General features: G+C 71.2%; 51 protein-coding genes, 1 other RNA gene and 1 pseudogene (1 of these 53 only partly in view). 25 read left to right on the forward strand and 28 right to left on the reverse strand.

What is annotated here, in order from left to right:
* Nucleotides 1–474 precede the first annotated feature (474 nt).
* Both ACWDZ6_RS02385 and ACWDZ6_RS02390 read right to left on the reverse strand, forming a co-directional pair.
* The gene (locus ACWDZ6_RS02385) at nt 475–1,050 is read right to left on the reverse strand and encodes a response regulator transcription factor (RefSeq protein WP_351450910.1); all 576 of its coding nucleotides are present in this window, start codon (nt 1,048–1,050) and stop codon (nt 475–477) included.
* A gap of 374 nt (nt 1,051–1,424) precedes the next feature.
* Nucleotides 1,425–2,057, reverse strand: a complete 633-nt coding sequence (locus ACWDZ6_RS02390) for a TetR family transcriptional regulator (protein WP_351450913.1) — start codon at nt 2,055–2,057, stop codon at nt 1,425–1,427.
* Nucleotides 2,058–2,256: 199 nt separating this feature from the next.
* Between ACWDZ6_RS02390 and ACWDZ6_RS02395 the strand changes: the two genes are divergently transcribed.
* The 3 genes from ACWDZ6_RS02395 (at nt 2,257) to ACWDZ6_RS02405 (ending at nt 5,595) form a co-directional block, all read left to right on the forward strand.
* Nucleotides 2,257–3,582, forward strand: coding sequence for a glycosyltransferase family 4 protein (locus ACWDZ6_RS02395; RefSeq protein ID WP_451501329.1), 1,326 nt, complete (start codon nt 2,257–2,259; stop codon nt 3,580–3,582).
* A gap of 199 nt (nt 3,583–3,781) precedes the next feature.
* A complete protein-coding gene (locus tag ACWDZ6_RS02400) occupies nt 3,782–4,516 on the forward strand; it encodes a class I SAM-dependent methyltransferase (RefSeq protein ID WP_326649639.1) in 735 nt (244 codons plus the stop codon).
* A gap of 2 nt (nt 4,517–4,518) precedes the next feature.
* Nucleotides 4,519–5,595 carry a prenyltransferase gene (locus tag ACWDZ6_RS02405; protein WP_366734467.1) on the forward strand — a complete coding sequence of 359 codons (1,077 nt, stop codon included), beginning with the start codon at nt 4,519–4,521 and terminating at the stop codon, nt 5,593–5,595.
* 88 nt (nt 5,596–5,683) lie between these two features.
* Here ACWDZ6_RS02405 and ACWDZ6_RS02410 read toward each other — a convergent pair whose 3' ends face one another.
* The 5 genes from ACWDZ6_RS02410 to ACWDZ6_RS02430 form a co-directional block, all read right to left on the reverse strand.
* Nucleotides 5,684–5,977: a hypothetical protein gene (locus tag ACWDZ6_RS02410; RefSeq protein WP_326649638.1), complete on the reverse strand. Its 294-nt coding sequence runs from the start codon at nt 5,975–5,977 to the stop codon at nt 5,684–5,686.
* A 104-nt stretch (nt 5,978–6,081) separates the two neighbouring features.
* On the reverse strand, nt 6,082–7,092 hold the full coding sequence (locus tag ACWDZ6_RS02415; protein WP_451501330.1) for an LLM class F420-dependent oxidoreductase: 1,011 nt from the start codon (nt 7,090–7,092) through the stop codon (nt 6,082–6,084).
* A 120-nt stretch (nt 7,093–7,212) separates the two neighbouring features.
* On the reverse strand, nt 7,213–8,031 hold the full coding sequence (locus ACWDZ6_RS02420; RefSeq protein ID WP_451501331.1) for a hypothetical protein: 819 nt from the start codon (nt 8,029–8,031) through the stop codon (nt 7,213–7,215).
* 147 nt (nt 8,032–8,178) lie between these two features.
* Complete coding sequence (locus tag ACWDZ6_RS02425) at nt 8,179–9,129, reverse strand: N-acetylmuramoyl-L-alanine amidase (RefSeq protein WP_451501332.1); 951 nt, start codon at nt 9,127–9,129, stop codon at nt 8,179–8,181.
* Between the two features lie 23 nt (nt 9,130–9,152).
* Nucleotides 9,153–9,803: a class I SAM-dependent methyltransferase gene (locus ACWDZ6_RS02430; protein ID WP_451501333.1), complete on the reverse strand. Its 651-nt coding sequence runs from the start codon at nt 9,801–9,803 to the stop codon at nt 9,153–9,155.
* Between the two features lie 121 nt (nt 9,804–9,924).
* Between ACWDZ6_RS02430 and ACWDZ6_RS02435 the strand changes: the two genes are divergently transcribed.
* The 3 genes from ACWDZ6_RS02435 (at nt 9,925) to ACWDZ6_RS02445 (ending at nt 14,793) form a co-directional block, all read left to right on the forward strand.
* Nucleotides 9,925–12,087: an acyl-CoA dehydrogenase gene (locus ACWDZ6_RS02435; protein WP_451501334.1), complete on the forward strand. Its 2,163-nt coding sequence runs from the start codon at nt 9,925–9,927 to the stop codon at nt 12,085–12,087.
* A gap of 11 nt (nt 12,088–12,098) precedes the next feature.
* The gene (locus ACWDZ6_RS02440) at nt 12,099–13,289 is read left to right on the forward strand and encodes a lipid-transfer protein (protein WP_451501335.1); all 1,191 of its coding nucleotides are present in this window, start codon (nt 12,099–12,101) and stop codon (nt 13,287–13,289) included.
* Nucleotides 13,290–13,353: 64 nt separating this feature from the next.
* Complete coding sequence (locus tag ACWDZ6_RS02445) at nt 13,354–14,793, forward strand: MFS transporter (RefSeq protein WP_451501469.1); 1,440 nt, start codon at nt 13,354–13,356, stop codon at nt 14,791–14,793.
* Between the two features lie 122 nt (nt 14,794–14,915).
* On the opposite strand, the gene ACWDZ6_RS02450 is transcribed toward ACWDZ6_RS02445, so the two are convergent.
* The 4 genes from ACWDZ6_RS02450 to ACWDZ6_RS02465 form a co-directional block, all read right to left on the reverse strand.
* A complete protein-coding gene (locus ACWDZ6_RS02450; protein ID WP_451501470.1) occupies nt 14,916–15,548 on the reverse strand; it encodes a response regulator in 633 nt (210 codons plus the stop codon).
* 84 nt (nt 15,549–15,632) lie between these two features.
* Nucleotides 15,633–16,871 carry a sensor histidine kinase gene (locus tag ACWDZ6_RS02455; RefSeq protein WP_451501336.1) on the reverse strand — a complete coding sequence of 413 codons (1,239 nt, stop codon included), beginning with the start codon at nt 16,869–16,871 and terminating at the stop codon, nt 15,633–15,635.
* A complete protein-coding gene (locus tag ACWDZ6_RS02460; RefSeq protein ID WP_451501337.1) occupies nt 16,868–17,587 on the reverse strand; it encodes an ABC transporter permease in 720 nt (239 codons plus the stop codon). Before ACWDZ6_RS02460 ends, ACWDZ6_RS02455 begins: the two co-directional genes overlap by 4 nt.
* Entirely contained in the window at nt 17,584–18,516 is a 933-nt protein-coding gene (locus ACWDZ6_RS02465; RefSeq protein WP_451501338.1) for an ABC transporter ATP-binding protein, read from the reverse strand. Before ACWDZ6_RS02465 ends, ACWDZ6_RS02460 begins: the two co-directional genes overlap by 4 nt.
* Before the next feature lie 264 nt (nt 18,517–18,780).
* Between ACWDZ6_RS02465 and ACWDZ6_RS02470 the strand changes: the two genes are divergently transcribed.
* From ACWDZ6_RS02470 to ACWDZ6_RS02480, 3 genes are read left to right on the forward strand one after another with little or no spacing between them, the layout of a single operon-like run.
* Nucleotides 18,781–19,659: a MaoC/PaaZ C-terminal domain-containing protein gene (locus tag ACWDZ6_RS02470; RefSeq protein WP_451501339.1), complete on the forward strand. Its 879-nt coding sequence runs from the start codon at nt 18,781–18,783 to the stop codon at nt 19,657–19,659.
* A gap of 28 nt (nt 19,660–19,687) precedes the next feature.
* The gene (locus ACWDZ6_RS02475; protein WP_451501340.1) at nt 19,688–20,773 is read left to right on the forward strand and encodes a Zn-dependent alcohol dehydrogenase; all 1,086 of its coding nucleotides are present in this window, start codon (nt 19,688–19,690) and stop codon (nt 20,771–20,773) included.
* A 10-nt stretch (nt 20,774–20,783) separates the two neighbouring features.
* Nucleotides 20,784–21,725: a 3-oxoacyl-ACP reductase gene (locus ACWDZ6_RS02480; protein ID WP_451501341.1), complete on the forward strand. Its 942-nt coding sequence runs from the start codon at nt 20,784–20,786 to the stop codon at nt 21,723–21,725.
* Nucleotides 21,726–22,122: 397 nt separating this feature from the next.
* Here ACWDZ6_RS02480 and ACWDZ6_RS02485 read toward each other — a convergent pair whose 3' ends face one another.
* On the reverse strand, nt 22,123–23,289 hold the full coding sequence (locus ACWDZ6_RS02485; protein ID WP_451501342.1) for a hypothetical protein: 1,167 nt from the start codon (nt 23,287–23,289) through the stop codon (nt 22,123–22,125).
* A 309-nt stretch (nt 23,290–23,598) separates the two neighbouring features.
* Here ACWDZ6_RS02485 and ACWDZ6_RS02490 point away from each other — a divergent pair, with 309 nt between their 5' ends.
* Genes ACWDZ6_RS02490 through ACWDZ6_RS02500 form a run of 3 tightly spaced genes read left to right on the forward strand, consistent with a single transcriptional unit; the run spans nt 23,599 to nt 26,542 of the window.
* Nucleotides 23,599–24,489, forward strand: coding sequence for a Nif3-like dinuclear metal center hexameric protein (locus ACWDZ6_RS02490; protein ID WP_451501343.1), 891 nt, complete (start codon nt 23,599–23,601; stop codon nt 24,487–24,489).
* Complete coding sequence (locus ACWDZ6_RS02495) at nt 24,486–25,229, forward strand: zinc ribbon domain-containing protein (protein ID WP_451501471.1); 744 nt, start codon at nt 24,486–24,488, stop codon at nt 25,227–25,229. The genes ACWDZ6_RS02490 and ACWDZ6_RS02495 overlap by 4 nt, the downstream gene beginning before the upstream one ends.
* Entirely contained in the window at nt 25,229–26,542 is a 1,314-nt protein-coding gene (locus ACWDZ6_RS02500) for a bifunctional RNase H/acid phosphatase (RefSeq protein ID WP_451501344.1), read from the forward strand. The genes ACWDZ6_RS02495 and ACWDZ6_RS02500 overlap by 1 nt, the downstream gene beginning before the upstream one ends.
* 53 nt (nt 26,543–26,595) lie before the next feature.
* Here ACWDZ6_RS02500 and eda read toward each other — a convergent pair whose 3' ends face one another.
* Nucleotides 26,596–27,258 (reverse strand): bifunctional 4-hydroxy-2-oxoglutarate aldolase/2-dehydro-3-deoxy-phosphogluconate aldolase, encoded by a 663-nt coding sequence (gene eda / locus ACWDZ6_RS02505; protein ID WP_451501345.1) that lies wholly within the window; start codon nt 27,256–27,258, stop codon nt 26,596–26,598.
* 75 nt (nt 27,259–27,333) lie between these two features.
* Entirely contained in the window at nt 27,334–28,134 is an 801-nt protein-coding gene (yaaA, locus tag ACWDZ6_RS02510) for a peroxide stress protein YaaA (protein WP_451501346.1), read from the reverse strand.
* A gap of 101 nt (nt 28,135–28,235) precedes the next feature.
* Here yaaA and ACWDZ6_RS02515 point away from each other — a divergent pair, with 101 nt between their 5' ends.
* The 3 genes from ACWDZ6_RS02515 (at nt 28,236) to rnpB (ending at nt 30,861) form a co-directional block, all read left to right on the forward strand.
* The gene (locus ACWDZ6_RS02515; RefSeq protein WP_451501347.1) at nt 28,236–29,675 is read left to right on the forward strand and encodes an RNB domain-containing ribonuclease; all 1,440 of its coding nucleotides are present in this window, start codon (nt 28,236–28,238) and stop codon (nt 29,673–29,675) included.
* A 235-nt stretch (nt 29,676–29,910) separates the two neighbouring features.
* Nucleotides 29,911–30,438, forward strand: coding sequence for a TetR/AcrR family transcriptional regulator (locus ACWDZ6_RS02520; protein WP_451501348.1), 528 nt, complete (start codon nt 29,911–29,913; stop codon nt 30,436–30,438).
* A gap of 18 nt (nt 30,439–30,456) precedes the next feature.
* Nucleotides 30,457–30,861: RNase P RNA component class A (gene rnpB, locus ACWDZ6_RS02525), an RNA gene on the forward strand.
* 44 nt (nt 30,862–30,905) lie between these two features.
* Here the strand turns inward: rnpB and ACWDZ6_RS02530 are convergent.
* Nucleotides 30,906–31,148, reverse strand: a pseudogene (locus ACWDZ6_RS02530) (RNA polymerase subunit sigma-24); the annotation flags it as partial.
* A gap of 372 nt (nt 31,149–31,520) precedes the next feature.
* Here ACWDZ6_RS02530 and ACWDZ6_RS02535 point away from each other — a divergent pair.
* Nucleotides 31,521–32,318: a hypothetical protein gene (locus ACWDZ6_RS02535; protein WP_451501349.1), complete on the forward strand. Its 798-nt coding sequence runs from the start codon at nt 31,521–31,523 to the stop codon at nt 32,316–32,318.
* Nucleotides 32,319–32,522: 204 nt separating this feature from the next.
* Here ACWDZ6_RS02535 and ACWDZ6_RS02540 read toward each other — a convergent pair whose 3' ends face one another.
* Nucleotides 32,523–33,419 carry a SigB/SigF/SigG family RNA polymerase sigma factor gene (locus ACWDZ6_RS02540; protein WP_451501350.1) on the reverse strand — a complete coding sequence of 299 codons (897 nt, stop codon included), beginning with the start codon at nt 33,417–33,419 and terminating at the stop codon, nt 32,523–32,525.
* Between the two features lie 269 nt (nt 33,420–33,688).
* Here ACWDZ6_RS02540 and ACWDZ6_RS02545 point away from each other — a divergent pair, with 269 nt between their 5' ends.
* Both ACWDZ6_RS02545 and ACWDZ6_RS02550 read left to right on the forward strand, forming a co-directional pair.
* On the forward strand, nt 33,689–33,994 hold the full coding sequence (locus tag ACWDZ6_RS02545) for an STAS domain-containing protein (protein WP_326649587.1): 306 nt from the start codon (nt 33,689–33,691) through the stop codon (nt 33,992–33,994).
* The gene (locus tag ACWDZ6_RS02550) at nt 33,991–34,914 is read left to right on the forward strand and encodes an anti-sigma factor RsbA family regulatory protein (RefSeq protein WP_451501351.1); all 924 of its coding nucleotides are present in this window, start codon (nt 33,991–33,993) and stop codon (nt 34,912–34,914) included. Before ACWDZ6_RS02545 ends, ACWDZ6_RS02550 begins: the two co-directional genes overlap by 4 nt.
* A gap of 94 nt (nt 34,915–35,008) precedes the next feature.
* Here the strand turns inward: ACWDZ6_RS02550 and ACWDZ6_RS02555 are convergent, their stop codons facing one another.
* From ACWDZ6_RS02555 to ACWDZ6_RS02570, 4 genes are all read right to left on the reverse strand, one after another.
* Nucleotides 35,009–36,814, reverse strand: coding sequence for an ABC transporter ATP-binding protein (locus ACWDZ6_RS02555; protein ID WP_451501472.1), 1,806 nt, complete (start codon nt 36,812–36,814; stop codon nt 35,009–35,011).
* A 319-nt stretch (nt 36,815–37,133) separates the two neighbouring features.
* Nucleotides 37,134–37,469 (reverse strand): MazG-like family protein, encoded by a 336-nt coding sequence (locus tag ACWDZ6_RS02560; RefSeq protein ID WP_451501352.1) that lies wholly within the window; start codon nt 37,467–37,469, stop codon nt 37,134–37,136.
* A gap of 140 nt (nt 37,470–37,609) precedes the next feature.
* Nucleotides 37,610–38,503, reverse strand: coding sequence for a PhzF family phenazine biosynthesis protein (locus ACWDZ6_RS02565; protein ID WP_451501353.1), 894 nt, complete (start codon nt 38,501–38,503; stop codon nt 37,610–37,612).
* 22 nt (nt 38,504–38,525) lie between these two features.
* Nucleotides 38,526–39,275, reverse strand: coding sequence for an SDR family oxidoreductase (locus ACWDZ6_RS02570; RefSeq protein ID WP_451501354.1), 750 nt, complete (start codon nt 39,273–39,275; stop codon nt 38,526–38,528).
* A gap of 133 nt (nt 39,276–39,408) precedes the next feature.
* Between ACWDZ6_RS02570 and ACWDZ6_RS02575 the strand changes: the two genes are divergently transcribed.
* The gene (locus ACWDZ6_RS02575) at nt 39,409–41,031 is read left to right on the forward strand and encodes an alkaline phosphatase D family protein (RefSeq protein WP_451501355.1); all 1,623 of its coding nucleotides are present in this window, start codon (nt 39,409–39,411) and stop codon (nt 41,029–41,031) included.
* Between the two features lie 87 nt (nt 41,032–41,118).
* The gene (locus tag ACWDZ6_RS02580) at nt 41,119–42,426 is read left to right on the forward strand and encodes a multidrug effflux MFS transporter (protein WP_451501356.1); all 1,308 of its coding nucleotides are present in this window, start codon (nt 41,119–41,121) and stop codon (nt 42,424–42,426) included.
* Nucleotides 42,427–42,569: 143 nt separating this feature from the next.
* Here ACWDZ6_RS02580 and ACWDZ6_RS02585 read toward each other — a convergent pair whose 3' ends face one another.
* A complete protein-coding gene (locus tag ACWDZ6_RS02585) occupies nt 42,570–43,898 on the reverse strand; it encodes a hypothetical protein (protein ID WP_451501357.1) in 1,329 nt (442 codons plus the stop codon).
* Between the two features lie 172 nt (nt 43,899–44,070).
* Between ACWDZ6_RS02585 and ACWDZ6_RS02590 the strand changes: the two genes are divergently transcribed.
* Nucleotides 44,071–45,105, forward strand: a complete 1,035-nt coding sequence (locus ACWDZ6_RS02590) for a small ribosomal subunit Rsm22 family protein (RefSeq protein ID WP_451501358.1) — start codon at nt 44,071–44,073, stop codon at nt 45,103–45,105.
* 294 nt (nt 45,106–45,399) lie between these two features.
* Nucleotides 45,400–46,152: a bifunctional DNA primase/polymerase gene (locus ACWDZ6_RS02595; protein ID WP_451501359.1), complete on the forward strand. Its 753-nt coding sequence runs from the start codon at nt 45,400–45,402 to the stop codon at nt 46,150–46,152.
* Between the two features lie 176 nt (nt 46,153–46,328).
* Here ACWDZ6_RS02595 and ACWDZ6_RS02600 read toward each other — a convergent pair whose 3' ends face one another.
* The 4 genes from ACWDZ6_RS02600 to efeO are packed head-to-tail and all read right to left on the reverse strand — an operon-like array spanning nt 46,329 to nt 50,578.
* Complete coding sequence (locus tag ACWDZ6_RS02600; RefSeq protein ID WP_451501473.1) at nt 46,329–47,282, reverse strand: hypothetical protein; 954 nt, start codon at nt 47,280–47,282, stop codon at nt 46,329–46,331.
* Nucleotides 47,200–48,159 carry an iron uptake transporter permease EfeU gene (gene efeU / locus ACWDZ6_RS02605; RefSeq protein ID WP_451501360.1) on the reverse strand — a complete coding sequence of 320 codons (960 nt, stop codon included), beginning with the start codon at nt 48,157–48,159 and terminating at the stop codon, nt 47,200–47,202. Before efeU ends, ACWDZ6_RS02600 begins: the two co-directional genes overlap by 83 nt.
* Before the next feature lie 15 nt (nt 48,160–48,174).
* A complete protein-coding gene (gene efeB / locus ACWDZ6_RS02610) occupies nt 48,175–49,422 on the reverse strand; it encodes an iron uptake transporter deferrochelatase/peroxidase subunit (protein ID WP_366732199.1) in 1,248 nt (415 codons plus the stop codon).
* Nucleotides 49,423–49,438: 16 nt separating this feature from the next.
* Nucleotides 49,439–50,578 carry an iron uptake system protein EfeO gene (gene efeO, locus ACWDZ6_RS02615; RefSeq protein ID WP_451501361.1) on the reverse strand — a complete coding sequence of 380 codons (1,140 nt, stop codon included), beginning with the start codon at nt 50,576–50,578 and terminating at the stop codon, nt 49,439–49,441.
* Between the two features lie 289 nt (nt 50,579–50,867).
* On the opposite strand from efeO, the gene ACWDZ6_RS02620 reads away from it, so the two are divergent.
* Nucleotides 50,868–51,539 carry a PhzF family phenazine biosynthesis protein gene (locus ACWDZ6_RS02620; protein WP_451501362.1) on the forward strand — a complete coding sequence of 224 codons (672 nt, stop codon included), beginning with the start codon at nt 50,868–50,870 and terminating at the stop codon, nt 51,537–51,539.
* Here ACWDZ6_RS02620 and ACWDZ6_RS02625 read toward each other — a convergent pair.
* Nucleotides 51,529–52,272 (reverse strand): biliverdin-producing heme oxygenase, encoded by a 744-nt coding sequence (locus tag ACWDZ6_RS02625; RefSeq protein WP_451501363.1) that lies wholly within the window; start codon nt 52,270–52,272, stop codon nt 51,529–51,531. The two genes, ACWDZ6_RS02620 and ACWDZ6_RS02625, sit on opposite strands and share 11 nt — an antisense overlap.
* Before the next feature lie 77 nt (nt 52,273–52,349).
* Nucleotides 52,350–53,207, reverse strand: coding sequence for a type I methionyl aminopeptidase (map, locus tag ACWDZ6_RS02630; protein ID WP_366732196.1), 858 nt, complete (start codon nt 53,205–53,207; stop codon nt 52,350–52,352).
* Nucleotides 53,208–53,265: 58 nt separating this feature from the next.
* Between map and ACWDZ6_RS02635 the strand changes: the two genes are divergently transcribed.
* Nucleotides 53,266–53,499, forward strand: a complete 234-nt coding sequence (locus tag ACWDZ6_RS02635; protein WP_451501364.1) for a hypothetical protein — start codon at nt 53,266–53,268, stop codon at nt 53,497–53,499.
* A 257-nt stretch (nt 53,500–53,756) separates the two neighbouring features.
* Here ACWDZ6_RS02635 and ACWDZ6_RS02640 read toward each other — a convergent pair whose 3' ends face one another.
* Nucleotides 53,757–54,362 (reverse strand): hypothetical protein, encoded by a 606-nt coding sequence (locus tag ACWDZ6_RS02640; protein WP_451501365.1) that lies wholly within the window; start codon nt 54,360–54,362, stop codon nt 53,757–53,759.
* 95 nt (nt 54,363–54,457) lie between these two features.
* Between ACWDZ6_RS02640 and npdG the strand changes: the two genes are divergently transcribed.
* Nucleotides 54,458–55,073, forward strand: the 5' portion of a protein-coding gene (gene npdG / locus ACWDZ6_RS02645) for an NADPH-dependent F420 reductase (RefSeq protein WP_366732193.1). It continues 98 nt past the right edge of the window; 616 of the gene's 714 nt are visible here — the first part of the coding sequence; it begins with the start codon at nt 54,458–54,460; its stop codon lies off the right edge, out of view.

The following is a 55,073-nucleotide window of genomic DNA, read 5'->3' on the forward strand; positions in this document are numbered from 1 at the left end:
CTTCTAGCCGGGGGGCGCCTTTCACGGGGCGGGTCGGGGTCACCCAAACCCCCGTGTGGTGGGGGGGGGGGGGGCCCGCCCCCGGGGGGGGGGGGGGGGGGGGGGGGGGGGCCCCCCCCCCCCCCCCGGCCCGGGGTTCGTCGCGCCGGGTGACCGTGAAGGCTTCGAGGCGGACCGTACGCACTCGCCTGCCTGCGGCTCGCCCATGCCCATGCCGCGCCGCGTCCCTCATGCCGCCCGTGCCGCTCGACGAGGCGATCTGGAGCCTCGACCCGGCGGCCGAGGCGCGTGCCGGGCGGATGTTCGCCGCCCGGCCCGGCGGCACGCCGATATGCCGTCGCGCACCGGACCGGCTCGGCCCGCCGGGCGGCCGCGTGCCGGTGATGGACGGGACGCACCCGGAGTACGGCACCACGAGGAGCCGCCGGCCCGCTCGTCCTGCTGCCGCGCGAACCGACAGGGCCTTCGGGGCTCTCACACCCAGCCCTCGCCCTGGGAGATCCTTATGGCGTCGACCCGGTTGCGCGCGCCGGTCTTACGGGTGATGGCCGCCATGTAGTTGCGCACCGTGCCGTTGGACAGATGGAGACTGTTCGCTATGTCGGTGATCGAGGCTCCCTCGGCGGCCAGTGACAGCACATTCAACTCCCGCTTGGTCAGCGGAATCTGAGATGCGCGCAGAAAGCCGAAGCCCAGTGAGTCATCGATGAAGCGTTCCCCCCCGGCCACCTTGCGGATGGCGGCGATCAGATTCTCGGGCGTGCCCTCATTGTCGACAAAACCGCAGGCGTGCGCCTCGACAGCCCGCCGGAGCGGACCTGGCCGGTTTGCGTTGGCAAGGACCAGCAACGGTCTTCTTCCCGTACCGGTCCGGCCTTCCGGCAGCTCGCCGAGCGGCGCGATGCCGTACGACTCGGAACAGTCCAGGTCCACCGCGCACACGTCGGGGCGGAGTAATCGCGCCCGGCCCGGCGCACTGCGCCAGGGCGCGTCGTAGACCTCCAGGTCGGGCTCTCCGGCGAGTCTCTCCGCCAGCGCCGACCGCAACATACCGACATCGTGCACGAGAAGTACCCGGATCACGTTCTGTCCCCCATCAGTTGACCGTTCACCGCTCACCGGATGCCCCGTCCGGCGCGAACGAACATTCTTGGCTGGCTTCCGTCCTCATGCAGTCGCAGAACAAGCCAAGGGGGGGCAAGGGGGGCGCACGTGCCGCGCGTGAACCCCGGAGTGTGCAACCGGCGCACGCGCGTTGCCATCGAGACCCCTGGGGCGGTCGAACGGGAGTCCGGCCCGCCTGCCGCCGGTTGGGGAGAGACGTGCGCGGGGCGCGATGGGCGGCCGCGACCACTGGTGTGGCGGGAAGTGTCCGGCGAACTCCGGCCTGACGGCCCGGCCCCGGCGCGGTGCCCGAAAGCCGTCTAGCCCCGGCCCTTGACCGGCCCGGGCGGGGTCGTCAGATCGATCAGCCGGCACACCGTCTCGATGTCGATCTTCACCTGTGCGATCGAGGCGCGCCCCGAGAGCCAGGTGATCAGCGCCGAGTGCCAGGTGTGCTCGATCACGCGGACCGCGGAGAGCTGCTCGGGTGTCGGATTCTCCAGCCCCATGGCGTCCAGGATGATCGCCGTGGTCTGGCGGGAGACCGTGTCCACCTCGGGGCTGACGCTGCGGTCCGCGAAGGTCAGCGCCCGCACCATCGCGTCCGCGAGATGCGGTTCGCGCTGGAGCGCGCGGAAGGCCCGCATCAGGGTCTCGGCAACCCGCTCCGCCGCGCTGTCCCCGCCCGGCGGCTTCTTCCGCAGAGTCGTGTGCATGTGCTGGAGCTGGTCCTGCATGGTGGCGACCAGCAGATGGATCTTGGAGGGGAAGTAGCGGTAGAGCGTGCCGAGCGCGACGCTCGAGGACTCGGCGACCTCGCGCATCTGTACCGCGTCGAAGCCGCCTCGGCTGGCCAGCTGAGCGCTGGCGTGCAGGATGCGACGCCGGCGCGCCTCCTGGCGTTCCGTCAGGGGCGGCGACGCGGGCACCACCGGCTTGGCTTCGGCTGTCATATGTCCCGTTCCATGTACGAGTCCGGATCGCACAGCATGGCAGGGCCTCCGTCGTGGCGCGAATCACCTGATCCGGCCCTTACAGCAGCGCTACCTGCCGGTAGATTCGAAGCTCCTTGAGCGATCAAGTCTGAAACTTGTTCTAGATTAGCGCGAGCGGTTACGCTCCGGCGAAGAGGCAGTGAGAAGGGGGCCGTGAGTGACCGCTGAGGCCATAGAGGCCGGCCCTCGTCCGGGCAGGTCAGGCGGCGGTGACGAGCCGCTGCGCATCGCGCTCCTCACCTACAAGGGCAACCCCTTCTGCGGCGGCCAGGGCGTCTATGTACGGCATCTCTCGCGCGAGCTCGCCCGCCTCGGCCACAGCGTCGAGGTGATCGGCGCGCAGCCCTTTCCCGTACTCGACGACGGCGTGCCGCTCACCGAACTGGGCAGCCTCGACCTGTACCGGAGCCCGGACCCGTTCCGTACGCCGAAGCGCGACGAGTACCGCGACTGGATCGACGCGCTCGAGGTCGCGACCATGTGGACCGGCGGCTTTCCCGAGCCGCTGACCTTCTCGCTGCGCGCCCGGCGCCATCTGGCCGCGCGGCGTGGCGAGTTCGACGTCATCCACGACAACCAGACGCTCGGGTACGGGCTGCTCGGCGACCTCGGCGCACCGCTGGTCACCACCATTCACCACCCGATCACGGTCGACCGGCAGCTGGACCTGGACGCGGCGGACGGCTGGCGCAGGCGCGCATCCGTACGCCGCTGGTACGGCTTCACGCGGATGCAGAAGCGGGTCGCGCGCCGGCTGCCTTCGGTGCTCACCGTCTCCGGTTCCTCGCAGCAGGAGATCGTCGATCACCTCGGCGTACGAGCCGACCGCGTCCATGTCGTCCATATCGGGGCCGACACCGACCTCTTCTCGCCAAACCCGGCGGTCGCGGAGATCCCCGGCCGGATCGTCACCACCTCCAGCGCGGACGTCCCGCTCAAGGGCCTGGTCCATCTTGTCGAGGCCCTGGCGAAGATCCGTACGGAGCATCCCGCCGCGCATCTCGTCGTCGTCGGCAAACGCGCGGAGGACGGACCCGTCGCGCAGCTGATCGAGCGGTACGGCCTCGAGGACGCCGTCGAGTTCGTCAAGGGCATCTCCGACGCCGAACTGGTCGACCTGGTGCGCAGTGCGCAAATCGCGTGTGTGCCCTCGCTGTACGAGGGCTTCTCGCTGCCCGCCGCGGAGGCGATGGCGACGGGCACGCCGCTTCTCGCCACGACCGGCGGCGCGATCCCCGAGGTCGCGGGCCCGGACGGGGAGACCTGCCTGGCCGTGCCGCCGGGCGACGCGGGTGCGCTCGCCGCGGCTCTGGGCAGGCTGCTGGGTGACGAGGCGCTGCGCGTACGGCTGGGGGCGGCGGGCCGGAAGCGGGTGCTGGCGCGGTTCACCTGGAGGCAGGCGGCGATCGGTACGGCCGAGCACTACCGCGAGGCGATCGCCAGCCGCGAGCCCCGGTCCGCGGCGCGGGGGGTCGCCCGGTGACCCGCCTCCACCAGGCGCGGCGTACCCGGGCCGGTACCGGTTCCCGGCATCCTGGGCGCTCCGCGCCACAGGCACCGGCCCCCTCCGCGGCCCGGTGTCCCGGCCGCCCCGCGGCCATAAGTGTGGGCCGCAGGCTCATGAATCCGGACCGCACTGCGGACCCGCGTACTCGAACCCCCGACCGCGAAAGCAGGTCTTCGTGCTGACCGTCGACTTCTCCCGCTTCCCGCTCGCCGCAGGCGACCGCGTGCTCGATCTGGGCTGCGGCGCAGGCCGGCACGCGTTCGAGTGCTACCGGCGCGGTGCGCAGGTCGTGGCCCTCGACCAGAACGGCGAGGAGATCCGCGAGGTCGCGAAGTGGTTCGCCGCGATGAAGGAGGCCGGGGAGGCCCCGGAGGGTGCCACCGCCACCGCCATGGAGGGCGACGCGCTCAATCTGCCGTTCCCCGACGAGTCCTTCGACGTCGTGATCATCTCCGAGGTCATGGAGCACATCCCGGACGACAAGGGTGTGCTGGCCGAGATGGTGCGGGTGCTGAGGCCCGGCGGGCGGATCGCCGTCACGGTGCCGCGCTACGGCCCCGAGAAGATCTGCTGGGCGCTGAGCGACGCGTACCACGAGGTCGAGGGCGGCCATATCCGTATCTACAAGGCCGACGAGCTGCTCGGCAAGATGAAGGAAGCCGGCCTCAAGCCGTACGGCACGCACCACGCACACGCGCTGCACTCGCCGTACTGGTGGCTCAAGTGCGCCTTCGGCGTCGACAACGACAAGGCCCTGCCGGTCAAGGCGTACCACCAGCTGCTGGTCTGGGACATCATGAAGAAGCCGCTGGCCACGCGGCTCGCCGAGCAGGCGCTCAACCCGCTGATCGGCAAGAGCTTCGTGGCGTACGCGACCAAGCCGCACCTGCCCGCAGTGGCCGCCAAGTGACTGTGTCCAGGAGCGGCCCCGGCCGTACAGAACACCTTGTCCTGCCCGGGGTCCTCACATCGGAGGAAGCCCTCGAGACCGTTGCCGGGATACTCGCCCTGCAGCGCGAGGACGGCGCGATCCCGTGGTTCAGAGGGCATCACCTCGACCCGTGGGACCACACCGAGGCGGCCATGGCGCTGGACGCGGCGGGCGAGCACGAGGCCGCGGCCCGCGCGTACGAATGGCTGAGGCGGCATCAGAACGCGGACGGATCCTGGTACGCCGCGTACCACGACGGCGAGGCGGACCGACCCACCGACCGGGGCCGCGAGAGCAACTTCTGCGCGTACATCGCCGTCGGCGTCTGGCACCACTACCTGGCCACCGGCGACGACATGTTCCTCGACCGGATGTGGCCGGCCGTCTTCGCCGCGATCGAGTTCGTACTGGCGCTGCAGCAGCCCGGCGGCCAGATCGGCTGGAAGCGGGAGGCGGACGGGACGCCGGTCAATGACGCGCTGTTGACGGGTAGTTCGTCGGTCCACCAGGCGCTGCGCTGCGCGCTGGCGATCGCCGAGGAGCGCGAGGAGCCGCAGCCCGACTGGGAGCTGGCGGCGGGCGCCCTCGCGCATGCGATCCGCCGGCACCCCGAGCGTTTTCTCGACAAGAGCCGCTACTCGATGGACTGGTACTACCCCGTCCTCGGCGGTGCGCTGACCGGCCCGGAGGCCAAGTCCCGTATCGAGGAGGGCTGGGACGACTTCGTCGTACCGGGCCTCGGCGTACGGTGCGTGCTGCCCAACCCGTGGGTGACCGGCGGTGAGAGCTGTGAACTCGCCCTGGCGCTGTGGGTGATGGGCGAGTCCGACCGGGCGCTGGAGATCCTTCAGTCCATCCAGCATCTGCGCGCCGAGGGCGGCATGTACTGGACGGGGTACGTCTTCGAGGGAGACCGGGCCATGTGGCCGGAGGAACTCACCACCTGGACAGCGGGTTCGCTGCTGCTGGCGGTGGCCGCCCTCGGGGGCGACGAGGCGACCACCGCGGTCTTCAGCGGGGAACGACTGCCGAAGGGGCTCGTTCCCGACTGCTGCTAGGGCCCGGAGACGGGGCTCCGCCCCGGGCCGCGCCTCCTTGAGCGCCGAGGGGCAATGTCAGCCCCTCGGCGCTGCTCGAGGACATGCTCTAGTGGCGTCGCAGCCGGCCCGCCACCGCGTGGCCGATGAAGAGGTACACCACCGCCGCCAGGCCGTAGCCGGCGACGACGCGCGCCCAGGCTTCGTCGAAGGTGAACAGGTCGTAGGACCAGCCGGCGAGCCAGCGCGCGGTGTCCTGGACGAAGTTCACCAGGTCGTTGGCGCGGTTGGCGTCCAGCAGGTACATCAGGATCCAGAGGCCGAGGATGACGGCCATGACATCGGCAACGATCATGATGACCGTCGCGGCCTGATTCGTTCCGTTGTGATGACGAGGACTCATGGGCATCGGGTTACCGCTTGTGAGCGCGTGAAACCAGTCAGGCCCTTCCGGATGCTTCCGCACGGTGGCAGGCGGCAATCGCTCGGCGCGGACGCGGAGCGGGGCTAGGAGTTCAGCTCCGCCAGGACGCGCAGGGTGTGCGGGTCCGGAGCCGTCACCAGCAGGTCCGTGACCGGGCCCTTGCGCCACAACTCCAGGCGTTCCGCGATCCGCTCACGCGGACCGACCAGCGAGATCTCGTCGGCGAAGGCGTCGGGGACGGCATGGACGGCTTCGTCGCGGCGGCCGTCGGCGAACAGCTGCTGGATACGGCGGGCCTCGGACTCGAAGCCCATCCTGGCCATCAGATCGGCGTGGAAGTTCCGCGCCGCGTGGCCCATGCCGCCGATATAGAAGCCGAGCATCGCCTTCACGGGCAGCAGGCCCTCCGCCACATCCGCACAGACCTGGGAGCGGACCATCGGCGCGATCATGAACCCGTCGGAGATGCCGCTGAGCGAGGCCTCGTAGACGTCCGTGCGCATCGGCGACCAGTACAGCGGCAGCCAGCCGTCGGCGATACGCGCCGTCTGGGCGATGTTCTTCGGACCCTCCGCGCCCAGCAGCAGCGGCAGCCCGGCGCGCAGCGGATGCGTGATCGGCTTGAGCGCTTTGCCGAAGCCACTGGCGTCCTCTCCTCGGTACGGATGGGAGTGGAAGCGGCCCGCCAGTTCGACAGGGGCCTCGCGCCTGAGGACTTGGCGGATCACATCGACGTACTCGCGGGTCGCCGTCAGCGGGCTCTTCGGGAAGGGCCGCCCGTACCAGCCCTCCACCACCTGCGGCCCCGACAGGCCGAGTCCGAGCATCATCCGGCCGCCGGACAGGTGGTCCAGGGTGAGTGCGTGCATCGCGGTGGCGGTGGGCGTACGGGCGGCCATCTGCGCCACCGCCGTGCCGAGTCGGATCCGGGTGGTGTGCGCCGCGATCCAGGTCAGCGGGGTGAAGGCGTCGGAACCCCAGGCCTCCGCCGTCCATGCGGAGTCGTAGCCCAGGAGCTCGGCCTCGCGCGCGAGATCGAGATGGGCGGGGTCGGGGCCGCGGCCCCAGTACCCGAGAGCGAGTCCGAGTCGCATGCCGTGTCCCCTCCAGCGATACCTTTCTGACGGCTCGTCAGGGTACGCCAACGGCCCCCCGCCCGGAAGGGCGAGGGGCCGCTCTGCGGACCGTTCGCGCAGCCGCTTGCGCGGTGTGCGTCAGCCGCGCTGGATACCCGAGGTGTCCTGAAGCACGCCACGACGGCCGTCCTGCGTCTGGGCCACCAGGCCGGGACCGCGCTGCTCGACCGCGAGGTACCAGGTGCCGGGAGCGAGCTCGGCGATCGGCGTCGGCGAACCGTCCTCGCCGTACAGCGGACGGGCCACCGGCACCGCGAACCAGAACGGCGTGAAGTCCGCGGCGCCACCGGCGTTCTGCGGCGCGGCCGGGGCCGACTGCTGCTGGCCCGGCTGGGCGCCGTAGGGCTGGGGCTGGCCGGGCTGCGCGCCGTAGGGCTGCTGCTGGGCACCCGGGTAGCCGTAGCCGCCGGCCATACCGGGCTGCGCGCCGTACGGCTGCGCGGCCGGCTTCGGGGCGCCGAGGAGCGGGGCCTTGAACGCCGGGACGATGAGCGAGCAGACCGCGCCGGCGGCCAGGACGAGCGCGGCGATGAAGCCGAGAATGAGGCCGGTGCCGGCGTCGACACTGCTGCCGACATCCAGGGAGCCCGCCGGGTCGAAGATCGCGCCGAGCGAGCTCCACGCCGTGAAGACGGTCAGGGCGACGCCGAGCTGGCCGAGGTCGAGCCCGATGACCTTCGGCGGCTGCGGCAGCCCGCGCGAGATGACGATCAGTGCGGCGCCGATGATGCCGGCCAAGTAGACACTCAGGAGCAGGGAACCGTTGTCCCAGGCGTTCGGCACGCCGTCGCAGTTGCTGCCGGAGCAGTCGAACGTGTCGAGGAACGAGGCGATGAACAGCAACACCGCTGCTCCGATCACCACGCCATCGCCTCGAGTGAGGGAGCGGATGTTCACGTAAAAGTCCTTCGTCGGTCGTGTCATCGGGGCGGTCGTCGCTGCCGCCGTTGCGGCGGTGTGCACGGCACGGAGCTCGGGGGTGACTCCCCATCGTAGAGGTGAATCTATCGTCTGCCCGATCCGGCCGTCTGCCGGGTACAGGAGTTACCGGTCGAGGTAGCTGCTGATGCCGTCCGCCATTCCCTGTGCCGCTTTCTGCCGCCAGTTGGAGCTTGTCAGCAGAGCGGCATCCTTCGGGTCACGCATATTGCCGCATTCGATGAACACCTTGGGCACGGTGGACAGGTTGAGGCCGCCGAGATCCTCGCGCACGTCCAACCCGGTGCCGCCGCCCACATAGTTGGAGGGCGCGCTGCCGGTCGCGCGTACGAACTTTCCGGCGATCCGCTCGCCGAGGTCGCGCGAGGGGCCGACGATTTTCGCGGTGTCCGCCGCACCCGCCTTGACCAGGGCGGGAAGGATCACATGGAAGCCGCGGTTGCCGGTGGCCGAGCCGTCGGCGTGAATGGAGATCACCGCATCGGCCCCGGCCTTGTTGCCGATCCGTGCCCGTTCGTCCACACAGGGGCCGAACGGCCGGTCGTCGGTGTGAGTGAATTTCACCGTCGCGCCCTGCTTCTCGAGCAGCGTGCGAAGACGTTGTGAAACATCGAGGCTGAATTCGGCTTCGGTGTAACCGGCGTTGGTGGACGTGCCCGTCGTGTCGCATTCCTTGCGATTGGTTCCGATATCCACGAGTTTGTTGATTTCGCTCGTGTGCTGGAAATTGCCGGGATTGTGTCCTGGGTCGACGACCACCACCCTGCCGGCGAGCGGTCCCGACGCTCCGGCCTTCCCCTTCGACGGCGAGGGTGCGGGTGAGGCGGTGGTGGAGGTGGCCGACGGCGACGGCGTGATCGGAGGGGCGGGCTTGCCGACGGCGGCCGACCGGCTCGGCAGCGCCTTCGGCGGCTCGTTCTCGTCCGGGCCGCTCATCGACTCCCAGACGAGCCAGCCCGCCAGCGCGGTCGGCACCAGCGCGGCAATCGCGATCGTGAGATTGCCGCGGCCGGAGCGGCGCGGCGGTGTGGGAGGCCAGTTCTCGTCGTACGACACCCTCGCGATGCTAGCCCGGCCGCTCAGATCCCCGTTCCGGTACGCCGCAGGACGCGCAGTGAGTCGGTCACCGAGACCTCGGTGAACGCGCCGGACGCGAGTGCCCTGAGGTAGACGCGGTACGGGGCCTGACCGGTCCACTCGTCGACCGGGTCGGGGAAGACGTCGTGGATCACCAGCATGCCGCCGTCGGCGACATGTGGCGCCCAGCCCTCGTAGTCGCCGCCCGCGTGCTCGTCGGTGTGGCCGCCGTCGATGAAGACCAGGCCGAGCGGTGTGCCCCAGATCTTCGCGACCTGCGGGGAGCGGCCGACGACGGCGATGACGTGGTCCTCGAGGCCGGCCTTGTGCAGGGTGCGGCGGAAGGTCGGCAGCGTGTCCATCTCGCCGACCTCCGGGTCGACGACGGTCGGGTCGTGGTAGTCCCAGCCCGGCTGCTGTTCCTCGCTGCCCCGGTGGTGGTCGACCGTGACGGCCGTCGTGCCCGCCTCGCGGGCGGCGTCGGCGAGCAGGATGGTCGAGCGCCCGCAGTAGGTGCCCACCTCGAGCAGCGGCAGCCCGAGCGCGCCCGCCTCCGCCGCGGCCGCGTAGAGGGCGAGGCCCTCGGTCACGGGCATGAAGCCCTTGGCCGCCTCGAAGGCGGCGAGGGTCTCCGGCTTGGGCGCGGCGGCCATGGTTCCTCCTGGTCGTACAGGTGTCCTGGCCGCCCATGGTGCCGTATCCCGCGCACGGCGCGGACAGGAAGCCCGTCGTCTGACCTACCGTCAGATTGGAACGTGTTCTAGTCTGCCGCCCATGGGCATCGGAATCACGCAGGAGCAGCGGGAGTTGGCCCGGTCCGTACGCGGCTGGATGGCACGCGCGGTGCCGCCCGAAGAGGTGCGCAAACACCTCGATGTGCCCTCCAGCGCGGTCGGCCGCCCCGGCCACTGGGACGGCGCCGCCGAGCAGGGGCTCCTCGGCGTTCATCTCCGCGAGGAGTACGGCGGCGCAGGCGGCACGCTCCTCGATCTGGCCGTCGTCCTGGAGGAGACGGGACGGGGCGTGCTGCCGGGGCCGTATCTCGTGAGCGTCCTCGCCTCCGAGATACTGCGGCGCTCGGGCCGGGACGAGCTGGTCGCCGCGCTCGCGGACGGCCGGCGGATCGGGGCCGTGGCGCTCGGGACCGGCACTCTCACCGCCGTCGCCGTCGACGGCGGCTACCTGCTCGACGGGACCGCACCGCCCGTCCTCGCCGGAGCGCAGGCCGATCTGCTGCTGCTCGCCGCAGAGACGGCGCACGGCACGGTCTGGGCCGCCGTGGACGCGGAAGCGCTCGCGATACGCGCCCATGAGAGTGCCGATCCGACCCGGCCGACCGCCGAGGTGGCGGCGCACGGGGTCGTCGTCCCGCAGCCGCGGGTCCTCACGGTCGACACCGCGCTCGTACGGGATCTGGCCGGCGTGCTCTTCGCGGCGGAGGCCTGCGGGGTGGCGGCACGGTCGCTGGAGACCGCCGCCGAGTACGCGAAGGTGCGCGAGCAGTTCGGACAGCCCATCGGGCGGTTCCAGGCGATCAAGCATCTCTGCGCCGACATGCTGGTGCGCGTCGAGCAGGCGAGGGCGCTGACGTGGGACGCGGCGCGCGCGGTGGACGAGTGCCCGGGCGTACGGGGCCTGGTGGCCTCGCTCGCCGCCGGGAGCGCGCTGGACGCCGCGTACAGCTGCGCCAAGGACTGCATCCAGGTGCTCGGCGGAATCGGCTTCACCTGGGAGCACGACGCGCATCTGTATCTGCGGCGGGCGCTTGTCGCGCGTCAGCTGCTGGGCCCCGGTGACAGCCACCGGCTGCGGGCCGTGCGGCTCGCGGCACGGGGAGCGCGGCGCGAGCTGCGCCTTCAGCTGCCCGCGGAGGCGCAGAGGTACCGGGGTGCGGCGCGGGCGGCGGCCGAGGGCGTGCGGGGTCTCGATCCCGCTGCCGCACGCCGGGCCCTTGCCCCCACCGGGTATGCCGCCCCGCATCTGCCGAAGCCGTACGGCCGCGGCGCCGGACCCCTCGAGCAGCTCGTCGTACAGGAGGAGCTGAGGGCCGCCGGGGTGCGGACCGGCGGCCTCGGGATCGCGACGTGGGTGGTGCCCTCGCTCATCGCGTACGGGAGTCCGGCACAGCGGGAGCGGTTCCTGGGGCCGACCCTGGGCGGCGAGCTGCGGTGGTGCCAGCTGTTCTCGGAGCCGGGCGCCGGGTCCGATCTGGCGTCGCTGCGCACGCGGGCCGAACGGACCGGCGACGGCTGGCGGATCACCGGCCAGAAGGTGTGGACGAGCGCCGCGCAGTGGGCCGACTACGGGATCCTGCTCGCCCGCACGAATGCGGCGGCTCCCAAGCATCAGGGACTGACGTACTTCCTCGTGGACATGAAGAACACCGAGGGGATCGACATCCGGCCGCTCAAGGAGATCACCGGGGAGTCGCTCTTCAACGAGGTGTACTTCGACGGGGCGCTGCTCCCGCACGACGCCGTGGTCGGGCAGGTCGACGACGGCTGGAAGGTCGCCCGCAACACTCTCGGCAACGAACGCGTGCACATGGCCCACCAGTTGACTTTCGACACGGGACTCGAGGCGCTGATCGCGCGGGCGGCCGAGGCGGACGGGGCCTGTCGGTGCCGTATCGGAGCCATCGCCGCCGAGGCGCACGCGCTCGCCTGCATCGGCCTGCGGACCACTCTGCAGCAGGTGTCGGGCCTGGAGCCGGGGGCGGGCGCGAGCGTACGCAAACTCCTCCAGACCTCCCATCAGCAGAAGGTCGCCGAGCTGGGTCTCGAACTGCTCGGCCCCGAGGGCGCGTTGTGCGAAGGAGCCGGTGAGCGGGCTGTGCACGGCTTCCTCATGTCGCGCTGTCTGACCATCGCGGGCGGCACCACGCAGGTCCAGCTCAATGTCGTCGCCGAGCGCATCCTCGGCCTCCCGCGGGACTGAAGGAGTACGCAATGAAGAGCTACATCGTCGGCGCCGGGATGACGAAATTCGAGAAGCCCGAGACCCGCGAGTGGCAGTACTGGGACATGGCGAAGGAGGCGGGGACGCAGGCGCTGGCCGACGCCGGGATCTCGTACGACCTCGTCGAGCAGGTGCCTGTCGGCTACTGCTTCCAGGCATCGACGGCGGGCCAGCGGGCCGCGTACGAACTCGGTCTGACCGGCGTGCCCGTCTACAACGTCAACAACAACTGCGCGACCGGCTCGACGGCGCTGATGATGGCGCGGCAGTTCGTCGAGGGCGGTATCAGCGACTGCGTACTGGCGCTGGGCTTCGAGAAGATGACCCGCGGGGCGCTCGGCGCGGGCTCCGGCGGCAGCGCCTTCGAGACCTCACCCGTCGCCCGGCACTACGGCGTCATGGCCGCCGGGCACGGCTTCGGGGCGAGTCCCCCCACCGCCCAGATCTTCGGCAACGCCGCCCGCGAGCACATGGAGCGGTACGACACCACCGAGGCGCAGCTCGCCGCCGTCGGCGCCAAGAACCACAAGCACTCGGCGGGCAACCCCGACGCCCAGTTCCGGGAGGTCTATTCGGTCGACGAGATTCTCGCGGCGAAGACGATCCACCGGCCGCTGACCAGGCTCCAGTGCTCGCCCACCTCCGACGGGTCGGCCGCCGCGGTCGTCGTCTCCGAGCGCTTCGTCGTCCGGCACGGGCTCCACGACAAGGCCGTGGAGATCGCGGCGCAGTCGATGACCACCGACACCGGCGAATCCTTCGCGTCCGGCTCCTGCATCGACGTCGTCGGCAAGCCGATGTCCCGGGCGGCCGGTCGGCAGGTCTTCGAGAGCTCCGGACTCGGCATCGAGGACGTCGACGTCGTGGAGCTGCACGACTGCTTCTCCATCAATGAGCTGCTCACCTACGAGGCGCTGGGCATGTGCCCGGACGGCGAGTCCGGAAAGCTGGTGGAGAGCGGTGCGACGACCTACGGCGGACGATGGGTGGTCAATCCGTCGGGCGGCCTGATCTCCAAAGGGCATCCGCTGGGCGCCACCGGACTGGCCCAAGTGGCCGAGCTGGTGCGGCAGCTGAGGGGCGAGGCGGGTCCGCGGCAGGTGGACGGGGCGCGGATCGGGCTCGCGCACAACATCGGGCTCGGCGGGGCCGCGGTCGTCACACTGCTGCGGAGGTCCTAGGTCCGGCGGGCCCCTGGTCCGTACATCGATTTACCGATGTACGGACCGCCGGGTGGCTGCGACCATGACCGTCATGGCCCAAGCCTCCTCGGACGTCCAGCAGCCCCTCATACCGGCATCCGCCGCCCGGTCCTCAGGTACCTGGGCGGTGATTCTCGCCGCGTGCGCCGGCCAGTTCCTCGTCGTCCTCGACGTGTCCGTGGTCAATGTCGCGCTCCCCTCGATGCGCGCCGACCTCCGGCTCTCCACGACCGGCCTGCAGTGGGTGCTCAACGCGTACTCCATCGCCTTCGCCGGCTTCATGCTGCTCGGCGGCCGGGCCGCTGACATCTTCGGCCGCAAGCGGATGTTCCTCGTCGGGCTCGGCCTGTTCACTGCAGCGTCCGTCGCCGGCGGGCTCGCACAGGAGGGCTGGCAGCTGCTCGCAGCCCGCGCCGTACAGGGCCTGGGCGCGGCCGTGCTCGCCCCGGCGACCCTGACCATCGTGACGGCGGCTGTGCCGCCGGGCCCCGCGCGGGCCCGGGCGATCGCCACCTGGACGGCGGTGGGCGCGGCGGGCGGCGCGGCCGGCGGGCTCGTCGGGGGCGCCCTCACCGATCTGCTGTCCTGGCGCTGGGTGTTGCTGATCAATGTGCCGTTCGGTGCTCTGGTATTGGTGGTCGCGGCGATCCGGCTCACCGAGAGCCGGGCGGGCGACGGCCGCCGGCTCGACCTGCCGGGCGCGGTGCTGGTCACCGGCGGCCTCGCGGCGGTCGCCTACGGCATCGTGCAGACCGAGGAGTCGGGCTGGACCGCGCCCGCCACACTGCTGCCGCTGCTCGGCGGGCTTGCGGTGCTAGGGGTCTTCGTGGCGGTGGAGAAGCGGACCGCGGCGCCGCTGATGCCGCTGAAGGTGTTCCGGTCGCGGGCGGTCTCCGCGGCGAACGTGGCGATGCTGGTCTGCGGTTCGGCGTCCTTCGCGATGTGGTTCTTCATGACGGTGTACGCGCAGAATGTGCTGAGCTACACGCCGTTCCAGGCGGGTCTGGCGCTCATCCCCAGCTCGCTGAGCGTGATCGTCGGCTCGAAGCTGGCACCCCGGCTGATGGCCAGGGCCGGTGCCAGGAACGTCGCCGTCATCGGCGCGCTGGTCGCCGCGACCGGTTTCGGCCTGCAGACCACCATGACCGCCGACGGCACGTACCTCACCTCGATCCTCGGCCCCGGCATCCTGATGATGGCCGGCGTCGGACTCGCCGCGACGCCGCTCGCCTCGCTCGCCACATCGGGCGCGGGGCCGGGCGACGCGGGCCTGGTCGCGGGGCTGATCAACACCTCGCGCACGATGGGCGGCGCGCTGGGCCTCGCCGTTCTGTCCACGGTCGCGGCGGCGCGAACGGCGGGCGGCACGGATCCGGAGGCGCTGACGGCCGGGTATGCGCTGGCGTTCCGTACGGGGACGGGGCTGCTGCTGGCGGCGGCCGTGCTGATGGTGCTTTGGCTGCCGCGGCGGGCGGAGTCGTAGCCGGGCTCCACCCCGGACCCCGTACGCCCTTCGGGCGTGTCCTCAATCGTCGGACAGGCTTGAATGTTCGGGCGGAGCCCCCGGTAGTCGCCGGGCTTGAATGTTCCGGCGGAGCCCCGGGGTTACAGCCAGCCCTGCTGCCGCGCCGCCCGCACCGCCTCCATGCGGTTGCGCGTGCCCGTCTTGCCGATCGCCGACGACAGGTAGTTCCGTACCGTCGACTCGGACAGATGCAGCGTCCCCGCGATGTCGGACACGGTCGCCCCGTCCACCGATGCGTTCAGGACCTCCCGCTCGCGCGCGGTGAGCGGGCTCGGGCCCGCGCTCAGGGCCGCCGCGGCCAGGGCCGGGTCGATGACCGTCTCGCCGGTCAGGACCCTGCGGATCGCCCCGGCCAGTTCCTCCACGGGCCCGTCCTTGACCAGGAAGCCCGCGGCTCCGGCTTCCATCGCGCGGCGCAGATAGCCGGGGCGCCCGAAGGTGGTGAGGATCAGTACCCGGCAGTCGGGGACCTCGTCCCGCAGGTCTGCGGCCGCGTCGAGGCCGCTGCGGCCGGGCAGTTCGATGTCGAGGAGGGCCACGTCGGGGCGCGTGGTGAGCGCGGTGTCGACGATGGCGTCGCCCCGGGCGACCTGTGCGACGACTTCGATGTCCGGCTCCAGCCCGAGGAGCAGGGCGAGCGCGCCGCGCATCATGCCCTGGTCCTCGGCGAGGAGTACGCGTACGGACTTGGCGGGCCGGTGATCCCGGGGCATCTCTTCCACGGCGTAAGGGTAGGGCGGATCGGGGGGTTCGGCTGCGATGCGTAGCAGGTCAAAGCGGTCCCGGCCCCAGGGCGATCAGCAGCTCGGCGCCGACTGGACCGCGTCCACGGGGAGTTGGGCCCGAACCCGGAAACCGCCCCGGGGAGAAGGACCCGCCTCCAGGGAGCCGCCCGAGACCGACAGGCGTTCGCTCAGCCCCTTCAGACCCGTGCCGCCGGACGAGGCGGGCACGGCCTCCGCGCCCCGCCCGTCGTCGGCGACGGTGAGGCGCACACGCTCCGGCGTGCCCTCCAGGGCGATCTCGCAGCGGGCCGCGCCGCTGTGGCGTACCGCATTGGTCACCGCCTCGCGGACCACCCAGCCCAGCAGTGCCGCCGTCTGCGGTTCGAGCGGCGGGCCCGACTGGCGGACCACCGGTTCGATGCCTGCCGCCGTGAGCGCCGAGCGGGCCCGGTCCAGTTCGGTGGCGAGGCTCCCCTCGCGGTAGCCGGTCACCGCCTCGCGTATCTCGGTGAGGGCCTGGCGGCCCACCGACTCGATGTCCGTGATCTGGATGATCGCGGACTCCATGTCGCGCGGGGCGAGGCGGCGCGCGGCCTCCGACTTGACCACGATCACCGAGAGGGTGTGGCCGAGCAGATCGTGCAGATCGCGGGAGAACCGCAGCCGTTCCTTCTCGACGGCGGTGCGGGCCAGCTCCTGCCGGGTGTCCCGGAGTTCACGCACGGTCTCGGACAGGGCGAGGATGGCGGCGGTCACCATGCCGGAGATGAACGTCCCGTACGCGACATTGACCGCACCCCAGCCGTCCCGCACCCCGGCGATCACCCCGGCCAGGGCGCTCAGGCCCAGCACGGTCGGGCCGAGCCCGCGGCCCCGCACGACCGAGCCGACGGCCAGGCCGAGGAGCGGGAAGAAGAGCAGCCAGCTGCCGCCGTACCCGATGGCGAGGCCACAGGTGACCGCGGTCATCGCCACCAGCAGCCGGCGGGTGGCGGGCGCCTCCCGCGCCTCCTTGTTGAAGGCGCGGAACACCACCGAGACGTAGAGGGAGTTGAAGACGAGCAGGCCCAGGCCGCCGATCCAGGGGTTCGGGGTCTTTCCCTGGAGGAGGTTGGAGAAGGCGCCCATCCCCATCAGCAGCCACGGCAGCATGGCGAAGCCGTTGGGCGGGCCCATCTCCTCGGCGCCCCGCTGTCCGGCCTTCCCGCAGGTCCGCCATCCGGCCTTCCGGTGCCCGGTCCGGTTGGCCCTCCAGGCGTCCATCCGCGCGGCGTACCAGTCGTTCTTCCCGCGCATCGTCGCTCCCGTCATGCCGTCCTCGCGGCCCGACGGTATGAGACCACCGCGTACGAGCCGAACACCAGCAGCCAGCCCAGCAGCACCGTCACCGTGGTGAGGCCGGGCGCGTGGCCCTGTGTCGTCGACCAGCCCAGGTCGGCGAAGCGGTTGGCCGGGGTGTACCGCGACAGCGAGCGCAGCCAGTCGGGGAACAGGGCCACCGGGAACCAGAGTCCGCCGACGACCGCGAGCCCCAGATTGCAGGCCATGTTCACCACGCCCGTCGTCTGCGCGGAGAGCCGGTAGCCGTTGCCGAGGCCGAGGAGCGTGAACGGGAGCGCGCCGAGCCAGAGCAGCACGGCCAGCGCCGCCCACTGCCATGCCTCCAGCCGTACGCCGTTGAGCAGACCGCCGGCCGCGAGGACGGCGACGATCGCGGGCAGCACGGTCACCGTGCCGGTGAGCGCGCGGCCGGTGACGACCTGGCGCGGGCTCATCGGCGTGATCCGCAACTGCCGCAGCCAGCCGAGTGCCTTGTCCTCGGCCACCCCTCCGCCGGTGGACAGGGCGGCGCCGAGCGCTCCGTACGCGGCCATGCCGACCATGGAGGCGGTCTTCCACTCGGAGGCGTTCTCGCCGAGGTTGGTGAAGAGCAGGTACATCATCACCGGCATGCCTATGCCGAAGATCACGAATCCGGTGTCGCGCAGCGTGCGGCGCACTTCCAGCTTGAGGTAGGCGGTGATCATCGCACTGTCTCCAGTTCGGGCGAGGTCGAGGTGAGGGCGAGGAAGGCGTCATCGAGGGAGACCGGGGCGACTTCGAGGCCACGGATCGCGCCCAGTGCGGCGAGTGCGACGACGGTCGCGTCCGAGTCGTCCGTACGCAGCCGGGCACGGTCGCCCCGTACCTCCACGGAGACGACGCCGGGCAGCAGGGTGAGCCCCTCGGTGCTGTGGCCCGCCAGGTCGAAGGAGACGAGATTGCCGCCGGCCGAGCGCTTGAGCTCCTCGCTCGTGCCGTCGGCGACGATCCTGCCGCGGTCGACGACGACGATCCGGTCGGCGTTGTCGTCGGCCTCCTCCAGGTAGTGGGTGGAGAAGAGCACGGTGTTACCGCGCTCGGCGTAGCCGCGCATCGACCTCCAGAAGGCGTGCCGCGCCTCGACGTCGAGTGCCGCGGTCGGCTCGTCGAGGATGATCAGCTCCGGGTTGCCGGCCAGCGCGACGGCGAAGCGGACGCGCTGGACCTGGCCGCCGGAGAGCCGGTCGGCGCGGCGGTCCGCGAGTTCGGTGAGCCCGGCCAGCTCCAGCGCCTCGGCGACCGGCAGCGGCCGCGGGTAGGTGGCGGCCACGAAGGTGACCACTTCGCGCACGGTCACCCGGGGGATCGGGCGGCCGTCCTGGAGCATCGCGCCGACACGTCCGGCGCTCACCGCGTGCCCGGGGGTGCGGCCGAAGAGCCGGACCTGGCCGGCGTCGGGGTCGTTCAGGCCGAGCATCAGGCTGATGGCGGTGGACTTGCCGGCGCCGTTCCGGCCGAGCAGGGCGACCGTCTCGCCGCGCCGGATGCCGAGGTCGATGCCGTCAAGGGCGCGCACCTCACCGAAGACCTTGGCCGCCCCCGCGAAGCTCACCGCCGCCTCGCTGTCTGTCGTCTGCAACTGCGTCTGCGTCATGTGGATCACGCTACGGAGCGGGCACAGGGTCCCGGCAGATGCGCATGTACGGACTCGGCAGTGACAAATGTCCTGGGTGAGCGACCGCTCCTGACATGGCGTCAGCAGTCTTCACAAGTGCTGGGGCCTGCGTTATACATAGGGGCCATCGGCCTAGAACGCGTTCTAGAATGGGCGCCGGGGCCGGTCCCGTGCGACCTCGGTGCGGCCGACGGTGCGGACGGCCGCGCCGAGGTCTTCCACTCCTCAAGGAGCAGCATCCTCATGCCCATTGATGCCGCCAAGGCCGTCGCCGCGGAGCCCCGCAGCGCCGAGATCGGCTGGGACCACAAAGACGTCCTGCTCTACCACCTGGGTCTCGGCTCCGGCTCCTTCCAGGGCACCCCGGGACCCGCCACCGACCCCGACGAACTGCGCTACACCCTCGAGTCGAAGCTGCATGTGCTGCCCAGCTTCGCCACCGTCGCCGGCGCGGGCATGGGCGTCATCGGCGGGCTCACCGGACCCGGCCTCGACATCGGCCTGGCATCCGTACTGCACGGCGGACAGAGCGTCGAGATCCACCGGCCGATCCCGGTCGAAGGCCGGGCCGTATCGACCTCCCGCATCGCGGCGGTCTACGACAAGGGCAAGGCCGCGATCCTCGTCCTGCGCTCCGAAGCGGCCGACGACAAGGGCCCGCTGTGGACCAGCGACGCCCAGATCTTCGTACGCGGAGAAGGCGGCTTCGGCGGCGACCGCGGCCCCTCCCGGCGCATCGAACTCCCCGGCCGCGCCCCGGAGCGGACCGTGGAGCGCGCCATCCGCGAGGACCAGGCGCTGCTCTACCGGCTCTCCGGCGACTTCAACCCGCTGCACGCCGACCCCGAGTTCGCCAGGCTCGCCGGCTTCGACCGGCCGATCCTGCACGGGCTCTGCTCGTACGGCATGACGCTCAAGGCGGTCGTCGACACGATGCTCGGCGGGGACGTCACCCGCGTCCGCTCGTACACCACACGCTTCGCCGGGGTGGTCTTCCCCGGCGAGACCCTGCGCATCAGGATGTGGCGCTGCCTCGAACCGGCCCGCGTCCAGGTCTCGGTGACGGCCGTCGAGAGGGACGACGCGCCGGTCCTCGCCGACACCATTGTCGATCACTTCTGAGCCGATCACTCCTGAGGGGAGCCGCACCGTGCGCGCAGCCGTACTGCACGAGACAGGGCAGGACAAGCTCGAAGTCCTCGACGACATCGAGGCGGTGGGCTTCGGCCCCGGAAAGGTCAAGATCCGGGTCCGGGCCACCGGACTGTGCCACTCCGACGTCTCCGCGATGAACGGCGTGCTGCCGCAGCCCGCGCCCTTCGTCCCGGGGCACGAGGGTGCCGGCGAGATCATCGACGTCGGCGACGGTGTGAGCGGCCTCAAGCAGGGCGACCGGGTGCTGCTGTGCTGGCTGCCCGCGTGCGGTGTCTGTCCCGCCTGCAAACGCGGCCAGACCCAGCTCTGTCTCGCCGGCTTCATGAACGCGGGCACCCCCAACTTCAGGCGTTCCGGCGCAAGCCCTTCCGATGTCTTCGGCTTCGCGGGCACCGGCACCTTTGCCGAGGAGGTCGTCGTCGACGCGGGCTGCGCCGTACCGATCCCCGACGATGTGCCCTTCGACATCGCCGCGCTGATCGGCTGCGGAGTGACCACGGGCCTCGGATCGGCCATCAACACCGCTGATGTCGCGGCGGGTTCCTCGGTCGCCGTCATCGGCTGCGGCGGAGTCGGCATCTCCGCGATCCAGGGCGCCAGGCTCAAGGGCGCGGCCCGGATCGTCGCCGTCGACCCGGTCGCGAGCCGACGTGAGGCAGCCCTCAAGTTCGGTGCCACGGAGGCCGTTTCGCCCGACGAGCTGGCCGACGCCAAGCAGGAGCTCACCGCGGGCGAGGGCTTCGACTACGTCTTCGAGGTCGTCGGCAAGTCGGCGACGGCCCGCACCGCGTACGAGACGACCCGGCGCGGCGGCACCCTGTGCATCGTCGGCGCGGGCGCCATGGACGACTTCCTTCAGCTCAACATGTTCGAGCTGTTCTTCGACGAGAAGCGGATCCTGCCGTCCATGTACGGCGGCGGGGACGTACTCACCTCGTACGAGCGTGCCATCGCCCTGTGGCGCGCGGGCCGGATCGATCTCGAAGGGCTGATCACCCACCGGGTGCGGCTCGCGGAGATCAATGACGCGCTGGCCCAGATGCGTACGGGCGAGGCGCTGCGTACCTGCATCGAAATCTGAGGGGAACCGGATGTCTCTGCCACTGGAGGGCCTGTCCGCGATCGTCACCGGGGCGGGCCGCGGCCTCGGCCGCGCGGAAGCGCTGGAACTGGCCCGGCTCGGCGCAAGCGTCGTCGTCAACGACTTCGGCCGGCCCGGCCGCGACGGCTCCGGAGAGGCCTCGGCCGCGCCGGCCGAGGAGGTCGCCGCCGAGATCCGGGCGGCGGGCGGCTCCGCCGTGGCCGACCGGGGGGACGTCTCCGACTTCGAGCAGGCCCGTGAGCTTGTCGAGCTGGCCGTCTCCCGCCACGGAAAGCTCGACATCCTGGTCAACAACGCGGGCATCCTGCGCGACCGGATGGTCTTCTCCATGAGTGAGGAGGAGTGGGACTCGGTCGTGCGGGTCCACCTCAAGGGCCACTTCAACACGACCCGCTTCGCGGCGGTCCACTGGCGCGAGCGCTCCAAGGCGGCGGGCGGCCCGGTCTACGGCAGGATCGTCAACACGTCGTCGGAGGCATTCCTCGCCGGCTCCGCGGGACAGCCGAACTACGCGGCGGCGAAGGGCGGCATCGTCGGCCTCACCACGTCCACGGCGCTGGCGCTGGGCAAGTACGGAGTGAGGGCCAATGTGATCTGCCCGCGGGCCAGGACCCGTATGACCGAGGACGTCTTCGCGGGCTTCGCGGAACCGGTGGACGGCGGGCTCGACCCGCTGGCGCCGGAGCACGTCGCGCCGCTGGTGGGTTATCTGGCTTCTCCGGCGGCGGCCAAGGTCAACGGCCAGCTGCTCGTCGTGCACGGCGGCATGGTGGCGATCGTCGAACGGCCGAGGGTGGCCGCGAAGTTCGACACATCGAAGGAGGCGTTCAGCTACGACGAGCTGGACGCGCTGCTCACCCCGCACTATGCGGACCGGCCACCGGGGGAGACGTTCGCGGCGGCGGAGGTTCTGGGGCTCAAGCGGGGGTGACCGGGTCGGTCCGGCGGCCGGCTCGGCCTCAATCGCCGGACGGGCTCGGTTTCAGCCCTCCGGCGATTGAGGAGCGGGGGTCCGGGGCGGAGCCGCGGGGCTCCGCCCCCGACCGCGCTGCCTACCTCCCCGGGACGGCGGTGCCGCCCGTGCGCCGGAGTCGCAGACTCCTCCGTCGTGGCCGCACCGCCCCGGTGCTTTCCGGCGCCGCCGGCTTCGGCCTGGACGGCGGCCGCACCGTGCGGACGCTCCTGGGTCGTGTCGGTTCGGGCTTCAGACATGTGGGAAGTCACCCCGTCGTGATCGCTGAATTACGTGTCGCAGGGCCCCCGCCCACACCTACGAACCCGTCACCGCCGGCGTACGGTCGGTGCGGTGAGCAGCCCGGCCCCAGAATTTAATCAGGGGCCGTACGCCCGGTGAGAGGCGCCTGCTGCAAAGGAACCGGCCTGCACACAACAGGAGTCCCGACGTCCCCGGACGGTTCCTCACCTGCGCGTTCCGCTTGTGCCGGTTCTGTGACCACCGCCCTGCCGTCCGTCACTTCAGGTACGAAGAGGTCCGCCGGCCCGTCGATCCGCGCCACCCCGCACGGCACCGCCCGGGTCGTGTACGGCAGTTGCAGCACCCCCTCCCGGCTCCACAGCCCGGCACCCGCCAACCACCCGTCCGGCGCGGCCAGTTGATGCAGCCGCCGGCCCGAAGGACGCCACAGGCCGAGCCAGCTCCCCGCCGCCCCGTCGATCCGCAGCGCCACCGCGCAGCTCTCCGGCATCAGCGCCTGCCCCGGCTGTACGGCGAACGGCGTCACCGCGCAGTCCGCGAGCCGCAGACACTCCGGGAAGCGCACCGGCCGCAGACTCCCCAGCACCCCCCAGCCCAGCCGGCCGTGGCCCGGCGCGTTCGAGCGGATCAGCAGCAGTCCGCTGTCCGGCTCCGCCAGCAGCAGCCGGTCGTCGCTCTCCTCGGTGATCTGCAGCAGCGGCGTCACCTCCCCGCCCCGCTCCAGATCGACCGCCACCGCCTTGACCGGACCCTCGTCCCACTGCCGGTCCAGGGCGAGCATCCGCCCCGTACGGTCCAGCCACACCCCGCCCGAGCAGCGGCCCGGCACCTCGGCGACATGCTCGGGTCCGTACGCGCCGCCCGCCACCAGCCAGATAGAGCTGGACTTCGCGCCCGGCGCCAGGGCGTAGGCGCACACACCGTCCGGCGACGGCGGCAGCAGCGTCAGCTGCGCCGACTCGATCCAGCCGAGCGGCAGTTCACCGGTCCCGGGCCCCGTCGGATACAGCAGCGAGAAGGCATGCCTGCCCGCCACCCGCCGCCGGATGAGCACCCGCCCGTCGGCCAGCGGCAGCACCTCGGCGTCGCGCTCCTCCGGCTGGCCGAGCGGCAGGGGCACCGCATACGGCTCGGGTCCGTCGAGCGTCCACCGCTCGGGGAACAGGGCCTCTCCGTCCCCCGCCAGCCGGGCCGCGTAGGTCCCGTCCGTGGTCATCGTGAATCCCGGACTCCCCACGGTTCCGTCCTCCGTGGCGGTCTCGATGGCACAGGCTGTCATCGGCACGTCACCTCCGGTGACTGAAGCTAGGTATCGCACTTCCTGCCGAACAACAGGTGAGACCCCACTTCACACATAAGGGTGGCCGAGCGGGGATTCGCCTGAGGGGCAGGGGGCGATTGTGCTCAGCGGGGCAGCGGTGCCTGAAGCAGGGCGCTCCCGAGCCACGGATCGGGAGCACGTGATTGTCCCGCGCCGACGGCGGCAGGCACGTGTCCGACACTCCGCGTACGTATTCGATCAAGCAGCGGCAGCGGTCGAACAAGGCTCCCAGGCCGACGGAGCACGGAGCGCGGGTAACCTGTTCCCGTGCCCCGTCTGTCGGAAGTCCTCGCCGCGCTCGACGCCCTCTGGCCTCCCGAGCGGGCCGAACAGTGGGACGCCGTCGGCACGGTCTGCGGGGACCCGGAAGCCCAGGTCAGCCGGGTTCTGTTCGCCGTCGATCCGGTGCAGGAGATCGCCGACGAGGCGATCGGCCTCGGCGCCCAGCTGATCGTCTCGCACCACCCGCTCTATTTGCGGGGTACGACCACGGTCGCGGCCTCCACCTTCAAGGGCCGTGTCGTGCACACGCTGATCAAGCACGACATCGCCCTGCATGTCGCGCACACCAACGCGGACACCGCCGACCCCGGAGTCTCCGACGCCCTCGCGGGCGCGCTCGACCTCCGGGTCGTACGCCCCCTGGTGCCGGATGCCACGGATCCGAGCGGTCACCGCGGCCTCGGCCGGATCTGCGAGCTGGACCATCCCGAGACGCTGCGGGAGTTCGCAGCGCGCGCGGCGAAGCGACTGCCGGGCACCGCGCAGGGCGTCCGGATCGCCGGCGATCCGGACGCGGTCGTCCGTACCGTCGCGGTCAGCGGCGGTTCCGGCGACAGCCTCTTCGACCAGGTGCGGGCCGCGGGTGTGGATGCGTTCCTCACCGCCGACCTGCGCCACCACCCGGCCTCCGAAGCCACGCAGCATTCGCCCCTCGGGCTGGTCGACGCCGCTCACTGGGCCACCGAGTGGCCCTGGTGCGAGCAGGCCGCCGCCCAGCTCGACGAGATTTCCGACCGGCACGGCTGGGGCCTTCGGGTCCACGTCTCGCACACGGTCACCGACCCCTGGTCCGCCCAGATCGCCCCCGCCGCCGAACTGCCCGGGAGCGCTTCGCGCGCCCCTTCCGATTCCTCTTCTCCTGGAGCCCCCAACTGAACGCCGCGCCCGCCGACCAGATCCGACTCCTCGACGTCCAGGCCCTCGACGTACGACTGTCGCAGCTCGCCCACAAGAGCAATTCGCTGCCCGAGCTCGCCGAGATCGAGTCGCTCACCAAGGACCTCACGCAGCTGCGCGACCTGCTGGTCGCCGCGCAGACCGAGGAGAGCGACACCGCCCGCGAGCAGATCAAGGCGGAGCAGGACGTCGACCAGGTGCGCCAGCGCGCCGTACGCGACCAGCAGCGCCTCGACTCGGGCGCCGTCACCTCGCCCAAGGACCTGGAGAACCTGCAGCGAGAGATCGTCTCGCTCGCCAAGCGCCAGGGTGATCTCGAGGACGTCGTCCTCGAGATCATGGAGCGCCGGGAGTCCGCGCAGGAACGTGTCTCCGAGCTGACCGGGCGGGTCTCCGCCGTCCAGGCCAAGCTCGACGATGCGACCGCGCGCCGGGACGCCGCGCAGGAGCGGATCGACGGCGAGGTCGCCTCGGTCACCAAGGAGCGCGAGGTCGCGGGCGGCTCCGTACCTGCCGATCTGATGAAGCTGTACGAGAAGCTGCGTGTCCAGCAGGGCGGGGTGGGCGCGGCCCGCCTCTACCAGCGACGGTGCGAGGGCTGCCAGCTGGAGCTCAACATCACCGAGGTGAACGAGGTCAAGGCGGCGTCGCCGGACACGGTGCTGCGCTGTGAGAACTGCCGCCGCATTCTGGTCCGCACCGCAGAGTCGGGCCTGTAATGCGGGAGTTCGTCGTCGAGGCGGACGGCGGCTCCCGGGGGAATCCGGGCCCGGCGGGGTACGGCGCGGTCGTGCTCGACCCGAAGACGGGCGAGCCCCTGTCCGAGGTGGCCGAGTACATCGGTGTGGCGACGAACAACGTCGCCGAGTACAAGGGCCTGATCGCGGGGCTGAAGGCCGCGAAGGCCCTCGACCCCGAGGCCGGGGTCCGTGTCCGGATGGATTCCAAGCTGGTCGTCGAGCAGATGTCGGGCCGCTGGAAGATCAAGCACCCGGACATGAAGCCGCTCGCGGCGGAGGCCGCGCGGATCCTGCCGCCCGCCCGGGTGACGTACGAGTGGATCCCGCGCGAGAAGAACAAGCACGCGGACCGGCTGGCCAACGAGGCGATGGACGCGGGCAGGAAGGGCAAGCAGTGGGAGCCGTCGCGCTCCACGGCGGCCCTGGACGCGCATGACGCGCGGGACGCGGCTGCGGCGCGCGTGGTGGGCGACGCGACCGCCGGCGCGGCGAGGGCGAGGGCGGCGCTGGCGGGCGGCCCTTCGACCGGTTCCGGCCGTACGGAGTCTTCCGGCGCGGCCGGGTCCGCGGGCGCGGGCCGTACGGAGTCCTCCGGCGTCGCCACAGCCACCGGGAGCCTCGAGACCGAGGCGGCGACCCCGACGGTCGGCTGGGGCCCCGCCGACCTCGGCACCCCGGCCACCTTCGTCCTCCTCCGCCACGGCGAGACGCCCCTCACTCCCGAGAAGCGCTTCTCGGGCAGCGGCGGCAGCGACCCCTCACTGTCTGCGGTGGGCCGGCGCCAGGCCGACGCGGTCGCGACCGCTCTCGCGGCCCGCGGCACGATCGAGGAGATCGTCAGCTCCCCGCTGAAGCGCTGCCGCGAGACCGCGGAAGCGGTCGCGGCCCGCCTGAACCTCGATGTCCGTATCGAGGAGGGTCTGCGCGAGGCGGACTTCGGCGCGTGGGAGGGCCTGACGTTCGCGGAAGCGCAGGAGCGGTACCCCGACGATCTGAAGACCTGGCTGGCCTCGCCGAGGGCGACGCCCTCGGGCGGCGGCGAGAGCTTCGCGACGGTGGCCCGCCGCGTCGCGGCAACCCGCGACAAGCTGCTCGCGCGCCATGCCGGCCGCACGGTGCTGCTGGTCACACACGTCACGCCGGTCAAAACCCTGGTGCGGCTGGCCCTGGGCGCTCCGCCGGAGTCCTTGTTCCGGATGGAACTCTCGGCGGCGTCGCTCTCGGTGGTGGCGTACTACTCGGACGGCAACGCGTCGCTGCGACTGCTCAACGACACGTCTCACCTGCGCTGACGCGACACGGACCAGGCCAACCCCACCAGCAACGCCCTCTACCAGCGCCTCGGTTACCGGCCGGTGGCCGACTTCGTCGATGTGGACTTCGGCTGAACCCGGCCGCGCAGCGCGGCCGCGCCGGCCGCCAGCCTCTCGACCCGTGCCCAGTCCTTGGCGCCGATCGCGTCGGTGGGCAGCATCCACGTACCGCCCACACATCCCACGTTCCGCAGCGCAAGATACGAGGGTGCCGAAGCGAGCGAAATCCCGCCCGTCGGGCAGAAGCGCGCCTGCGGAAGCGGCCCGGCAAGGGACTTGAGATACGGCGCGCCGCCGGCCGCCTCCGCCGGGAAGAACTTCATCTCGCTCACCCCACGCTCCAGCAGCGCCACGACCTCCGAGGTGGTCGAGACGCCGGGCAGGAACGGCACGCCCGACGCCTTCATCGCGTCCAGCAGCCGCTCCGTCCACCCGGGGCTGACCAGGAACCGCGCTCCGGCCGCGACCGCCGCGTCCACGCCGTCCGCCGAGATCACCGTGCCCGCGCCGACCACCGCGTCCGGCACCTCGTCCGCGATCGCGCGGATCGCGTCCAGCGCGGCAGGCGTCCGCAGGGTCACCTCGATCGCCGGCAGACCGCCCGCGACCAGGGCCCGCGCGAGTGGTACGGCATCGGCGATGTCGTCGAGGACGACGACGGGAACGACAGGCGCGAGGTCCAGCACGGAGGGCATGGCCCCATCCTGCCGGTCGTACTGCGGGCCACGCAACGAGCGTTGCATACAGTGCAACGCATTAATGAATCTGCATCAATGAATCTGGGAGACCACCACGTCCAGGGCCCACGCCCGCCCCGCCCCGGCCGGCTCCTGCGCCTCCACCACGTACCCGAGATCCCGCAGCGCCTCCAGCAGCTCGCCGGGCCCCTTCGGTTTCGCGCCCGCCGTGAGCAGGTCCCGTACCAGCCGGCCCTTCGTGGCCTTGTTGAAGTGGCTGACCACCGACCGCTTCTCGACCCCGTCCACCAACTGCGAGTGCAGCACCCGCACCGTCGCCGTACGCCCCGCCACCTCGCCCCGCGGCTTCCATGCCGCCGCATACGCCGAGGAGCGCAGATCCAGCACCAGGCCGTTGCCCGCCGCCTCGGGCAGCACGGCGGCCATCTGCCCCCGCCAGTACGCCCCCAGCGCGCCGAGCCCCGGCAGCTTCACGCCCATCGCGCAGCGGTACGACGGAATCCGGTCGCCCATCCGCACCGCGCCCCACAGCCCCGAGAACACCAGCAGCGACTGCCGGGCCCGCCGCCGCGCGTCGGGCTCCAGCGTCGCCAGACCGAGCGCGTCGTACAGCACGCCCGTGTAGATCTCCCCGGCCGGCCGGGTCCCCGCGGTCCGCAGCTCCACGTTCTTCGCGATCTCGCCGCGCAGGCCCTCGCTCAGCCCGAGCACCTCCCGCGCCTTCTCCTCGTCGGCGGCGCACAGTTCGACCAGTTCGTCCAGCACCGCGGCGCGCGCCCCGGCAAGACCCGGCAGCGACAGCGACTCCGGCTTCAGCGGAGCCCCGCGCCCGGAAGCGGCCTTACCCTCCGACGGCGGCAACAGCACGAGCACGGCAAGTCTCCTTCGTACGTACGGGGGCGGGGGTGCGGGCCCCGCGCCAGCCTACGGTCATCCGGGGTGCCGTCCGTCCCCGCCCGCCATACGCTCGGTCCATGCCCCGCCGCCATATGCACATGACCGGCGCAGCCGAAGCTCCGCTGCGGGCCGCACTGCGTGAGCTGCGTACGACGCTCGACGTGCCCGACGGCTTCCCGGCCGAGGTCCTTGCCGAGGCGGAGTCCGCCGTCAGGGCGCCGCGCCTGCCGGACCACGACGCCACCGACATCCCGTTCTTCACCATCGATCCGCCGGCCTCCGTCGACCTCGACCAGGCGATGCATCTCGCCCGCCGCGACGGCGGCTTCCGGGTGCATTACGCGATCGCCGACGTCGCCGCCTTCGTCACCCCCGGCGGCGCGATCGACATCGAGGCCCACCGCCGGGTGCAGACCCTCTACTTCCCGGACGAGAAGGTCCCGTTGCACCCGGCCCCGCTCTCCGAGGGCACGGCCAGTCTGCTGCCCGGCCAGACCGTGCCGGCGCTGCTCTGGCGGATCGACCTCGACACCGAGGGCCGTACCGTCACGGCCGAGGTGCGCCGCGCGCTCGTACGCAGCCGGGCCAGGCTCGACTACGAAGGTGTGCAGCGGCAGATCGACGCCGGCACCGCCGAGGAGCCGGCGGCGCTGCTCAAGGACATCGGGCTGCTGCGCGAGGCGCTGGAGCGTGAGCGCGGCGGCATCTCGCTGAACGTCCCGGAGCAGGAGGTCGTCGAGCAGGACGGCGCGTACTTCCTCGAGTACCGCGCCCCGCTCCCGGCCGACGCCTGGAACGCCCAGATCTCCCTGCTCACCGGCATGGCCGCGGCCGATCTCATGACCGCGTCGGGCACCGGCATCCTGCGCACCCTGCCCAATGCCCCGGTCGGCGCGGTGGCGAGGCTGCGCCGCTGCGCGAAGGCCCTGGGCATCGACTGGCCGCACCATGTCTCGTACGCCGAAGTCGTCCGCTCCCTCGACCCGCACAACGGCCGCCATGCCGCCTTCCTCCAGGAGTGCACGACGCTGCTGCGCGGCGCGGGGTACGCCGCCTTCTCGGGAGGCGAACTGCCCTCGCCCGCGGTCCACGCCGCCGTGGCCGACGAGTACACGCACTGCACCGCGCCGCTGCGGCGGCTCGTCGACCGGTACGCGGGCGAGCTGTGCGTGGCTGCGGTGGCCGGGAAACCGCCGCCGGAGTGGGTGACGGCCGCGCTGGACAAGCTGCCGCAGGAGATGGCGGAGGGCTCCCGACGCGCCAACACGGTGGAGCGGGAGTGTGTCGACATCGTCGAGGCTGTGCTGCTGAGAGAGCGGGTCGGCGAGATCTTCGACGCCTTCGTGGTGGATGTGAAGGAGCGCGACCCGGCCGTCGGGACGGTCCAGCTGGAGGACCCGGCGGTGGTGGCCAGGATCGATGGCGGCGGCGAGGGGCTTCCGCTGGGGGAGCGTGTACGGGCTCGCCTCACGCAGGCCGACCCCGGGGCGGCGAAGGTGCTGTTCGCGCTCGCGTGAGGGTGAACAACCGTGGCCGGCACCGTTTGCTGCGCCCGGATGACCCGCTCTCGGTCCGGCCGGCCTGCGGGCTCCTCGCCCTCGGCTTCCGTACCGCACCGCATCCGGCCGGATGGGCCGGACTGGTCGGACGACGCCGGTCCACCGGTCGTCGCGGGCCTGTGCGGCTGGTCGGCCCGTATCTCGTACGATCGCGCCTTCGGCTACGGACTCCGTTGAAAGGAAGGCTTCCAGCGTGCCTGACCCCACCCGTGCGCAGCAGATCGTCACCGCGGCCCGCGAACTGCTCGAGCAGGAAGGCCCGGAAGCTCTCACCATGCGCCGCCTCGCCGAGCGGGTCGGCATCAAGGCACCGTCCCTCTACAAGCACTTCCCGGACAAGTCCTCGGTCGAGACGGCCCTGATCGCCGAATTCCTCCGCGAGACCGCCGAGGTCCTCGAGGCCGCCGAGGCCGCAGCCGCCGGCTCCTTCCAGGCTCTGGCCACCGCCTACCGCGCCTACGCCCTGGCCCATCCGCACCTCTACCGTCTCGCCACCGACCGCCCGCTCTCCCGCGAGGCCCTGCCCGCGGGCGTGGAGGACCGTGCCGTTGCCCCTCTCCTCCGCGCGGTCGGCGGCGACACGGACGCCGCCCGGGCGGCGTGGGCCTTCGCGCACGGCATGACCATCCTCGAACTGAACGGCCGTTTCCCGCCGGGCGCGGACCTCGCGGCGGCCTGGGTCACCGGCTCTGCGGGCTTCGACCGCACACGCGCCAGGTAGCATGGGCGCCACGGCAGACGAGCCGGGCGGACGGCCGCGTGAAGATCTTCTGGATCTTCCCGAGGAACGTCCGGGCTCCACAGGGCAAGGTGGTGGGTAACGCCCACCCGGGGTAACCCGCGGGACAGTGCCACAGAAAACAGACCGCCGGGGACTTCGGTCCCCGGTAAGGGTGAAACGGTGGTGTAAGAGACCACCAGCGCCTGAGGTGACTCAGGCGGCTAGGTAAACCCCACCTGGAGCAAGGTCAAGAGGGGCCGCCCTCAAAAGCGGCCCTGCGCGGACGTTCGAGGGCTGCCCGCCCGAGTCCGCGGGTAGACCGCACGAGACCGGTGGCAACGCCGGTCCTAGATGGATGGCCGTCTCCCCGGCCGCCGCGAGGCGACCGGGAGACAGAACCCGGCGTACAGCCCGACTCGTCTGCCGCTTTTTGTTTCCGCAGGTCAGGGCTCGTTTTTGGAGCGGCTTTCCACCACGGGGCTCACCGCGGCCAGTCGGCCGTCGATCTCGATCCGGCCCGCCGGCGCGCCGTCGAGCCATACGGCCGGCACCACCCGGTCCGGGCGAGCGAGCGTCCTCGCCACGAGATCGGCCCCGTGGACCGGAACCGGAGCGGCGGCCGCAAGCCCGCCGCCGTCGGCGATCAGGACCAGGTCCCGTGCCATGACGTCCAGCAGTTCCTGCAACTGGCCGGTGCGCAGCGCGGCCAGGACCGTTCGCCACGGCCTGCCGTCCGACCGGCACTGAAGCTGAGCGAGCTGTCCCCCGGCTCAACCGCCCCGCCCGAAGAGCCGCACACGGCGGCCCGGCCCCGTCGCGCGTCAATGAACAGGACGCCTGGGCCAACGTCCACTTCTTCCCCGCCACGCGGTGCTGCAGAGCCGGCCGGGGCCGGCAGTGCCGCCGCGCGCTACCGTCGATCGCCTGCCGGAGCTCGCAGTTCCGGCGGACCCTCGGTTCCCCGTGGTCTTACGAGTACCTTTATCGGGACCTACTCTTGGGCCATGAAAATGCGAAAATCCGGACTTCCGGCGGGAGTTGGGTCACCGGCCAAGGCAGCAGCCGGTTGGCGGCTGGTGTTCGTGCCCAGCCGGAGCCGCGAGTTGGCCGTCCTCCTCGGCGGAGCCGTCATGGGCCCCTCGATGATCGCCGCTCCACTCCTGCTGGCTGCTCTGGTGGCCGCCCTGTTCTCGGGGAGCCCGTTCTTCTGGGGCGTCCTGTGGATTCTCCTGGGACTCACGGGCGTAGCCGTGACCCTGCTCATCGTGGGCGGGATGTGTGCGGCGGTATCCACGATGGTGCGGTGGGTCGAGTTCCGCCCCGAGGGGATTCCGGCCCAGGTTGTGATCGCCCGCTTTGCGCGTTCGTCGACCATGGCCATGGCTGACCTGCAGCGAGTTGTCGTCTTCGAGCGGCTGAGGCTGGGCCGACGGAAGTCGATCAAGGTGCTGCTGCACACCCGCAGCGGGACGGTGGAGTGCGAACCCGCGACGCTCTCGCCGCTGTCCCGGGTCGACACGCAGAGGCTGATCGACCGGCTGGCCGAGCAACTGGGTCCGGCCGGTGTGGCGGTGGAGAGCCAGACAGAGAACGAGCGAAGTTTCCTGTGCCCGGACGAGTGGTGGACGCCGTCCCGCATAGCCGATCTGTGGCAGGTGCCCTCCAGTGCGGTCGACGGTATAGCCGCTCAGCACGGCGTCAGGGGTTACGCGTACACCCCCCGGGCAGGCGCCATGTACAGCCCCGACAGGGCGGTTACGGTCTACGATCCGGGGCGGGCATACGAAGTCGCCGAAGATGTCCGCGCGGAGCAAGCGGCCGGCCAGGCCTTCGGAAGCGGGGCGGCACCGGGTCCGGCCGAGGATGGCACACCGGGTTGAGCCGTAGGACGCACCGCCCGCGGCCAGGGCCGGGCGGCCTCGTTGGGCTCCGATCGCCTCTGAAACCCGTCCTCGCAGCTCACAGTCGTTCCGACTCGCATAAGCGCAGGTCAAAAGGGTGTGGCGGACGACCCCGGCGTACAGCCGGACTCGTCCGCCACACCACCTCGTACGGTGACCGACCGTGTGGTGGCCGCTCGACGGTCAGGCGAACATTCCGGTGCGAAGCCTGGTGAGCGTGCGCGTCAGGAGCCGGGATACGTGCATCTGGGAGACGCCGAGTTCGGCACCGATCTGGGACTGGGTCATCTCCTGGCCGAAGCGCATCTCGATGATGCGTCGCTCCCTGTCGTCGAGCTGCTCCAGGAGCGGGGCCAGCGTGTGCAGGTCCTCGATCGTTTCCATCGCGGGGTCCGGCTCGCCCATCACGTCGGCAACCGTGCGCGCCTTGCCGGCCTGGCCGTCGTCGCCGAGGTCATTGGGTGTGTCCAGGGAGCCCGCGGTGTAGCCGTTGGAGGCGACGAGGCCTTCGATGACCTCTTCCTCGCTGAGCTTCAGATGCTCGGCCAGCTCCTTGACCGTCGCGTCGCGGTCCTGGCCGGCGGCGAGCTGCTCCTGCGCCCGGACGATCTCCACGCGCAGTTCCTGCAGGCGTCGGGGAACGTGCACGGCCCAGGTGCTGTCGCGGAAGAACCGCTTGATCTCGCCGACGATGTAGGGAATGGCGAAGGAGGTGAACTCGACCTCGCGGGACAGCTCGAACCTGTCGATCGCCTTGATGAGCCCGATGGTGCCGACCTGGACGATGTCTTCCATATCGCCGCTGCCTCGGTTGCGGAAGCGCCTCGCGGCGAACCGCACCAGGGACAGGTTCATCTCGATCAGCGTGTTCCGGGCGTACTGGTACTCGTGGGTGCCCTCCTCGAGGACCTGGAGCTGGTCGAAGAACAGCTTCGAGAGGGCTTTCGCGTCCTTCGGAGCGACCTTCCCCGCGTCTTCGATCCAGGGCAGCTCACCGACTCCGGCCGGTGCGCCGACCGGAGAAGCCGCCGCGGCCTCCGCCAGTACCGTGTTGGCAGTCTGTGCAGAAGTCGCTGTCATGTCCCCACCCTTTCGCTCGTCATGCACTCTTCTCGAACCGCGCCTTCCCGCGCGGATGCTTTGTATGCCTGTCGATCCTTGTGGTCTTTTGGGGCGCACTCCCCTTTCTTTCGCCGCCTGGCCACCGGGTATCAGCCAGTCCTCTCGACCGGCGGTGGGAGTATGGTCGGCGGGGCGTCGGGACGACGCCGGGTGCCGAGGTCAGTGGGGGTGGGCGGGTGGATGCCTCAGACAGCGCGGGCTCGTCGGCAGTACCGTTGCCACACAGGGTGGCCGAACTGGAGATCTGCACGCTGAAGGATCGCCCCGGAGTGCACGCCGCCGGTGAGGTGACTCTGGCGACGCGCACAGCGTGGGAGCGGGCGCTCGACAGCTTGGTCGGCGGAAGCGGTGACGTTTACCTCGATCTGTCCGCGGTGACGTTCATCGACGTCGCCGGTACGTCCACCGTGGCGGTCGCGGCCCAGCACCTGGGCACCGGACGGCGCATGGTCCTCGAGGGGCCGCCGCCCGCGCTGCGACGTGCTTTGGACATGTTCTGGCCCGACTTGGCAGCGATCGAGGTGACGAAGTGACACACACGGCTGAGCCATTCGTCCACCCGGCGCTGTTCTACCGGGGCAGCGAGGAGTATCTGGCGGGAACTGTGCCGTTCATCCAGAACGGTCTCGCCGCGGGCGAGCCGGTGGCGGTGGCGGCCCCCGAGAGCAACCTCGAACTGCTGCGCGCGGAATTGGGGGCAAGCGCCGGAGACGTGCGGTTCATCGACATGCGCGAGGCCGGGCGCAACCCGGGGCGGATCATTCCCAGGGTGCTGCGGGCCTTTGCCGATACCTATCCCACCCGGCGGGTGCGGATCATCGGTGAACCGATCTGGCCCGGCCGCACCCCGGCCGAGTACCCGGCCTGTGTCCAGCACGAGGCACTGATCAACACCGCGTTCAGCGGCCGGGAAGTCACCATCGTGTGCCCGTACGACGCCGCAGGACTCGATGCCGCGGTGCTCGCCGACGCCTACGCCACCCATCCGGTCGTCGTCGACCGAGGACGTGCGAAGCCCAGCGGCACTTACGACCCCGACCGTGCCGTCGCCGCCTACAACCAGCCACTGGCACGGCCGCAGCGGGCCGCCGCGTTCGCCTTCGAGGCCGAACGCCTTCCCGACGCCCGGGACTTCGCGGTCGAACGGGCCAAGGACCTGGGTCTGTCGGGTGAGCGTCTGGGGGACTTCGCCCTGGCCGTCGCCGAGCTGACCACCAACAGTGTGGTGCACGGCCATGGTTCAGGCACCGTCTGGGTCTGGGGAGAGGATGGGCAGATCCTGTGCGAAGTGAGGGACGCGGGACTCCTGAGCGACCCGCTGGCCGGCCGTCGCCCGCCCACGCGTGACCAGCTCGGTGGCCGGGGCCTGCTGATGGTTCACTACCTCACCGATCTGGTCCGCGTCCACACAGGCCCGGAGGGCACCGCGATCCGCTTCCATCTCGAGACCTGACCGGGCGGGACCGGCCTGAGCGGGACCCGACCGGCCTGAGCGGGACCCGACCGGCCTGAGCGGGACCCGAACTGCCGGCAGCCTCGGTGCCCGGTCACGGTGTCCCGGGTGTCTTCTCGCTGCGAGGGGCCGGTACGCCCCGGTCGTTCTGGAGGACCCACAGTTCCTGGAAGAGCCCGGGGGAGTCGACCAGTTCCCCGAAGGTTCCCTGCTGGATGACGCGGCCGTGGTCGAGGACGACGATGTGGTCCGCGACGGCGACATTGGCGAGCCGGTGGGTGACGAGCACGACGGCCCTGTCCCGGGCGATGTCCCGGAGGCCCGTGAAGATGCGGTGCTCGGCGCGGGCGTCGAGTGCGCTGGTGGGTTCGTCCATCACGAGCAGACCGGCCGGGCGGTGGAAGGCGCGGGCGATGGCGATGCGCTGCCACTGGCCGCCGGACAGCTCCACCCCGCCGAACCACTCCCTTGCGAGCAGCGTGTCCAGACCGCTGCGCAGACCGTCCACCACCTCGGCGGCCCCGGAGCGCGCGGCGGCGCGCAGAACCGCCTCGTCTCCCTCGTGGAGCTGGCCGAGCGTGATGTTGTCCCTGGCCGACATGGGCCAGTGCGCGAAGTCCTGCGGAACGATCGCGGTCTGAGTCCACAGGGCGTGCGGATCGAAGTCGGTGACGTCCTTCCCGTCCCAGGTCACGGTGCCGTCGGTGGGGAGATACAGGCCGGTCAGGAGCTTGCTGAGGGTGGTCTTGCCGGAGCCGTTCTCGCCGACGAGGGCCAGGACTTCGCCGCGGCGGACCTCGAGAGTGACCTTCTCCAGCGCGGGGCGGTCCGCGCCCGGGTAGCGGTAGGTGAGGGCCTCGGCCCTGACGGTCCGCGGGGGCGGCGGTGCGAGATCACCACGATTCAGACGGTGGCCGCCGGCCTCCTCGATGAACTCGGCCCAGTCGTCGAGATAGAGCCCGGTGCGGAAGAGGCGGGTGCCGTAGCCGACGACGCCGCGGAGCGAGGAGCCGACCGTACTCAGGGCGAAGACCGCCGTGCCCGCCGAGGCGACCGACATCCGCCCCGACGCCAGGAGAAGAGCAAGGGCCACCCACACCAGCCCGGCGGCCAGTCCTCCGGCCATCGCGCCGACGATCGCGTAGCGCGCGCCCTGGTGCACGGCCTTGTCGGTGGCGGAGTCGACCCGGTTGCCGATGGCGCGGTAGCGGCTCAGCAGGAACTCCGCCATGGTGCAGGAGCGAAGCTGGTCGGCGGTGTCCTTGTCGACCACGAACCAGCGCAGCAGGCTCAGGGTCCGGCGCTCCGCCGCCATGGCGCGTGAGGTCTGGTAGTGGACGCGGGCGCCCTTCACGCTCGCGATTCCCTGCGGGACCGCGGCGAGCATCAGCAGCGGCAGCAGGACCGGATGGAGGACCGTGACCACTCCGGCCGCCGCGACGAGCGAGGCGACGCAGGCCATGACGTCCTGGGATTCGGTGAGGAGATCCTGGGCGACCTCGGCGCCCCGGTCGGCCGCCTCGCGCTTGTCGTTGAAGCCGGGATGGTCGTACGCCGACAGTTCCGCGTTGACCGCCGCGGTCAGCATCTGCAGCTCGGCCTCCCGCGAAATCCTGGGGGAGAGGCGGCTGGAGATGTTGTTGACGGCGATCCCGAGCACGGCTCGCAGCCCGGCCGCTCCGGCCAGTACGCAGATCGAGGGGAGAGCGTCCAGAAGGTTGTCGCCCATGTTGCCGCCGGCGATCAGAGCCGTGATCGTGCTCGTCGTCGCGAGCAGCCCGAACGCCTCCATGAAGCCTGAAAGGGCCTGGCAGACCAGGAGGGTGACGACCGCGCGCCGGTCGACGCGCCAGGCGAGAGCCAGTGCCTTGCGTACGAGCTGGGGCAGCCGCTTGGCCATCGCCTTCGTGGTGACCGGCTGTTCCTCGCAGGCGGCCAGTGTGGCGGAGCGGTACCGCAGCTCCTCGCCGGGGTTCTCGGCGGCTCCGGCGGTCTCAGGGGTCTCAGGGGTCTCGGCGGTCCCGGTGGATTTGTTGGTCTCAGGGGGCTCGGCGGTCTCGGCGGTCAACTCGGTCCCTTCTCCAGCCACGCCACTGTCCTGACGGGTTGAACTCCAGGAACCACCATTGCCGCTGCCGGTCCGCCGCGGTGTCGAAAGCGCCGAAGACCAGCGAAAAGTGGTCAGGGCAGACAGGCGGCGGCGAACGGGGCGGATCAGATCAGTCCGGTTGCCGCTCGAGCGAACGCACCGCGACCCCGCGCAGATGCGCCCCGAAGACCTCCGGCGCGTCCGGCGTGAGCGTACGCAACGCCACCATCGCCGTGACGATCACGTCGCAGAGCTCCGACTGCACGTCCTGCCAGCTGTGCGTCGTCCCCTTGCGCGGGTTCTGGCCCGTCGCGCCGATGATCGCCTGGGCGACCTCGCCAACCTCCTCCGAGAGCTTCAACATCCTGAGCAGCGTCTCCTGTTGGGGCGGCAGATCGCTCTCCGCGTCGAGCCAGTCGTGCAGTCGGCCGACCGTGTCCCAGATGGGGTCCAGGGTGTGATTCATGCCCGCAGCCTGTCATGTGCGGGGAGCTCGCGGGGCGCGGGCGGCGCTCCCTGCGGCCGCTGCCGCGGCGGCCTGACGGAGCTCAGGCGGCGCGGCTTCAGCGGCGGGGGCTCAGGCGGCGCGGCTTCAGCGGCGGGGAATCAGCCGAGTTCGGCAATGCGGGCCCCGGAGCCGCTCACCCGCACCCGCGGATCGCCTTCGCGGAGCGTCACCGTGAGCACTCCGGGACGGCCCATGTCCACGCCCTGGTGCAGGGTGAGTTCCGACTCGCCCGGTACGAGACCGAGTTCGCGCGCGTACGCACCGAAGGCTGCCGCCGCCGCGCCCGTCGCCGGATCCTCGACCACACCGCCCACCGGGAACGGGTCCCGGACATGGAACACCGAGTCGGACTCACGCCACACCAACTGGACCGTCGTCAGGTCGAGGCGGTGCATCAGCGCTTCGAGGCGTGCGAAGTCGTACTGAAGATCCGCGAGCCTGGCGCGGGTCGCGGCCGCCAGGACCAGATGGCGCGCGCCCGCGAAGGCGATACGCGGCGGCAGCGCCGGATCCAGGTCCTCGGCGGCCCAGTCGAGAGCGGCGAGTGCTTCCCGCACATCCTCCCCGGCCGTCGCCTCGATGTGCGGCTCGACGCTGGTGAGCGTCGCGATCAGCACGCCGCCCACGGACGCGACCGTCACAGGCACCGGGCCCACGGCGGTGACGAAGACGAAGTCGCCGGGGCCGGTGCGCTCCGCCAGCGCGACAGCCGTCGCGACCGTGGCGTGGCCGCAGAACGGGACCTCGGCCTTCGGGCTGAAGTACCGGACGGTGAAAGCCTGCCCAGAGGCGTCGAAGCCCTCGGGCGGTGCCGTCAGGAACGCGGACTCGCTGTAGCCGACCTCGGCCGCGACGGCGAGCATTGCCGCGTCGTCGAGCCCGGACGCGTCCAGGACGACCCCCGCGGGGTTGCCCCCTTCGGGGTCGGACGAGAAAGCGGTGTAGCGCAGCACATCGGCAGTCGTGATCACGGAAGGAACCCTAAGCGACATCCGCGCCGTTCGGAAAGGGAGCTCAGCCCCGGCCGATGTACGGCATGGCGGTCGCCATCACCGTCGCGAACTGCACATTCGCCGCCGGCGGCAGCTCCGCCATATGGAGCACCGTCCGCGCCACATCCGCCGCGTCCATCACCGGCTCCACCACCACGTCCCCGTTGGCCTGCAGGATCCCCGTCTGCATCCGCTGCGTCATCTCGGTCGCGGCATTGCCGATGTCGATCTGGCCGCACGCGATCGAGTACGCCCTCCCGTCCAGCGACAGCGACTTCGTCAGGCCCGTCATCGCGTGCTTCGTCGAGGTGTACGGCGCCGAGTTCGGCCGCGGCACATGCGCCGAGACCGAGCCGTTGTTGATGATCCGGCCGCCCTGCGGGGACTGCTCCTTCATCGCCCGGAATGCCGCCTGCGCGCACAGGAAGGCGCCCGTCAGGTTCACGTCCACCACCGTGCGCCAGGCCTCGTACGTCAGGTCCTCGAACGGGACGGAGGGGCCGGACGTGCCCGCGTTGTTGAACAGCAGGTCAAGTCGGCCGTGGTGTTCGCGTACCGCGGCGAACAGCGTGGTGACATCTGCCGGTGACGTCACATCAGCGGGGACGCACAGAACATCCCCGCCCGCCAGAGACGCCGTTTCCTCCAGGGCCTCGGCCCGCCGGCCCGCCGCGACCACCGACCAGCCCGCGCCCGCCAGCGCCACCGCCACGCTGCGGCCGATGCCCGAACCGGCTCCCGTCACCACCGCGATCCTCGCTACAGCGTTCATGGACGCGCAGCGTAGTCGTCCACCTGTACGCGGAACTCATCCGACCGTCATGCGGATGTTGTGTACTCGACAACACAGAGTCGTCGGCCCCTACTCCAATGCGGAAGGACAACCACCGTCAGGGGAGGGGCACATGAGGTCCGCATCGCACGCACCCGAGCTCAGGGCTGCCGCCGGGCACATCGGCCGCCGCAGGTTTCTCACCGTCACCGGCGCCGCAGCGGCGCTCGCCTTCGCCGTCAATCTGCCCGGTACCGCCCACGCCGCCGAGCTCGACGCCAAGAAGATCACCGAGGACCCCTTCACCCTCGGCGTCGGCTCCGGAGACCCGAGGCCCGGTGCCGTACTGCTGTGGACCCGCCTCGCGCCCCGCCCGTACGAGCCCGACAGCGGACTGCCGCGCGCCAAGGTGCCGCTGCGCTGGGAGCTGGCCCACGACTCCCGCTTCACCCGTATCGCCCGGCGGGGGTCCGTCACCGCCCACCCGGAGTTCCACCACAGCGTCCACGTCGACGTCACCGGCCTCGACAACGACCGGCCCTACTACTACCGCTTCCGCGCCGGGAACTGGATCAGCCCGACCGGACGGACCAGGACCGCTCCGGCCCGGTCCGCGCGGATCAATGAGCTGAAGCTCGCCGCCGTCTCCTGCCAGGCGTACCACGACGGTTACTTCACCGCGTACAAGCACCTCGCCGAAGAGGAGCTCGACGCCGTCTTCCACCTCGGCGACTACCTCTACGAATACGCCGTCAACGCGGTCGGCGGCGCCCGCAACTACACCGACCGGAGCCTGCCCGCGCACTTCAACCGCGAGACCGTCACGCTCGAGGACTACCGGCTGCGCTACGGCCTGTACAAGTCCGACCCCGATCTGAAGGCCGCGCACGCCGCACACCCCTTCGTCGTCACCTGGGACGACCACGAGACCGAGAACAACTACGCCGACGACACCCCGGAGAACGACGTCCCGCCGGAGGAGTTCCTGCTGCGCAGGGCCGCCGCCTACCGCGCGTACTGGGAGAACCAGCCGCTGCGCAAGCCGCAGCAGCCCGCAGGACCCGATATGCGGCTCTACCGACGGCTGCACTTCGGGCGGCTCGCGCAGTTCGACATCCTCGACACCCGTCAGTACCGCTCCGACCAGGCGTACGGCGACGGCTGGCAGGTGCCGGGACCGGAGTCCGAGGACCCGGCGCGCACCCTCACCGGCGGCGAGCAGGAGCGCTGGCTGCTCGACGGGTGGAAGGCCTCGCAAGCACGCTGGAACGTCGTGCCGCAGCAGGTCACCTTCGCGCAACGGCGCGATGTCCCCACCGGCACCTTCAAGTTGAGCATGGACTCCTGGGACGGCTACCCGGCCTCCCGCGACCGCGTCCTGGCCGGCGCGCAGGCGGCCGGTATCGAGAACCTGATGGTCCTCACCGGCGATGTGCACGTCGGATACGGCCTCGATCTGAAGAAGGACTTCAACGACCCCGCCTCCCGCACCGTCGGCACCGAGATCGTCGCCACCTCCGTCAGCAGCGGAAAGAACGGCTCCGAGAAGCCCGCGAACTGGGACAACCTCACCAGGGCCAACCCGCACATGAAGTTCTACAACGGCCGTCGCGGCTATGTGACCGTCACCCTCGGGGAGCAGCGGGCGCGCGCCGATTTCCGGACCGTCGCCGCCGTCACCACACCGGGCGCGCCCGTCACCACGGCCGCGTCCTTCGTGACGGAGGCCGGCGACCCCGGGCTCAAGCCGGTCTAGCTCATCCCGGTCCCGCCCTCAAAAAGGTCTCGACCAGTCCGGATGAGCTGAGAGCATGGGTGCGGATACCAGGAACAGGAGCTGTTGATGGCGGAGAGCGGCCAGAGCACACAAGGACACATACCCTCGGCCGACCCGGCGCCCACACCGACAGCACCCGTACCGGCGGCCGGCCCCGTCGCCGCGGCCCGCCGCGCCGGCCTCCTGGTCACCCTCGTCCTCGGCGGTCTCACCGCGCTGCCGCCGCTCTCCATGGACATGTACCTTCCGGCGCTGCCCGCCGTCACCGATTCGCTGCGCGCCCCCGCCGCGACAATCCAGCTCACGCTCACCGCCTGCCTTGCGGGCATGGCGTTCGGCCAGCTCGTGGTCGGCCCGATGAGCGACAGGTGGGGGCGCCGCCGCCCGCTGCTCATCGGCATGGTCGTGTACGTCGTCGCCACCGCGATCTGCGCACTGGCGCCGACCGCCGAGCTGCTGACCGGCTTCCGGCTGCTGCAGGGACTGGCGGGCGCGGCCGGCATCGTCATCGCGCGGGCCGTGGTGCGCGATCTCTACGACGGCGTGGAGATGGCCCGGTTCTTCTCCACCCTGATGCTGATCTCCGGTGTCGCACCGATCATCGCGCCGCTGATCGGCGGCCAGGTGCTGCGGATCACCGACTGGCGCGGCATCTTCGTCGTCCTCACCGCCATCGGCATTCTGCTCACCCTCGTCGTGCTGAAGTGGCTGCACGAGACCCTGCCGCGGGAGAAGCGGCACAGCGGCGGCGTCGGCCAGGCCCTGCGCACCATGCGCGGACTGCTCGCCGACCGGGTCTTCACCGGCTACATGCTCACCGGCGGCCTCGCCTTCGCCGCGCTCTTCGCGTACATCTCCGCCTCGCCGTTCGTGGTGCAGGAGATCTACGGCGCGTCCCCGCAGACCTTCAGCCTGCTCTTCGGCGTCAACTCCGTAGGTCTGATCGCCGTGGGCCAGATCAACGGCAAGGTACTGGTGGGCCGGGTCAGCCTGGACAAGGCGCTCGGCTTCGGCCTGACCGTGATCACACTGGCCGCCAGCGCTCTGCTGCTGATGACATCGGGAGTCTTCGGAAAGGTGGGCCTGCTCCCGGTCGCGGCCGGACTCTTCGTACTGATGTCGGCGATGGGTCTGGCGATGCCCAACACCAACGCCCTGGCCCTGATGCGTACCCCGCACGCCGCGGGCTCCGCGTCCGCGCTGATCGGCACGGCGGCCTTCCTGATCGGCGCCGTCGCGTCCCCGCTCGTCGGGATCGCGGGCGAGGCGACGGCGGTGCCGATGGCCGTGGTCCAACTGGCTTCCGCGCTGGGCGCGCTGGGCTGCTTCCTGGTCCTGTGCCGACCGTGGCAGCGGCGCGCCGAGGCCGTCTGACCGGGGGCGTCCGAGCGGGGAACGTCCGGGCGGAGACGTCCGGGCGGGCCGTCCGGCGCAGTCCGGGGGGTCAGCCTTCGCAGCCGACGTCACTGCTCGGGGGTCAGCCTTCGCAGCCCGGCGTCACCGCTCGCCGTCCGGGGTCAGCCCTCGCGGCGCGGGTACCCGATCAGATGCAGCCGGTCCTTCGTGTCCGTCCAGCTGAAGACGCCGACGCCCGCGGTCTCCGCACCCGGCAGCCGGACATTGGGCGAGAGTGCCCTGGGCACCGCGGTGGCCAGGTCCAGCTCGATCGGCGCACCGCCGCCGGCCAGCGCGTCCGCCGGGCTGCGCGCGCTCGTCGCGCCGTACGCCATGCCCGAGTCGGTCACGGTGGTCAGGGTCAGCGGCTTGGAGCCGTCCGACTCCTCGAAGCAGTACGCCTTGCGCTGCTCCAGACCGAACGCGAGATTCCCGGCGACGAGGTAGCCGCCGTCCGGCGAGAGCATCGCCCGCGGGTACTCGCCCGGCTCGATCGCCGGCTTGTGGCACCGCACCTGGACCAGCGGTTTCCCTGCCGTCACCTCATGCACCGCCCAGATGTCGTACGTGCCCGCGTCCTTGCTGCCCTTCGCCGGCTGCCACTTGGCCAGTACATACCCGGGGGCCACCGAGGTCGGTACCCCGGAGGCGGGATCGGTGCGGGCCGGGGCCACGCTCCGGCTGGACCAGCCGCCGCGGACCCAGAAACCGGGGTCCCCGCTCAGCAGCAGCCCCTTCGGGGTCACTCCGCGCGCCTCGGTCAGCCGGCGGCAGCCCGTACAGCCCTTGGGGTAGCCGAGCGTGTTCCGCGGGACCCGGGTCACCTCGCCGGAGACCGGGTCGACGACCGCGCTGGTGGTGCCTCCGTCGGAGATGAGGATCCCGGGGCCGGTGCCGGAGACGGTCGGCGCGGCGGGCCACGGGATCTCGACCCGCTGCCGGGCGCCGTCCGCCACGTCGTACAGATCGAGCGCGACAAAGGTGCCGGCCGTGTTCAGCGCGTCCTCGCCCGCCGTACCGAAGGACCAGGTCACGAAGTACTCCCGGCCGTCCTTGGCGACGGAGAGCAGCCGGGGGAACTGGTCCGCGGAGGCCGGCGGATGCCAGGGCGGCCCGGTCCACCCCGGCCTGCCGGTCGCGGCGTCGAGAGTGCGCAGCCGGAACCGGGACTTCTCGACCCGCTCCAGATAGGCGATACGGCCGCTGCCCTGCGCGATGGCGTACTCGGGCGAGACGTTGGAGATCTCCCAGCCCTGCCGGGTGTCGTACGCGGAGGGGACGGTGAGCCGGGTCAGCGGGCCGGCGCTGTGCCGTACGTGCTTGCCGGGCTTGTCGCCGGCGGCCTTGCCCGAGCCCGCACCCTCGCCGCCGCCGCACATGTTCAGCAGGATCAGCAGCGCCAGGACGATCAGCCCGGCCACCAGGGTCACGCGAACGACCCTCTGTCTCATGGTCCCCCCGTGAGCGGTGCGGCACGTAGCGTGTGCGGCGACGGTCGTCAGGGTAGCAACTGCCCTTGTGCCCCCAGCAGTTCGATTCTGTCCCTGTTCCGTCCCGGCTCCGTGCCGCCGGGGACGACGGCGGGAGGGGCACCGGCACGGCAGGCATGCCTAGAATCTCTCGGTGAACGACACCCTCCCCACCGCGGAAGCCCTGCGCAGCGCCCTCGCCGGGCTACTGGACGGGCTGCCGCCCACGCAGGCGGCGCAGGCCGTCGAGCGGCTGATCGTCAACTACCGGGGGACCACCCCGACCGACGCTCCTGTGCTCCGCGACCGTTCCGACGTCGCCGCGTACGCCGCGTACCGGATGCCCGCGACCTTCGAGGCCGTACGCTCCGCGCTCGCCGCTCTCCGCGCCGCGGCACCCGACTGGTCACCGGCCACGCACACCGATATCGGCGGTGGGACGGGAGCGGCGAGCTGGGCCGTCGCCGAGGCCTGGGAGGAGGACGGTCCGCGCACCACCGTCCTCGACTGGGCCGAGCCGGCTCTCGAGCTGGGCCGCGAGCTGGCCGTCGCGTCCAACGTGCCCGCGCTGAGCGCGGCCGAGTGGCGGCGCGCGCGGATCAGCGCGGCGCTGCGTATCGAGAGCACTGATCTCGTCACGGTCTCGTACGTGCTCAAGGAGCTCACCGCCGAGGACCGGGCCGCCGTCGTCACCGAGGCCGCCCGCGCGGCCCAGGCGGTCGTGATCGTCGAGCCGGGTACCCCGGACGGCTACGCCCGGATCATCGACGCCCGCGACCGGCTGATCGAGGCCGGCCTCGAGATCGCCGCGCCCTGCCCGCACAGTGCCGCCTGCCCGATCACCGCGCTCAATGAGGCGGGCGGCTCGGACTGGTGCCATTTCGCCGCGCGGGTCAGCCGCTCCTCGCTGCACCGCCAGGTGAAGGGCGGCTCACTGCCGTACGAGGACGAGAAGTTCAGCTATGTCGCGGCGGTGCGCTTCCCGGCCGTACCGGTGGCCGCACGCGTCACCCGCAAGCCCCAGATCCGCAAGGGCCTGGTCCTGCTGGACCTGTGCACCGATGCGGAGGAGCTGCGCCGTGAGACGGTCACCAAGCGCCAGGGAACGCTGTACCGCGCGGCGCGCGATGTGGCATGGGGCGACGAATGGCCGCCGCCCCACAGCACCCACGGCGCGTCGGACGCCTAGCGCCCGGGAGCAGCGCTCGGCCGCCGTCGCCAACGGCAACAGGCACGCGGTCTGCGTGGGCCCAAGGCGCCCGCGGAGCCCGCGCGCGTGAACCGATCGGTGGTTCATCTTCCCAGCAGACGATTCGCGGCCGGTGGCCTCCGGCACCGCCGTCCTCCCGGCGGCATTCCGCCCGCGGCGGACACGGGAAGGTACCGACCGCTACCCCGGTTGGGAACTGTGTCCACCCGGGGAGCAGGATGGTGGGACGATGGCGGAGTCCGCCGGTGGCGAGCGTGAGGTGTGAGGAGATAGATGGGCGACGGTATCGGCCGCTACCGCGGCACGGAGAACAGGCTCCCCCGGGAGCGCAGGCTGCCCCAGTGGCTGCGCCGGCGCCCGAAGAACACCGACGCCGAGGACTCCCGCCGCGAGACCCTTCTGCTGGCCGCCGCTGCCGCGGGACTGCCGCTCGCACCCGCCGCGTATCCCGTCGCCTACCGGTGTTCCTGTGAGCGCATCGGCTGTCCCACCCCGGGCAGGCACCCGGTCTCCTTCGCCTGGCAGACGCAGTCCACGACCGACCCCGGCCAGATCGGGCGCTGGGCCCTGGGCCAGCCGGAGGCCAACTTCATCACCGCGACCGGCATGGTCCACGACGTGCTCGACGTTCCGATGGAAGCCGGCCGCAGCGCTCTTGCGCGGCTGCTCGAGCTGAACATCGACGTCGGCCCGGTGGCCGAGTCCGGCGACGACCGGATGCTGTTCTTCACCGCCACCCGCGGCACCCCCGAGGACGAGGACGAGTGGTGGCCCTGCGAGCTGGACTGCCATCCCGAGACGATGGACGAGCACCCCGGGCTGCGCTGGCACTGCCGCGGCAGCTACGTCCTCGTACCGCCGGCGCGGCTCCCGGGCGATCTTGAGGTGACCTGGCTGCGAGGGCCGGAGCATCCGCTGCCCGATCCGCTGACGCTGCTGGAGACGCTGACCGACGCGTGCGCGCGGTACGCGGGCGAGAACGAACAACTGGACCAGCACGAGGTGGCCTGGCCGCTCGGCCGCTGACCGGGGCGGCCCGGGCCGGCCGCTCGGCCGCCGACCCGGCCGGCCTGCGGGATGCGCCGATTCCCGTACGGGCACCGCCGATTGGCGCGTACCGCCACTACGGGACTCGACAGGGCCACGGGATTCCCGTACGGCCGCGCTCCCGTACCGCTACGGGTTTCCCGTACCCCGTGCCGCTACGAGCCCTTGGCCGCCGTCAGTCCCGTCAACCGGCCCAGCACATCGACCTTCCCGGCGTCCGCGCCGCCGCCCGGCGGCACCACGACCGCCTGGCTGGAGACCCGCTCCTTGGTGACCGTGGACTTCACATCCCCCGTCAGCAGCGCCTTGACATCAGGGTGGACCTTCAGCCGCAGCCCCTTGGCGGCCGTCTGCCGCTCGTAGTTGCGCACGGCGAAGAAGACCAGCGCGCCGCCGTCCTCGGTGGTCAGCCCGAGCGGCGCGAAGTCGTCGCTGTCCAGCGGCTGGTCGATGTACTGCGTCGACATCCCCGGCAGATTCGCGTCCTTCTTGCGGGAATCGCGCCAGCCCGAGGTGTGCGGCCCGTCCTTGAAGTGCTCCGGCTTCCCGTTCTGCATGTACGAGGCGTACTCCTCGCTCAGATTGCGGGGAGCGACGGCCAGCGCCGCGCTGTCCGGGGCCACAGGCTCGGCCCAGCCGTCCTTGTCGGTCCTGAACGCCGGAATCCTGCTGGGGGAGAGGATCGTCAGATACGCCGCCTCCCACACCTGGTCCACGCCGTTGCGTACGAAGACCAGCACCCAGCGGTTGTCCAGATTGCCGTTGTCCCGGTCGCGGTTGGAGTCGACATCGGCGACGAACCAGCGCGGCCAGCCGGCCTTCTTCGGGATGGTGTACTTCGCGTCCGTCAGCTCCAGCGGCACATGCTGCGGATTGCCGTCCGGGTAGTTGACGCTGCGTGCCTTCAGCCCGGCCTGGTTGATGGCACCGAGGGCACCGGTGACCCGGCCCGCGTCGAGGGCCGGGTCATAGGCCTTGTCGGCCGCGTTGTACGCCTCGGCGAAATCCTTGAGCGCCTGTGCGGCCTCAGCTTTTGTCGCCGACGGAACGACTTCCCGTTCCCCGTGCACCGTCACGCACCCGCTCGCCGTCAGGGACAGCACCGTCATCGCCGCGAGCCCCGCCGCCGCCCGACCCAGCCTTCTCATCGGTTGCCTTCTGCTCCTCGACCCCCACTGACCGTCCGAACCCTACCGGGGCCAGGAACAGCCCGAGCGTCGGGATCAGATACAGCGCCCACACCGTGACCTGGATGACGGTGGGGTCGGGCTGGAAGTTGAAGACACCCTTCAGCAGTGTGCCGTACCAGCTGTCCGGGGGGATCGTCGCGCTGATGTCGAAGGCCTTGTCCGCCAGACCGCCGAGGAAGCGCGCCTCCTGGAGGTCATGGACGCCGTACGCCAGGACGCCGGCCGCCACGATCACCAGCATGCCGCCGGTCCAGGTGAAGAACTTCGCCAGGTTGATCCGCAGCGCGCCCCGGTAGAACAGCCAGCCCAGCACCATCGCGGTGGCGATACCGAGCAGCACACCGGTCAGCGGCGCGGACGAACCGTCGCTGCTGGCCCGAACCGACGCCCAGACGAACAGCGCCGTCTCAAGTCCCTCGCGGCCCACCGCCAGGAAGGCGGTCGCGACGAGCGCGGCCGTGCCCATCTGCAGCGCGGCGTCCAGCTTGCCGTGCAGGTCGGACTTCAGATGCCGCGCGGTGCGCCGCATCCAGAAGACCATCCAGGTCACCAGGCCCACGGCAACGATCGACAGCGAGCCGCCGAGCATCTCCTTCGCCTCGAACGTCAGCTCCTGCGAGCCGAATTCGAGCGCGAAACCGAAGCCCAGCGAGATGGCGACCGCGACCCCGATGCCGGTCCAGATCGGACGCAGCGCATCGCGCCGCTCCGTCTTGACCAGATACGCGATCAGGATGCAGACGACCAGGCTGGCCTCGAGGCCTTCGCGCAGGCCGATCAGGTAGTTGCCGAACACGTCGGTCCCTTCAGGTCAGGAGAACAGCGCCCGGCCCCACCAGTCGTCCTTGTCCCGGACGCCCGGCGGGACGGCGAACAGCGCCGAACCCACGTGCTGGATGTACTCGTTGAGGGCGTCGTTCGCCGCCAGCGAGCGCTGCACGGGGATGAAGCCCTTGTGGATGTCCCGCTGGTACGCGAGGAAGAACAGGCCCGCGTCCAGGCGGCCCAGGCCGTCCGTGCCGTCCGTGAAGGAGTAGCCGCGGCGAAGGATCTTCGCGCCGCCGTTGGTGTCCGGGTGCGCGAGCCGCACATGCGCGGTCGGCAGCATCGCCTTGAGGAAGGGCTCGTCGCGCTCCTTGGCCTTGCCGACCGGCGCGCCCTCGCCCTTGTCGCGGCCGAAGATGTCCTCCTGCTCGCTGAGCGGAGTGCGGTCCCAGGTCTCGATGTTCATCCGGATCCGGCGCGCGACCAGATACGAGCCGCCGGCCAGCCAGCCCGAGCCGTCCTTCTCGGACACCCAGACATGCTTGTCGAGTGCGGCCGAGTCCGTCCCGGCGACGTTCCGGGTGCCGTCCTTGAAGCCCATCATGTTGCGCGGGGTCTGGGCGTCCGGCGTTGTCGACGAGGTCTTTCCGAAGCCGAGCTGCGACCAGCGGACCGCGACCTTGCCGAAGCCGATGCGGGCGAGATTGCGGATCGCGTGCACCGCGACCTGCGGGTCGTCCGCGCAGGCCTGCACACACAGATCGCCGTCGCTGCGCGCCGGGTCGAGATTGTCGCCGGGGAACGCCGGCAACTCCACCAGGGCCGCCGGGCGCTTGCCCTCAAGGCCGAAACGGCCCTTGGCGAACAGGGAGGGGCCGAAGCCGATGGTGAGTGTGAGCCGGGACGGCTTGAGGCCGAGCGCCTCGCCGGTGTCGTCCGGCGGCGACTCGGCGAGACCGCCGAACGCGCCTTCGCCGACTGCCTGCCCGGCCGTCATCCGCTCCGCGGCCCGCGTCCAGTCCTTGAGCAGCTGGACCAGCTCGGCGCGGTCCTTCGTCTTCACGTCGAAGGTCGCGAAGTGCAGCCGGTCCTGCACGGCGCTGGCTATGCCGGCCTGGTGCGCGCCGTGGAAGGGCACGGCCGCGCCGCTCTCGGCGGCGGGCACGGCGGTGTCCCCGCCGGTCAGGGCGACAGCCGCGCCGCCGGCCGCGGCGGCGCCGAGCGCGAGGCCCGCACCGCCCCAGCCGAGCAGTGAACGACGGGACGGAGCCTGGGCGTCAGTTTCCTCGGACATGTATCGATCCCCCTGGTTACTTGACGACCGCGGCCGCGAGCTTGGACAGGGGCTCGGCGAGCGCGTTGACCGCGTCGGAGAGCTCCTTGCGCTCCGCCTTGCCAACCTTCTCGTACGAGGTGAACTCGTAGGAGGCCGGGCTCTTGCGGTACTTGTCGAGCAGCTTGTTCAGCGCCGCGAACTGCTTGTCCAGCTCGGCGACGAGCTTCGGGTCGTTCTTGGAGGCGACCGGCTTGAGCAGCTCGTACGACTTCTGCGCACCCTCGACGTTCGCCTTGAAGTCCACCAGGTCGGTGTGGCTGTAGCGCTCCTCCTCACCGGTGACCTTGCCGGTGGCGACCTCGTCGAGCAGCTCCTTGGCGCCGTTGGCCATGGAGGTCGGGGTGATGTCCGCCTTGCCGACCTTCTTCTGCCAGGCGGTCAGGTCGGTGATGAGGGTGGTGGCGAGGGTCTTCTCCTCGGCGCCGATCTTCTTGTCCTGCCACAGCGCCTTCTCGAGCGTGTGCCAGCCGGTCCACTTCTGGCCCTTCTCCAGGCCGTCCTCGCGGAGGTCGACCTTCGGGTCGATGTCCCCGAAGGACTCGGCGACCGGCTCGGTGCGCTCCCAGCCGATACGGGAGTCGGCGTACGCCTTCTTCGCGGCCTCGATGTCGCCCGCCTGCACGGCGTCCGTGAAGACCTTGACCTTGGGCATGGTCTCGTCGGCCTGCGCCTGCACGTAGGTGCGGTACTCGGCGACGGCCTTGTCCATCTCGGGGCTGCGCTTGACGGCCTTGCCGCCGGTGACGGTGACCGTCTGACGGATGCCCTCGCCCTTCATGCCGGGCTTGCAGGCGATCTCGTACGTACCGGCCTTCACCTCGGCGGTGAGCTTGCGCTTCAGGCCGGGGCCGATGTTCTCGAGCTCGGACACGATGCGGTCGTCCGGGAAGAGGAGGTAGACCTCGGTGACCTTGGAGCCCTTGTTCTCGATGTCGAGCTGGACATGGCCGGCCGGGAACTCCTTCTTCGACACCTCGCAGGAGTCATCCTTCGCGGTGACCTGGACGGCGCCGTCGCCACCCTTGGCATCGCTCTTCTCGGCGCAGCCCGTGACGGCGGTCAGGGCTGCCACGGTCGCGGCGGCGGTGACGACGGAGAGACGGACGGGTCGCATACGGACTCCACGATGGAAGGGTTACGGGTGACGGACAGCCGGCCCGGGGGACGGTGAGGCGGACCTAACTTAACCGAGGCTTACCTGACCGATACCCACCTGTCCAGTGATTCAGCTCTCACCCGCGCGGAGAAACACGGCGAGATCACGGGGTGCTCACGGCACTGGCACGGGGGGGTCAAGTAATGGTCAAGTGACCTGTTTTGATCGGTGGAGACGCCGAAGGGGAGCCCGGCGGGCTCGGCGACGGTACGGGCACTCCCGGGGGCTCTGATGCTTGAATGCCGGAGTGAACGAACTCGACGTGCTCGACGTACTCCACGTCTTCTGCGGCGCCGACGGCCGCCACGGCAACGCGCTGGGTGTCGTACGCGACTCCCGCCGCTACCCCGACCAGGCGTCCCGGCAGGCATTCGCCGCCGAACTCGGCTTCAGCGAGACCGTCTTCGTCGACGACCCGGAGCGCGGTGTGGTCGACATCTACACCCCGGGCCGCCGGCTGCCCTTCGCCGGGCATCCCCTCGTCGGTGCCGCCTGGCTGCTGGACCTCGAGGCCGTGAATCCGCCCGCCGGTGAGGTGTGGGTCCGCCAGGACGGGGAGTTCACCTGGATCACCGCGCGCGCCGAGTGGGCGCCGCCGCGCACGCTGCGGCAGTACGGATCGGCTGCCGAGGTCGACGCACTGGAGGTGCCGCCGCCCGGGGAGTGGATCTACGCCTGGGGGTGGCAGGACGAGGCCGCGGGCCGGGTACGGGCGCGGGCGTTCCCCGGACGTGACGACGGCATCGACGAGGACGAGGCGACCGGGGCCGCGGCCCTGCTGCTCACCGACCGGCTCGGCCGTGCACTGAACATCACGCAGGGCCGGGGGTCGCAGATCCTGACCGCCCCGGGCCCCGACGACACGATCGAGATCGGCGGCCGCGTACGCCTCGCCGTTCCCGTTCCTGCTATGCGCTGAGCGGGAACTCCGCTCCCAGCTCCCGGAACACCGCTCCGTTGAAGTCGAACGCCCGCTTGCACTCGTCGATGATCCGCTGCTTCTCCAGATCGTCCGCGTCCACCGCGTCCAGCAGCTCGCGGTAACGCCGCTTGAACGCCGCCGGGTTGGTGATCTCCTCGAAGACGTAGAACCGCACCCCGTCGCCCTTGCGCGTGAAACCCCACGTCTTCTCCGCCGTGTCGCGGATGACCTGGCCGCCGGAGAGGTCCCCGAGGTAGCGGGTGTAGTGATGCGCGACGTATCCGGGGGGCCAGCTCCGCGCGCATTCCGCGATCCGCTCGGCATACGCGGCGGTGGCGGGCAGCGGAGCGAGCCCGGCGCGCCAGTCGGTCCCCCGCAGATGCGCCAGATCGCGCTCCAGCTCCGCGGTGCGCATCAGCTCCGGCCGGATGAACGGCCCGGCGACCGGGTCGCCCTTCAGTGTCCCCGCCGCCTCCTCCAGTGCCCGGTACACGAACCACAGCTGCTCGGTGTAGCGCGCGTACGCGGCCACGCCCAGCCGGCCGCCGAGCAGATCGCTCATGAAGGTCGAGGTCTCCGCCTCGGTGTGCTGCTCGTGCGAGGCGACACGGATGAGCGTCGAGAAGGGCGTTCCATTGGCGCTGCCGGCGGCGGTGGCGTCCAAGGCGGGCCTCCAGGGACCGGTGGGGACGGGAAAGGAGGCGATGACGGCGAAGACGGTTGCCGGCATCGGTCTTCCTGCTCAGGCTTGCCTGAGCCAATGTGTTCCCGACGTCCTGTCGGTAAAAACCCTACGCCTTGTGACGGTCACGGCAAGGTGAGAATTTCCGCCCCGGTCTCCGTCACCACCAGCGTGTGCTCGAACTGCGCCGTGCGCCTGCGGTCCTTCGTCACCACGGTCCAGCCGTCGTCCCACATGTCGTACTCGTGCGTGCCGAGCGTGAGCATCGGCTCGATCGTGAACGTCATCCCGGGCTGGATGACGGTGGTCGCGTGCGCCGCGTCGTAGTGCGGGATGATCAGCCCGGAGTGGAAGGACGAGTTGATCCCGTGCCCGGTGAAGTCACGGACGACGCCGTAGCCGAAGCGCTTGGCGTACGACTCGATGACCCTGCCGATGACATTGACCTGGCGCCCCGGCTTGACCGCCTTGATGGCGCGGTTGAGGGACTCCCGGGTCCGCTCCACCAGCAGCCGTGACTCCTCGTCCACGTCGCCGCAGAGGTAGGTGGCGTTGTTGTCGCCGTGCACGCCGTTGATGTACGCGGTGACGTCGAGGTTCACGATGTCACCGTCGCGCAGCACGGTGGAGTCCGGGATGCCGTGACAGATCACCTCGTTGACCGAGGAGCAGAGCGACTTGGGGAAACCGCGGTAGCCGAGCGTGGACGGGTAGGCGCCGTGGTCGCACATGAACTCGTGCGCGACCCGGTCCAGTTCGTCCGTGGTCACGCCGGGCGAGATGTGCTTGGCGGCCTCCTCCATCGCCTGCGCGGCGATGCGACCCGCGATGCGCATCCGCTCGACGGTGTCGGGGTCCTGGACCTCCGGCCCGGTGTACGGCGTCGGCGCGGGCTTTCCGACGTACTCGGGGCGCCGGATGTTTCCGGGGACGGAGCGGGTGGGAGAGAGCTCCCCTGGTACGAGCAGCGACTGGCCAGACATGCCAGCGAGTCTAACCAGGGGTGATGGGGCAGCATGGCCCCAGAGGAAGGAGCCGACGATGGCCCTGTTCAAGAAGCGCACGGTCGGAAAGCCGGGCGAGTGGTACTACTGCCTGGAGCACAAGAAGGTCGAAGAGGGCCCGGAGTGCCCGGCGAAGGACCGCTTCGGGCCGTACGCCACCCGCGAGGAGGCGGAGCACGCGATGGAGAGTGCGCGTGAGCGCAATCTCGAGTGGGAGAACGACCCGAGGTGGCATGACAAGTCCGCGACGTCCGGCGACGACCCCGCGTAGGGGGCGACCGGCCGTCCGGTGCGGCGACGACCCGCCCCAGGGCCTCGGCCCAGGCCCCGGTCCTGGGGCGCGGGGCGCCCGCGGCGCTTCCCCCCGCCCGCCCATCCCTGAACCGGGGGCGGGCCCCCGCATCCACGGATGCCGTCCGGACGCGGCCCCGGGCGCCGGACGGGCATGACGTCAGCCCTCCGGTGTCCGCGGAGCGGGAGTGTCCGCCGCGGCGCGGGCCCGCCGCGACCGGCTCCGGCGTACCGCCTCTACCAGCGGGCCGGCGGCGGCGAGGTCAGCTGGTCGGCGAGGCGCGAGAGCCGGTCCCGGAAGCTGCGCCGGCCGCGCGGCGCGGGCAGGCTGTTCTCCCCGGTCGCCGCGCTGACCAGGTGCTGCACGGTGTCGATGTCGACCTCGTCGGCCTGGGCGGTCACCGTCAGCACCTCGTGCGCCAGACCGTGCACCTCCGGGTCCCCGCCGTCCAGCGCCAGCACCGTCGCCCCGGCCCGCCGTGCGTCGTGCACCCGCTCGAGCAGCCCGGCGTCCGGCCGTGCGGGCGCCACCACCAGCAGGGTCTCGCCCCGTCGCGCCGCCGCCAGCCTGCCGAGCCCGACGGCCAGCTGCGCCGGGTCCCCGGGCCGCACCCGGTGCCGTACGAGCGTCGGCGCCAGCTCCGGCTGCCCGGACCACGCCGCCTCGTCCACCAGATGGGCGGACAGATGCCATGGCTCGTACTCCTCGGTCCCCACCAGCAGCAGCCCGCCGCCCTGCGGCACCACGGAGGACCGCAGCACCCCCGCGAACCGCCGGGTCGCCGCCGGCCAGTGCGTACCTGCCAGGACTTCGCGCAGCAGCGCGACGCGTACGGCATCCATGCCCCGGCATCCTGCCCCACGGCCGCGCCCGGCGTGCCCCGTTCGCCAACGCCTCACCCGATCGGGAGCCGATACCGGCAAGTAAAGTCGGGCCCATGACTTCTACTGACAGTGCAGGCACCGCGCCGAAGGCCCCGGCAAAGGACCCCTGGGACCTTCCCGACGTGTCCGGCCTGGTCGTCGGCGTCCTCGGCGGCACCGGCGACCAGGGGCGCGGGCTCGCGTACCGGCTGGCCAGGGCCGGGCAGAAGGTGATCATCGGGTCCCGGGTCGTGGAACGTGCCGAGACGGCGGCCACCGAGCTCGGGCTCGGCATCGAGGGCGCCGACAACGCCGAGTGCGCGCGGCGCAGCGATGTCGTGATCGTGGCGGTGCCGTGGGACGGGCACGCCAAGACTCTCGAGGCGCTGCAGAAGGAACTCGCCGGCAAGCTCGTCGTCGACTGTGTCAACCCGCTCGGCTTCGACAAGAAGGGCGCATACGCGCTGAAGCCGGAGGAGGGCAGCGCCGCCGAGCAGGCCGCCGCCCTGCTGCCGGACTCGCGGGTCACCGCGGCCTTCCATCATCTGTCCGCCGTACTGCTCCAGGACCCCTCGATCGAGGAGATCGACACAGATGTGATGGTGCTGGGCGAGGCGCGCGCCGACACCGACATCGTGCAGGCGCTGGCGGGCCGTATCCCGGGCATGCGCGGAGTCTTCGCGGGCCGGC

It is taken from the genome of Streptomyces sp. NPDC002926, from assembly GCF_053591755.1.

What these genes read in the sequence shown, in the direction of transcription:
- ACWDZ6_RS02585 (WP_451501357.1), bottom strand. Translation starts at nt 43,898, where the DNA reads ATGAGACAGAGGGTCGTTCGCGTGACCCTGGTGGCCGGGCTGATCGTC.
- ACWDZ6_RS02415 (WP_451501330.1), bottom strand. Translation starts at nt 7,092, where the DNA reads ATGCGACTCGGACTCGCTCTCGGGTACTGGGGCCGCGGCCCCGACCCC.
- ACWDZ6_RS02500 (WP_451501344.1), top strand. Translation starts at nt 25,229, where the DNA reads ATGCGGGAGTTCGTCGTCGAGGCGGACGGCGGCTCCCGGGGGAATCCG.
- efeO (WP_451501361.1), bottom strand. Translation starts at nt 50,578, where the DNA reads ATGCGACCCGTCCGTCTCTCCGTCGTCACCGCCGCCGCGACCGTGGCA.
- ACWDZ6_RS02580 (WP_451501356.1), top strand. Translation starts at nt 41,119, where the DNA reads ATGGCGGAGAGCGGCCAGAGCACACAAGGACACATACCCTCGGCCGAC.
- ACWDZ6_RS02385 (WP_351450910.1), bottom strand. Translation starts at nt 1,050, where the DNA reads ATGTTGCGGTCGGCGCTGGCGGAGAGACTCGCCGGAGAGCCCGACCTG.
- ACWDZ6_RS02435 (WP_451501334.1), top strand. Translation starts at nt 9,925, where the DNA reads ATGGGCATCGGAATCACGCAGGAGCAGCGGGAGTTGGCCCGGTCCGTA.
- ACWDZ6_RS02575 (WP_451501355.1), top strand. Translation starts at nt 39,409, where the DNA reads ATGAGGTCCGCATCGCACGCACCCGAGCTCAGGGCTGCCGCCGGGCAC.
- ACWDZ6_RS02465 (WP_451501338.1), bottom strand. Translation starts at nt 18,516, where the DNA reads ATGACGCAGACGCAGTTGCAGACGACAGACAGCGAGGCGGCGGTGAGC.
- ACWDZ6_RS02565 (WP_451501353.1), bottom strand. Translation starts at nt 38,503, where the DNA reads ATGTCGCTTAGGGTTCCTTCCGTGATCACGACTGCCGATGTGCTGCGC.
- ACWDZ6_RS02440 (WP_451501335.1), top strand. Translation starts at nt 12,099, where the DNA reads ATGAAGAGCTACATCGTCGGCGCCGGGATGACGAAATTCGAGAAGCCC.
- ACWDZ6_RS02470 (WP_451501339.1), top strand. Translation starts at nt 18,781, where the DNA reads ATGCCCATTGATGCCGCCAAGGCCGTCGCCGCGGAGCCCCGCAGCGCC.
- ACWDZ6_RS02625 (WP_451501363.1), bottom strand. Translation starts at nt 52,272, where the DNA reads ATGCCGGCAACCGTCTTCGCCGTCATCGCCTCCTTTCCCGTCCCCACC.
- map (WP_366732196.1), bottom strand. Translation starts at nt 53,207, where the DNA reads ATGTCTGGCCAGTCGCTGCTCGTACCAGGGGAGCTCTCTCCCACCCGC.
- ACWDZ6_RS02450 (WP_451501470.1), bottom strand. Translation starts at nt 15,548, where the DNA reads ATGCCCCGGGATCACCGGCCCGCCAAGTCCGTACGCGTACTCCTCGCC.
- ACWDZ6_RS02455 (WP_451501336.1), bottom strand. Translation starts at nt 16,871, where the DNA reads ATGACGGGAGCGACGATGCGCGGGAAGAACGACTGGTACGCCGCGCGG.
- ACWDZ6_RS02600 (WP_451501473.1), bottom strand. Translation starts at nt 47,282, where the DNA reads ATGACGGTGCTGTCCCTGACGGCGAGCGGGTGCGTGACGGTGCACGGG.
- ACWDZ6_RS02560 (WP_451501352.1), bottom strand. Translation starts at nt 37,469, where the DNA reads ATGAATCACACCCTGGACCCCATCTGGGACACGGTCGGCCGACTGCAC.
- ACWDZ6_RS02570 (WP_451501354.1), bottom strand. Translation starts at nt 39,275, where the DNA reads ATGAACGCTGTAGCGAGGATCGCGGTGGTGACGGGAGCCGGTTCGGGC.
- ACWDZ6_RS02635 (WP_451501364.1), top strand. Translation starts at nt 53,266, where the DNA reads ATGGCCCTGTTCAAGAAGCGCACGGTCGGAAAGCCGGGCGAGTGGTAC.
- ACWDZ6_RS02430 (WP_451501333.1), bottom strand. Translation starts at nt 9,803, where the DNA reads ATGGCCGCCGCGCCCAAGCCGGAGACCCTCGCCGCCTTCGAGGCGGCC.
- ACWDZ6_RS02480 (WP_451501341.1), top strand. Translation starts at nt 20,784, where the DNA reads ATGTCTCTGCCACTGGAGGGCCTGTCCGCGATCGTCACCGGGGCGGGC.
- ACWDZ6_RS02485 (WP_451501342.1), bottom strand. Translation starts at nt 23,289, where the DNA reads ATGACAGCCTGTGCCATCGAGACCGCCACGGAGGACGGAACCGTGGGG.
- ACWDZ6_RS02460 (WP_451501337.1), bottom strand. Translation starts at nt 17,587, where the DNA reads ATGATCACCGCCTACCTCAAGCTGGAAGTGCGCCGCACGCTGCGCGAC.
- ACWDZ6_RS02540 (WP_451501350.1), bottom strand. Translation starts at nt 33,419, where the DNA reads ATGACAGCGACTTCTGCACAGACTGCCAACACGGTACTGGCGGAGGCC.
- ACWDZ6_RS02445 (WP_451501469.1), top strand. Translation starts at nt 13,354, where the DNA reads ATGACCGTCATGGCCCAAGCCTCCTCGGACGTCCAGCAGCCCCTCATA.
- efeB (WP_366732199.1), bottom strand. Translation starts at nt 49,422, where the DNA reads ATGTCCGAGGAAACTGACGCCCAGGCTCCGTCCCGTCGTTCACTGCTC.
- ACWDZ6_RS02515 (WP_451501347.1), top strand. Translation starts at nt 28,236, where the DNA reads ATGCCCCGCCGCCATATGCACATGACCGGCGCAGCCGAAGCTCCGCTG.
- ACWDZ6_RS02555 (WP_451501472.1), bottom strand. Translation starts at nt 36,814, where the DNA reads ATGGCCAAGCGGCTGCCCCAGCTCGTACGCAAGGCACTGGCTCTCGCC.
- ACWDZ6_RS02595 (WP_451501359.1), top strand. Translation starts at nt 45,400, where the DNA reads ATGGGCGACGGTATCGGCCGCTACCGCGGCACGGAGAACAGGCTCCCC.
- ACWDZ6_RS02410 (WP_326649638.1), bottom strand. Translation starts at nt 5,977, where the DNA reads ATGAGTCCTCGTCATCACAACGGAACGAATCAGGCCGCGACGGTCATC.
- ACWDZ6_RS02390 (WP_351450913.1), bottom strand. Translation starts at nt 2,057, where the DNA reads ATGACAGCCGAAGCCAAGCCGGTGGTGCCCGCGTCGCCGCCCCTGACG.
- eda (WP_451501345.1), bottom strand. Translation starts at nt 27,258, where the DNA reads ATGCCCTCCGTGCTGGACCTCGCGCCTGTCGTTCCCGTCGTCGTCCTC.
- ACWDZ6_RS02640 (WP_451501365.1), bottom strand. Translation starts at nt 54,362, where the DNA reads ATGGATGCCGTACGCGTCGCGCTGCTGCGCGAAGTCCTGGCAGGTACG.